Annotated in this window: 57 protein-coding genes (2 of these 57 only partly in view); 38 read left to right on the forward strand and 19 right to left on the reverse strand. The window is 62.5% G+C overall.

All coding sequences use genetic code 11. The features are described from left to right. The 8 genes from CXY75_RS13125 to CXY75_RS13160 form a co-directional block, all read left to right on the forward strand. Window positions 1-1671: the 3' portion of a DNA polymerase III subunit gamma and tau gene (locus tag CXY75_RS13125; RefSeq protein ID WP_104083242.1), read on the forward strand. The gene continues 1110 nt to the left of window position 1, outside the view; 1671 of the gene's 2781 nt are visible here — the last part of the coding sequence; its start codon lies beyond the left edge, outside the window; its stop codon occupies window positions 1669-1671. Window positions 1672-1674: 3 nt separating this feature from the next. Continuing rightward, entirely contained in the window at window positions 1675-2274 is a 600-nt protein-coding gene (gene recR, locus CXY75_RS13130; RefSeq protein ID WP_104083243.1) for a recombination mediator RecR, read from the forward strand. A gap of 220 nt (window positions 2275-2494) precedes the next feature. Then, window positions 2495-3772 carry an aspartate kinase gene (locus CXY75_RS13135; protein WP_104083244.1) on the forward strand — a complete coding sequence of 426 codons (1278 nt, stop codon included), beginning with the start codon at window positions 2495-2497 and terminating at the stop codon, window positions 3770-3772. A 55-nt stretch (window positions 3773-3827) separates the two neighbouring features. Next, a complete protein-coding gene (locus CXY75_RS13140) occupies window positions 3828-4904 on the forward strand; it encodes an aspartate-semialdehyde dehydrogenase (RefSeq protein WP_104083245.1) in 1077 nt (358 codons plus the stop codon). A gap of 45 nt (window positions 4905-4949) precedes the next feature. Next, window positions 4950-5387, forward strand: a complete 438-nt coding sequence (locus CXY75_RS13145) for a diguanylate cyclase domain-containing protein (RefSeq protein ID WP_199182453.1) — start codon at window positions 4950-4952, stop codon at window positions 5385-5387. A 41-nt stretch (window positions 5388-5428) separates the two neighbouring features. Then, window positions 5429-7009, forward strand: a complete 1581-nt coding sequence (locus CXY75_RS13150; RefSeq protein WP_104083247.1) for a cell wall metabolism sensor histidine kinase WalK — start codon at window positions 5429-5431, stop codon at window positions 7007-7009. Window positions 7010-7031: 22 nt separating this feature from the next. Beyond that, window positions 7032-8189: a diguanylate cyclase gene (locus CXY75_RS13155; RefSeq protein ID WP_104083248.1), complete on the forward strand. Its 1158-nt coding sequence runs from the start codon at window positions 7032-7034 to the stop codon at window positions 8187-8189. A gap of 114 nt (window positions 8190-8303) precedes the next feature. Further along, window positions 8304-8657 (forward strand): hypothetical protein, encoded by a 354-nt coding sequence (locus CXY75_RS13160; protein ID WP_104083249.1) that lies wholly within the window; start codon window positions 8304-8306, stop codon window positions 8655-8657. A gap of 45 nt (window positions 8658-8702) precedes the next feature. Here the strand turns inward: CXY75_RS13160 and CXY75_RS13165 are convergent, their stop codons facing one another. Further along, window positions 8703-9581 (reverse strand): response regulator transcription factor, encoded by an 879-nt coding sequence (locus CXY75_RS13165; protein WP_104083250.1) that lies wholly within the window; start codon window positions 9579-9581, stop codon window positions 8703-8705. Between the two features lie 76 nt (window positions 9582-9657). Here CXY75_RS13165 and CXY75_RS13170 point away from each other — a divergent pair, with 76 nt between their 5' ends. Together CXY75_RS13170 and CXY75_RS13175 are read left to right on the forward strand one after the other, a co-directional pair. Beyond that, complete coding sequence (locus tag CXY75_RS13170) at window positions 9658-11136, forward strand: malate:quinone oxidoreductase (protein WP_104083251.1); 1479 nt, start codon at window positions 9658-9660, stop codon at window positions 11134-11136. Window positions 11137-11508: 372 nt separating this feature from the next. Continuing rightward, window positions 11509-13707 (forward strand): PQQ-binding-like beta-propeller repeat protein, encoded by a 2199-nt coding sequence (locus tag CXY75_RS13175; protein ID WP_158251201.1) that lies wholly within the window; start codon window positions 11509-11511, stop codon window positions 13705-13707. A 330-nt stretch (window positions 13708-14037) separates the two neighbouring features. Here the strand turns inward: CXY75_RS13175 and CXY75_RS13180 are convergent, their stop codons facing one another. Genes CXY75_RS13180 through CXY75_RS13195 form a run of 4 tightly spaced genes read right to left on the reverse strand, consistent with a single transcriptional unit; the run spans window position 14038 to window position 18002 of the window. Continuing rightward, window positions 14038-15408 (reverse strand): ABC transporter substrate-binding protein, encoded by a 1371-nt coding sequence (locus CXY75_RS13180; protein WP_104083253.1) that lies wholly within the window; start codon window positions 15406-15408, stop codon window positions 14038-14040. A gap of 1 nt (window position 15409) precedes the next feature. After that, window positions 15410-16231, reverse strand: coding sequence for a carbohydrate ABC transporter permease (locus CXY75_RS13185; RefSeq protein ID WP_104083254.1), 822 nt, complete (start codon window positions 16229-16231; stop codon window positions 15410-15412). Beyond that, window positions 16228-17124: a carbohydrate ABC transporter permease gene (locus CXY75_RS13190; RefSeq protein ID WP_104083255.1), complete on the reverse strand. Its 897-nt coding sequence runs from the start codon at window positions 17122-17124 to the stop codon at window positions 16228-16230. The genes CXY75_RS13185 and CXY75_RS13190 overlap by 4 nt, the downstream gene beginning before the upstream one ends. Next, entirely contained in the window at window positions 17124-18002 is an 879-nt protein-coding gene (locus CXY75_RS13195; RefSeq protein WP_158251203.1) for a MurR/RpiR family transcriptional regulator, read from the reverse strand. Before CXY75_RS13195 ends, CXY75_RS13190 begins: the two co-directional genes overlap by 1 nt. A 291-nt stretch (window positions 18003-18293) precedes the next feature. Between CXY75_RS13195 and CXY75_RS13200 the strand changes: the two genes are divergently transcribed. Then, window positions 18294-18590 (forward strand): hypothetical protein, encoded by a 297-nt coding sequence (locus CXY75_RS13200; protein ID WP_104083257.1) that lies wholly within the window; start codon window positions 18294-18296, stop codon window positions 18588-18590. A gap of 95 nt (window positions 18591-18685) precedes the next feature. Here CXY75_RS13200 and CXY75_RS13205 read toward each other — a convergent pair whose 3' ends face one another. From CXY75_RS13205 to CXY75_RS13215, 3 genes are all read right to left on the reverse strand, one after another. Next, window positions 18686-18967, reverse strand: coding sequence for a hypothetical protein (locus CXY75_RS13205; protein WP_104083258.1), 282 nt, complete (start codon window positions 18965-18967; stop codon window positions 18686-18688). Between the two features lie 28 nt (window positions 18968-18995). Further along, entirely contained in the window at window positions 18996-19406 is a 411-nt protein-coding gene (locus CXY75_RS13210; RefSeq protein ID WP_104083259.1) for a hypothetical protein, read from the reverse strand. Window positions 19407-19506: 100 nt separating this feature from the next. Then, window positions 19507-20667 carry a DNA topoisomerase IB gene (locus tag CXY75_RS13215; protein ID WP_104083260.1) on the reverse strand — a complete coding sequence of 387 codons (1161 nt, stop codon included), beginning with the start codon at window positions 20665-20667 and terminating at the stop codon, window positions 19507-19509. A gap of 792 nt (window positions 20668-21459) precedes the next feature. On the opposite strand from CXY75_RS13215, the gene CXY75_RS13220 reads away from it, so the two are divergent. From CXY75_RS13220 to CXY75_RS13240, 5 genes are all read left to right on the forward strand, one after another. Next, complete coding sequence (locus tag CXY75_RS13220; RefSeq protein WP_104083261.1) at window positions 21460-22644, forward strand: Rv2578c family radical SAM protein; 1185 nt, start codon at window positions 21460-21462, stop codon at window positions 22642-22644. A 53-nt stretch (window positions 22645-22697) separates the two neighbouring features. Continuing rightward, complete coding sequence (locus CXY75_RS13225) at window positions 22698-23903, forward strand: sensor histidine kinase (RefSeq protein ID WP_104083262.1); 1206 nt, start codon at window positions 22698-22700, stop codon at window positions 23901-23903. Next, the gene (locus CXY75_RS13230; RefSeq protein WP_104083263.1) at window positions 23900-25318 is read left to right on the forward strand and encodes a hypothetical protein; all 1419 of its coding nucleotides are present in this window, start codon (window positions 23900-23902) and stop codon (window positions 25316-25318) included. The genes CXY75_RS13225 and CXY75_RS13230 overlap by 4 nt, the downstream gene beginning before the upstream one ends. Then, window positions 25318-25947 (forward strand): thymidine kinase, encoded by a 630-nt coding sequence (locus CXY75_RS13235; RefSeq protein WP_104083264.1) that lies wholly within the window; start codon window positions 25318-25320, stop codon window positions 25945-25947. The genes CXY75_RS13230 and CXY75_RS13235 overlap by 1 nt, the downstream gene beginning before the upstream one ends. Window positions 25948-26154: 207 nt before the next feature. Then, window positions 26155-26709 (forward strand): sortase, encoded by a 555-nt coding sequence (locus CXY75_RS13240; protein ID WP_104083265.1) that lies wholly within the window; start codon window positions 26155-26157, stop codon window positions 26707-26709. Between the two features lie 174 nt (window positions 26710-26883). Here the strand turns inward: CXY75_RS13240 and CXY75_RS13245 are convergent, their stop codons facing one another. Then, window positions 26884-27192, reverse strand: coding sequence for an ATP-dependent DNA ligase (locus tag CXY75_RS13245; RefSeq protein ID WP_104083335.1), 309 nt, complete (start codon window positions 27190-27192; stop codon window positions 26884-26886). A gap of 200 nt (window positions 27193-27392) precedes the next feature. Then, window positions 27393-28124 carry a CPBP family intramembrane glutamic endopeptidase gene (locus CXY75_RS13250; RefSeq protein ID WP_158251204.1) on the reverse strand — a complete coding sequence of 244 codons (732 nt, stop codon included), beginning with the start codon at window positions 28122-28124 and terminating at the stop codon, window positions 27393-27395. 175 nt (window positions 28125-28299) lie between these two features. Between CXY75_RS13250 and CXY75_RS13255 the strand changes: the two genes are divergently transcribed. The 11 genes from CXY75_RS13255 to CXY75_RS13310 all read left to right on the forward strand — a co-directional run bounded on the left by CXY75_RS13255 (window position 28300) and on the right by CXY75_RS13310 (window position 39061). Next, the gene (locus CXY75_RS13255) at window positions 28300-29733 is read left to right on the forward strand and encodes a polysaccharide biosynthesis tyrosine autokinase (protein ID WP_104083267.1); all 1434 of its coding nucleotides are present in this window, start codon (window positions 28300-28302) and stop codon (window positions 29731-29733) included. 87 nt (window positions 29734-29820) lie between these two features. Then, window positions 29821-31599, forward strand: a complete 1779-nt coding sequence (locus CXY75_RS13260) for a DUF4012 domain-containing protein (protein ID WP_104083268.1) — start codon at window positions 29821-29823, stop codon at window positions 31597-31599. 133 nt (window positions 31600-31732) lie between these two features. After that, window positions 31733-33169, forward strand: a complete 1437-nt coding sequence (locus CXY75_RS13265) for a polysaccharide biosynthesis tyrosine autokinase (RefSeq protein ID WP_104083269.1) — start codon at window positions 31733-31735, stop codon at window positions 33167-33169. Further along, window positions 33166-33918 (forward strand): hypothetical protein, encoded by a 753-nt coding sequence (locus CXY75_RS13270; protein WP_104083270.1) that lies wholly within the window; start codon window positions 33166-33168, stop codon window positions 33916-33918. Before CXY75_RS13265 ends, CXY75_RS13270 begins: the two co-directional genes overlap by 4 nt. Then, window positions 33918-34874 carry a hypothetical protein gene (locus tag CXY75_RS13275; protein ID WP_104083271.1) on the forward strand — a complete coding sequence of 319 codons (957 nt, stop codon included), beginning with the start codon at window positions 33918-33920 and terminating at the stop codon, window positions 34872-34874. Before CXY75_RS13270 ends, CXY75_RS13275 begins: the two co-directional genes overlap by 1 nt. 119 nt (window positions 34875-34993) lie before the next feature. After that, window positions 34994-35326 (forward strand): hypothetical protein, encoded by a 333-nt coding sequence (locus tag CXY75_RS13280; protein WP_104083272.1) that lies wholly within the window; start codon window positions 34994-34996, stop codon window positions 35324-35326. Window positions 35327-35351: 25 nt separating this feature from the next. Then, window positions 35352-36020 (forward strand): nucleoside/nucleotide kinase family protein, encoded by a 669-nt coding sequence (locus CXY75_RS13285; protein WP_104083273.1) that lies wholly within the window; start codon window positions 35352-35354, stop codon window positions 36018-36020. A 142-nt stretch (window positions 36021-36162) separates the two neighbouring features. Further along, window positions 36163-37218 carry a hypothetical protein gene (locus tag CXY75_RS13290; protein ID WP_146069470.1) on the forward strand — a complete coding sequence of 352 codons (1056 nt, stop codon included), beginning with the start codon at window positions 36163-36165 and terminating at the stop codon, window positions 37216-37218. After that, window positions 37218-38231: a hypothetical protein gene (locus CXY75_RS13295; protein ID WP_104083275.1), complete on the forward strand. Its 1014-nt coding sequence runs from the start codon at window positions 37218-37220 to the stop codon at window positions 38229-38231. Before CXY75_RS13290 ends, CXY75_RS13295 begins: the two co-directional genes overlap by 1 nt. Window positions 38232-38555: 324 nt before the next feature. Next, window positions 38556-38804, forward strand: coding sequence for a type II toxin-antitoxin system Phd/YefM family antitoxin (locus CXY75_RS13305; RefSeq protein WP_104083277.1), 249 nt, complete (start codon window positions 38556-38558; stop codon window positions 38802-38804). Continuing rightward, entirely contained in the window at window positions 38801-39061 is a 261-nt protein-coding gene (locus tag CXY75_RS13310; protein WP_233201899.1) for a type II toxin-antitoxin system RelE/ParE family toxin, read from the forward strand. Before CXY75_RS13305 ends, CXY75_RS13310 begins: the two co-directional genes overlap by 4 nt. A 714-nt stretch (window positions 39062-39775) precedes the next feature. On the opposite strand, the gene CXY75_RS13320 is transcribed toward CXY75_RS13310, so the two are convergent. Beyond that, window positions 39776-40945: an ATP-binding protein gene (locus CXY75_RS13320; protein ID WP_104083279.1), complete on the reverse strand. Its 1170-nt coding sequence runs from the start codon at window positions 40943-40945 to the stop codon at window positions 39776-39778. Window positions 40946-41028: 83 nt separating this feature from the next. Then, entirely contained in the window at window positions 41029-41253 is a 225-nt protein-coding gene (locus tag CXY75_RS21070; protein WP_369826726.1) for a tyrosine-type recombinase/integrase, read from the reverse strand. 328 nt (window positions 41254-41581) lie between these two features. Between CXY75_RS21070 and CXY75_RS13330 the strand changes: the two genes are divergently transcribed. Further along, complete coding sequence (locus CXY75_RS13330; RefSeq protein ID WP_092340251.1) at window positions 41582-41839, forward strand: helix-turn-helix domain-containing protein; 258 nt, start codon at window positions 41582-41584, stop codon at window positions 41837-41839. A 2-nt stretch (window positions 41840-41841) separates the two neighbouring features. After that, window positions 41842-43236, forward strand: a complete 1395-nt coding sequence (locus tag CXY75_RS13335) for a type II toxin-antitoxin system HipA family toxin (protein ID WP_158251206.1) — start codon at window positions 41842-41844, stop codon at window positions 43234-43236. Between the two features lie 487 nt (window positions 43237-43723). On the opposite strand, the gene CXY75_RS13340 is transcribed toward CXY75_RS13335, so the two are convergent. Further along, window positions 43724-44650: a tyrosine-type recombinase/integrase gene (locus CXY75_RS13340; RefSeq protein WP_104083282.1), complete on the reverse strand. Its 927-nt coding sequence runs from the start codon at window positions 44648-44650 to the stop codon at window positions 43724-43726. Between the two features lie 150 nt (window positions 44651-44800). Here CXY75_RS13340 and CXY75_RS13345 point away from each other — a divergent pair, with 150 nt between their 5' ends. From CXY75_RS13345 to CXY75_RS19515, 3 genes are all read left to right on the forward strand, one after another. Then, window positions 44801-46732 (forward strand): ATP-binding protein, encoded by a 1932-nt coding sequence (locus CXY75_RS13345; protein ID WP_199182455.1) that lies wholly within the window; start codon window positions 44801-44803, stop codon window positions 46730-46732. 210 nt (window positions 46733-46942) lie between these two features. Then, window positions 46943-48022, forward strand: coding sequence for an acyltransferase (locus tag CXY75_RS13350; protein ID WP_104083283.1), 1080 nt, complete (start codon window positions 46943-46945; stop codon window positions 48020-48022). A 65-nt stretch (window positions 48023-48087) separates the two neighbouring features. Further along, window positions 48088-48327: a hypothetical protein gene (locus CXY75_RS19515; protein ID WP_146069471.1), complete on the forward strand. Its 240-nt coding sequence runs from the start codon at window positions 48088-48090 to the stop codon at window positions 48325-48327. A 186-nt stretch (window positions 48328-48513) separates the two neighbouring features. Here the strand turns inward: CXY75_RS19515 and CXY75_RS13355 are convergent, their stop codons facing one another. Then, window positions 48514-48954 (reverse strand): hypothetical protein, encoded by a 441-nt coding sequence (locus tag CXY75_RS13355; protein WP_104083284.1) that lies wholly within the window; start codon window positions 48952-48954, stop codon window positions 48514-48516. A 57-nt stretch (window positions 48955-49011) separates the two neighbouring features. Then, on the reverse strand, window positions 49012-49461 hold the full coding sequence (locus CXY75_RS13360) for a polysaccharide deacetylase family protein (protein ID WP_158251207.1): 450 nt from the start codon (window positions 49459-49461) through the stop codon (window positions 49012-49014). 446 nt (window positions 49462-49907) lie between these two features. Here CXY75_RS13360 and CXY75_RS13365 point away from each other — a divergent pair, with 446 nt between their 5' ends. Further along, window positions 49908-50723, forward strand: a complete 816-nt coding sequence (locus tag CXY75_RS13365) for a glycosyltransferase (protein WP_146069472.1) — start codon at window positions 49908-49910, stop codon at window positions 50721-50723. Continuing rightward, entirely contained in the window at window positions 50723-51412 is a 690-nt protein-coding gene (locus CXY75_RS21075) for a GDSL-type esterase/lipase family protein (protein ID WP_104083287.1), read from the forward strand. Before CXY75_RS13365 ends, CXY75_RS21075 begins: the two co-directional genes overlap by 1 nt. A gap of 5 nt (window positions 51413-51417) precedes the next feature. Here CXY75_RS21075 and CXY75_RS13375 read toward each other — a convergent pair whose 3' ends face one another. Further along, entirely contained in the window at window positions 51418-52851 is a 1434-nt protein-coding gene (locus CXY75_RS13375) for an SGNH/GDSL hydrolase family protein (protein WP_104083288.1), read from the reverse strand. 244 nt (window positions 52852-53095) lie between these two features. Further along, complete coding sequence (locus CXY75_RS13380; RefSeq protein ID WP_104083289.1) at window positions 53096-53365, reverse strand: hypothetical protein; 270 nt, start codon at window positions 53363-53365, stop codon at window positions 53096-53098. A gap of 185 nt (window positions 53366-53550) precedes the next feature. On the opposite strand from CXY75_RS13380, the gene CXY75_RS13385 reads away from it, so the two are divergent. After that, window positions 53551-54798: an EpsG family protein gene (locus tag CXY75_RS13385; RefSeq protein ID WP_146069473.1), complete on the forward strand. Its 1248-nt coding sequence runs from the start codon at window positions 53551-53553 to the stop codon at window positions 54796-54798. Between the two features lie 297 nt (window positions 54799-55095). Here CXY75_RS13385 and CXY75_RS13390 read toward each other — a convergent pair whose 3' ends face one another. Beyond that, window positions 55096-55299 carry a hypothetical protein gene (locus CXY75_RS13390; protein ID WP_104083291.1) on the reverse strand — a complete coding sequence of 68 codons (204 nt, stop codon included), beginning with the start codon at window positions 55297-55299 and terminating at the stop codon, window positions 55096-55098. Between the two features lie 748 nt (window positions 55300-56047). On the opposite strand from CXY75_RS13390, the gene CXY75_RS13395 reads away from it, so the two are divergent. After that, on the forward strand, window positions 56048-56764 hold the full coding sequence (locus tag CXY75_RS13395) for a WecB/TagA/CpsF family glycosyltransferase (RefSeq protein ID WP_158251208.1): 717 nt from the start codon (window positions 56048-56050) through the stop codon (window positions 56762-56764). Here the strand turns inward: CXY75_RS13395 and CXY75_RS20550 are convergent. Beyond that, complete coding sequence (locus CXY75_RS20550) at window positions 56761-57033, reverse strand: hypothetical protein (protein ID WP_233201907.1); 273 nt, start codon at window positions 57031-57033, stop codon at window positions 56761-56763. The two genes, CXY75_RS13395 and CXY75_RS20550, sit on opposite strands and share 4 nt — an antisense overlap. Between CXY75_RS20550 and CXY75_RS20555 the strand changes: the two genes are divergently transcribed. Both CXY75_RS20555 and CXY75_RS13405 read left to right on the forward strand, forming a co-directional pair. Continuing rightward, window positions 56983-57327: a DapH/DapD/GlmU-related protein gene (locus CXY75_RS20555; RefSeq protein WP_233201906.1), complete on the forward strand. Its 345-nt coding sequence runs from the start codon at window positions 56983-56985 to the stop codon at window positions 57325-57327. The genes CXY75_RS20550 and CXY75_RS20555 overlap by 51 nt on opposite strands. After that, window positions 57324-57382, forward strand: partial view of a glycosyltransferase family 4 protein gene (locus CXY75_RS13405; RefSeq protein ID WP_104083294.1) — the beginning only. The gene runs 1060 nt beyond the window's last position; the window shows 59 of its 1119 coding nt (coding positions 1-59); its start codon is at window positions 57324-57326; its stop codon lies beyond the right edge, outside the window. The genes CXY75_RS20555 and CXY75_RS13405 overlap by 4 nt, the downstream gene beginning before the upstream one ends.

Here is a 57382-nt window from a genome sequence, read left to right on the forward strand (position 1 = left end):
ACGACGCGCGGTGCGCTCGCCAGAGTCGAGCGCCTCGAGCGTCGCATCGGAGTCGACGGATTCACTGCGCCCGCTGGTGCCGCTGGTGTGCCCGCCGGTGGTGCCGCTGCCGTGCCGGTTGGTGCATCCGCCGCTGCGCTCGCTGGGGCCGCGGCTCGGCCGGCTGCCACCGGCGCGAGTTCCCCAAATGGCGATCTCGGCACGCTCGATCACCGGGTGGGAACGTCAGTCCCACCCGCCACGGCCCCGCGGGCTGGCGGCTTCGCCGCTCCCGCCTCTCAGCTGCCGTCCGCCGTGAGCTCGGCCGAGCCAGGGTCCGCTTCGCCGTCCGCAACCGGAGCGACCTCCGCCCGTCCGCTTGCCGAGCCCGCCATCCCAGCAACGCAAGCTGTCCGCTCTGCCGTGGTCCCCGGAGCCCCGGTCTCGCTGCAGCAGCTCAAGGACGCCTGGCCGGAGATTCTCGAAGCAGTAAAAACAGAGAAAACGACCGCGTGGCTCGTCGTCTATACCGCGCACGTACTCAGTCTGAACGGCGACGTGCTCGCCCTCTCGTTCCCGAGCCATGCCGATGTCGAGAGTTTCAAGCAGCAAAAGGTCCCCGGAATGGGAACCAGCGACTTCTTGCGCACCGCAATCGTCGCGGTGCTCGGACTCCGGGTCAAGTTCATCGCGCGCGTCGACACCGGTCGCGAGATTTCTTCACCGAGCGCGTCATCGTCGGGCGACTCGACAACGGTCGCCGCGGAGCCTGCGCCAGCTGCCCCGACGCGCGAGTTGACTGACAGTGCGGCGGCGTCTGCGTCAACCGAACCGACTTCGGCCGAGCCCGACCTGGTTGGGACTGCATCCCCCGCAACGACGGTGCACGCGCCCAACGGAACGGAATCGGTCGTGCCGCTCGCGCCCAACGCGCCCCCGCCAACCGAAATCGCTCCCGACCTCGCCGCGTCACCCGCGCCCCCGTCAACGGAAGTCGCGGCCGCCGCTGGGCGAGAAGCGACGCCGCCCAATGCAGCACCGGCTGGTGTGTCACCCGTGGCGAAGTCGACCAGTGGGTGGGCCACGGTGGCCATTCCCGGCTCGCCCAACGGTCCGGCGCTACCCATTGTTGCCGACGACACAACGGATGCCCCGGGCACTGCCGCCCCCGCCGGTCAGCTACCGAACGCTGCCCCGTTCCCGCCGTCGACGGCCGTGCCGTCGCCAGCTCCGCGGCGCCAGGATGAGCCGCCGTTCGACGATGTGCCCCCGCCGTTTGACGACGATGATGCGCCGCCCGAGATGGACGCACCCGCCGAGGAACGCGTGCCAAACTACGAGGCGCATGTTGAGGCATCCGCTTCGCATCCGCGCGCGGAGCAGGGTCGACAGCCTCAGAACTCGGGCCAGCCCGCCGTGGGTCAGCAGGGTTCCGGCCAGCCGGCCGCCGGCCAGGCCGCTGCCGGTCAGCCCGCTGTGGGCCAGCAGGCATCCGGTCAGCAGGGCGGGTCGGCCCAACGCCAGCATCCGAATGCTTCCGGCCAGCGCGACAGTGCGAAGGACCGGTCGCGCGCGCCATCGTTCGCCGAGAAGCAGCGCTATGGCGAAGCCGTCGTGCGCGAGATTCTTGGTGCGACTTTCATCGAGGAACAGCCCTATTCCGCAGCACCCCGAACCAGAAACGACCACTAGACCATGTATGAAGGCATCGTTCAGGAACTGATCGACGAGCTGGGCCAACTTCCCGGAATCGGACCGAAGTCGGCGCAGCGCATTGCGTTCCACATCCTGCAGACCGAGAAATTCGACGTGACCCGGCTCGCCAACGTGCTGCTCGAAGTGCGCGACAAGGTGCGTTTCTGCGACATCTGTGGCAACGTGTCCGAGCAGCCGACCTGCCTGATCTGTCGCGATCCGCGTCGTGACCCCACCTCGATCTGCGTGGTCGAAGAGGCGAAAGACGTCGTCGCGATCGAACGAACCCGCGAGTTCAAGGGCTTGTATCACGTGCTCGGCGGAGCCATCAGCCCGATTGACGGCGTCGGCCCCGACGACCTGCGTATTCGCCAGCTCATGCAGCGCCTCGCCGACAACACCGTTCAAGAAGTCATCATCGCAACAGACCCCAACCTTGAGGGGGAGGCCACCGCGACGTACCTCTCGAGGCTGCTCACAACGCTTGAGATCAAGGTCACGCGCCTCGCATCCGGGCTGCCGGTCGGCGGCGACCTCGAATACGCCGACGAGGTCACCCTGGGCCGAGCCTTCGAGGGCCGCCGCGAGGTCAACCACTAGCCAGAACCGTCCTCCACCGGTCGCCGCCCCTCGCGCCATCGTCCTATTTCCCGGGCCCGGCGACCCAAGGTAGGCCCAAGGCCCCAACCCGGGCGCTGGCTAGCGCGTGTCCCCATGCCGCGCACCGTCACATGGCACCCACCCGCTGGCACCAGCATTTAGGATGGGAACTTGGACGCGGCCCAGCAACCGGTCGGCGACACCCCATCTCAGGAGTCACATGAGCTTGATCGTGCAGAAGTTCGGCGGGTCATCCGTCGCCGATGCCGAAAGCATCAAACGTGTCGCCAAACGCATCGTCGATACCCGCAAGGCCGGTAATGAGGTCGTCGTCGCCGTCTCTGCCATGGGCGACTCCACCGACGAACTGCTCGACCTCGCCCACCAGGTCACGCCCCTGCCAGCTCCGCGCGAGCTCGACATGTTGCTCACCGCTGGCGAACGCATCTCGATGGCGCTTTTGGCAATGTCCATCAAAAGCCTCGGCTACGACGCCCGCTCCTTCACCGGCAGCCAGGCCGGCATGATCACGGATGCCCGCCACGGCTCGGCGCGCATCGTCGACGTCACGCCCGGACGCATCCGCTCGGCCCTCGACGAGGGCGCCGTCGCCATCGTCGCCGGGTTTCAGGGCTTTAGCCGCGACACCATGGACATCACGACCCTCGGACGCGGCGGCTCCGACACCACGGCCGTTGCCCTCGCCGCCGCCCTCGACGCCGATATATGCGAGATTTACACGGATGTCGATGGCATCTTCACCGCCGACCCGCGCGTCGTTCCCCACGCCCGCAAACTAGAGCGCGTCACGAGCGAAGAGATGCTCGAACTCTCGGCCGCTGGAGCCAAGGTTCTGCATATTCGCGCAGTGGAATATGCCCGGCGCCACGGCGTCACGCTGCACGTTCGTTCCTCGTTTAACAACAACACTGGCACCATCGTGTACAACGCCGTGACCGCGCGAGAAAATGGAGAAATTGTGGAAGAGCCCGTCATCGCTGGAATCGCCGCCGACCTGAGCGAGGCGAAGGTCACCGTCGTCGGAGTTCCCGACATTCCAGGCAAGGCCGCCCTGATCTTCAAAATTGTGGCGAAGACGAATGCCAACGTCGACATGATCGTGCAGAACGTGTCGGCCGCGGCGACCGGGCTCACCGATATCTCGTTCACGCTGCCCAAGTCGGAAGGCCAGCAGGTGTTGACCGCGCTGACTAACGAACAGAGCCGCATCGGGTTCGCCGGCCTGCAATACGACGACCAGATCGCCAAGCTTGCCCTCGTCGGTGGCGGTATGCGCACCAACACCGGCGTCTCGGCGAAGCTGTTCGAGGCACTGTACGAGGCTGGAATCAACATCGAGATGATCTCGACCAGTGAGATTCGCATCTCGGTCGTCACCCGGGCCGACACCATCAACGAAGCCCTCCGCGTGGTGCACACCGCGTTCGGGCTCGACGGAGAGGCCGAAGCCGTCGTGCACGGCGGCTCCGGCCGCTAGCTGGCAAATCTGCCGACTGAATCAGCCACTCCCCGAACGACGTTAGGAATCACACGTGACCACCACAGTTAGCACAGCCGGAATCAACATCGGCGTCGTCGGTGCCACCGGACAGGTCGGCGCAGTGGTGCGTCGCCTGCTCGAGGAGCGCGATTTTCCGGTGAAGAGTATCCGCTTCTTCGCGTCGGCCCGCTCGGCCGGCACCACCCTCACCTTCCGCGGCGAACCGATCACGGTCGAAGACGCCTCCCTCGCCGATCCGACCGGCCTCGACGTCGCGATCTTCTCGGCCGGTGCGACCCTCTCCAAGGCGCAGGCTCCCCGCTTCGCCGCGGCGGGCGTGACCGTCGTCGACAACTCGTCGGGCTGGCGCATGGACCCGAACGTTCCCCTCGTCGTCAGCGAGGTCAACCCCGAAGCCATCAAGCTCGCCGTCAAGGGCATCATCGCCAACCCGAACTGCACCACCATGGCGGCCATGCCCGTGCTCAAGGTTCTGCACGATGAGGCCGGACTCAAACGCTTGATCGTGAGCACCTACCAGGCGGTCTCCGGAAGTGGCCTCGCTGGAGCTTTCGAGCTTGCCAGCCAGGTGCGTGTCGCCGTGCAAGATGAAAACCTGTTCCAGCTCGTGCACGACGGCAGCGCCGTAGCCCTGCCCGAGCCCACCATTTACGCCCGGCCGATCGCGTTCGACGTGATTCCGCTGGCTGGCAGCATCGTCGATGACGGCCAGTTCGAGACCGATGAAGAGAAGAAGCTGCGCAACGAGAGCCGCAAGATTCTCGGCTTGCCCGAACTGCTGGTCTCTGGAACGTGCGTGCGTGTACCGGTCTTCACCGGCCACTCGCTCTCGATCAATGTCGAATTCGACCGGCCGATCAGCGTCGCGCGAGCCGAAGAGCTGCTCACAACAGCTCCCGGCGTCGAACTGACTGACATCCCTACCCCGCTCGAGGCTGCCGGTAAGGACGCCAGTTTCGTCGGTCGAATCCGCCAAGATGAAGGCGTAGCGGATGGCCGTGGCCTAGCCCTGTTCATCAGCAACGACAACCTGCGCAAGGGCGCAGCCCTGAACGCCGTGCAGATTGCCGAGCTGATCGCCGCCGACCTGCCCATTGCCCTGGCCTGACGCCCACCCCCTCATTTGGGGGCACGTCGCGTAGACTTTGACTGCGTGAGCCGAAGTCGATTATCGGGCGTGTTGCAGCGCGTCTCCTTTGGCGTACTCGGGGTGCTGGGCCTCGTTTTTATTCCCATCACGATCGCCATTGTGCTCGCTGAACCCGGCACCAGAATTGCGCTCGCCGTCGCTGGTGGGCTCTGCGTTGCGGCCCTCGAAATCGCCTGGATTCGGGTCGGCAGCGTCGCGCATCGATCACCGACCATCACGGTACCCGTGCTGGCCGTGCCGGCACTGATCCCGGTCCGGCCCTGGCCGGCCATCAACGGCAATCGCGGTGACGCAGAGGCCACCGCGGCGCTGTTCATCGACCTCGACGCATTCAAACGCCTGAACGACACGCACGGGCACCAGGCCGACGACCTGGAATTCGGGGCGCAGGCCGTTCTGCCTGACCCAGTGCTCACGCCCGAAACGGGGGCCCAACCGTGATATCACGCCGCATACAGCCAGACCGGGCGCACCAGGAACGGGTGGAACGGTCCATCTTTATTACTCAACTTCTGGTCGGATCGGCGACGCTCGTGCTGACCGCCGTCGCGGGACTGGTCGATGATCAGCTCTTTTCCCAGGAGCTGTTTCTTGCGGGAATACTGATCATCTTCGCCACCACGGCGCTGTCCGCCGCTCTACCGTGGCGACGGCTGCCGAAGGGCGCGATCGCGGTTCTACCCGTGCTCGACCTGCTCGGGCTGGTCATCGCTCGCGAGGGCGAACCGCTGCTCGGCACGACCTTTCTGCTCGTGTTTCCGGTGATCTGGCTAGCAACGCACTTCGGCGCCCGCGGAGCGGCTGGCAGCGTTGCGCTTGCCACGATTCTGCTCTGGGGCGCTGGTTGGCTGCGCGGCGTACCGATGACCGCAGATGAAATTCCGCGGCTCGCGATTGTGCCGGTCATGCTCGCGTTCGTCGCGGCCACGACCTACACGACGACGAGGCGCGCGGCAGCGCAGTGGGTGCTGCTCACCCAGCAGTCGGAGCTCTTTGAGGGGGCGCTGCGTCGCTCGAGACGCCAGGAGAACACGCTCGACGCGATCTTCAACACCATCGACTTCGGCGTTGTCGGCTTCGACCGCCAAGCCAAGCCCAACTTCATCAATCGCGCCCAACGCGAGATGTTCTCCCGATTCGGGGTGAAAGATGGCCAACTCTCCTCGGTCGTGGTCTATCGCGATGACCATTTCACGCCGTACGCGGAGCAGGATCGCCCGTTTCAGCGGGCCATCCGCGGCGAGAGCGTCGACCGCGCCACCGTCTGGGTGGGTGAACCTGGCCACCAGTCCGCCGTGCTCATCTCCGCCACTCCCATCCTCGACGAGAACGAGAACTACGACGGCGGCGTTATGGTGGCCCGCGACGTGACCGCCGAGTTGCGCGCGATCAAGGCTCGCGACGACCTCGTGGCATCCGTGTCGCACGAACTGCGCACCCCGCTGACCTCGATCATCGGCTATCTCGAACTCGCGCTCGACGACGAGTCCCTCGACCCGTCCACCCGGCGCATGCTCGAGGTCGCGTCCAAGAATTCCGACCGGCTGCTGGCCCTGGTAGCCGACTTGCTGACCACCGCGTCCCAGCACGAGCTCGAGATCGTTCGGGGTTCCTGCGATCTGTCGGTGATCGTGACCGACGCAATCGAATCGCTGCGTGTGGTCGCGGCTGAACGGGACATCCGTTTCATCGTGTCTGCACGTGCACCGGTGCACCTTGAAGCGGATGCCCTCCGCTTGCGTCAGGTGATCGACAACTTGTTTTCGAATGCGATCAAGTACAACAACCATTCGGGAAGTATTACCGTGAGCCTGATCGAGGGCGCTACCGAGGTTGAACTGCGAGTCACAGACACCGGCCGCGGAATGACGCCGGGGGAGCAGATCAAACTGTTCGACCGGTTCTACCGGGCGGATTCGGTGCGCGGTTCGAGCGTTCACGGCACCGGGCTCGGGCTCAGAATCAGTCGCGACATTTGCCGCCAACACGGCGGCGACCTGCGGCTCGAATCGGCTTCGGGCCGGGGCGTTACGGCCATCGCGACATTACCGCGCGCATCATGAACGGCAACACGGGGGTAAGCCCATGAATTTGGACACGCACACACTGCTGGTACTCAACGGCATCGTTGTGGCACTATGTGGGGTCTCGTTCATCGTGAACACCGCGTTCAATCACGACGATTCCGTCGGCCGAATCTGGAGCATTGCCTTCATCGCGGCGATGGCGGTGACCATTGCGCACGGAGCTTCGGCCGGCGGGCAGACCCTGTGGTGGGCCGTCGTGTTCGCCAATGTGGCGTTGACTATCAGCGTCGGTTCGGTGTGGGCAGGGCTGCGTCACTACAACGGTCGCAGGCGCGCATTCTGGATGATCGTGGCCGTAGCAGCCATCGTGCTCGCGGCCACTCTGCTGCACGGAGCGCCGGCCGACCGCTGGGCTGGCACGGTCGAGTTGTGTTTGGGCATTGCGCTGCTGGCCACGCTCGGTGCCTGGGAAGCGATGCGCGGCCGGCTGCGCCGCAACCCGTGCGGCCGCATTTTGGCCTTCGTGCTCTGGATTGCGGCGCTTGCTGCGATGGGCAGGGCCGTGGCCTTCGCCCTCGATGGCACGACTTTTTTAAACTACTTCGGCACCGCCAACCTCACAGCGCTGAGCATCTGTCTGGTGGTTCCGCTAACCATCGCCGGGTCGGTATTGCGCGCGCAACAAGCGCAGGGGAGTGCCGTCGGCGACCAGACCGACGGCATCCACTCGGCAGCCGGAGTGCTCTCGGCCAGCGCGTTTCTGCAGGCGGCCGCCGACCACCTCGCTCGTGGCCACGACGCGGGAGCCGGGCTCGCGCTGATCGGCGCCGACATTGACAACCTGCCCGAGATCAATATCGCGTTCGGGCGGGTGGCCGGCGACGAGGCTATCGCCCGGTTCGCGAAGGATCTGCGCGCGGGCGCACCGGTGCTGTCGATCATCGGCCACCGGGCGAGCGGGCGGTTTCTCGTGCTGGCCGGCGTGGAATCGGCCGCCGAAGCACGCACACTGGCCGAACGCATTCGAACCACGCTCGTCGACGCGCCGCTGCAGCAGACCGCGCTGATTCGACTGACAGCGAGTTTCGGCATCGCAGACACCTTCGAGCGAGGCTACGACCTGACGGCGCTCGGCAGTGCGGTCAATGACGCCATTGCCGAGGTTCGTGGCCGTGGTGGCAACGACATTGCCGTGCACGCCTCGACCGGATCTTGATCAAATCTTGACGAGAAACCGGCTCACATCACTCCCATAATGGGGGCCAATCTGTCAGAGTTGACGCGTGAGATTCCGCTATCCTGACGCCGCCCCGACCAGCGGATGCCCAGCATGAGCCCGCTCGTCGACCCAGCTCCGCTGCACATTCTGTTCAGCCAGCTCGGGGGTGATCGGGCTGTTTGTAATCGCTTTGTCAACGACTTCATTGCCCTCTGGCAGGCCCGCACGCAGCGGCTTCGGGCGGCGCTGGCCACGGCCGATGTCGACGAGGCCGACGTCGTGCTGCTGAGCATCTGTGCAAGCAGTAACATGCTCGGCGCGGTTCGCCTGGAGCGCACCGCGTTTGCGGTGCACAGCGCTTTGAAGAATAACGATCTGTCCGGGTGTGCATTGCAGCTGCCGGGGCTGAGTGAGGTCGGTAACGACACCTGCCTTGCATTGTCGCAGCACATCGCTCGGGGGTAGGGGCTAGCCGCTTCGGTCTAAACCCTGAGCTCGAGGCAGGTACGGCTACGCCAGATCGCCCGGCTGGCCAGCGGCGAGTCGGTAGCCAACGCCGCGCACGGTTTCCAGCCAGCGCGGACTTGTGCTGCTGTCGCCGAGCTTGCGCCGCAGGTTACCCATGTGCACCTCGACCGCTCGCCGATCGGCCCCGTCGACCGGGTACGCGCTGGCATAGGCCTCGCCGCGCAGCAGCAGGGCGAGATCGTTCTTGCTGCGCACCGTGCGCTTGGAATCCAGCAGCGCAGCGAGCAGATCGAACTCCGTGCGGGTCACATCGAGCTGGGCGCCGGCGAGCTCCACGATGCGTTCCGCGGGATTGAGCTTGAGGCCGTTGTGGCTGAACCAGGCATCGGCCGGCTGGGCGGCGGTCTCTTCGCCCGGCGGCGGCGCGGAAACGGATGCTTCCACCACTGCCTCGGGGTTCGACACCGCAGTGGTCGACTGGGGTGTGCGAGCGTCAGCCGTCTCGACGACGGGGGATGCAACATCCGTTCTGACGGACTGTCGCGGGCGTCGCAGCATCGCCTCGATGCGGGCGCGCAGCTCGCGGGGGCGAAACGGCTTGGTGAGGTAGTCGTCTGCACCGGCGTCGAGGCCTTGAAGTGTGTCAATTTCGTCGTTGCGGGCGGTGAGCATGACGAGGTAGGTGGGGCTGAAGGCGCGAATGCGTCTGGCGGTTTCGAAGCCGTCGATGCCGGGCATACTCACGTCGAGGGTCGTCACGATCGGGTCGTTGGCGCGCACCGCAGCGATACCGTCGAGTCCGTTGCACGTGGGGATCGTCTCAAAGCCGGCCTGCGTCAGTACGGCCTCGAGCAGAGCGCGAATATCGGCGTCATCTTCAATGATGACGGCGACGCGACGGTCGGTGTTTTCAAACCCCATAACTTAAGTATCCCCTATTCGGGGGACTAGTTGGCGGCGGTCAGGGTCATCCACCGGCAGCGATACACTCGAAAGTGTGAATTCTCAGGGAACCGTCGACGTTGTACTCATTGGTGGTGGCATCATGAGCGCCACCCTCGGAACGCTCCTCAAGGAGCTGCAGCCCGACTGGCGCATTGAGGTCTACGAGCGCCTCGGTGAAGTGGCGCAGGAAAGCTCGAACCCGTGGAATAACGCCGGAACCGGCCACGCCGGATTGTGCGAACTCAACTACATGCCGCAGGCGCCCGACGGTTCGGTCACCGCCGACAAAGCCGTCGTGATCAACGAGCAGTTTCAGATCAGCCGTCAACTGTGGGCACATCTCGTTTCGAGTGGCGCCCTGCCGGAGCCAAATAAGTTCATCAATTCCACGCCGCATATGACCTTCGTGCACGGCAAGGCCAACGTGGAGTACTTGCGCAAACGTCACGCCGTGCTCGTCGGTCAGCCGCTGTTCGCTGGTATGGAATTCAGCGATGACGCCTCCAAGATCGGCACCTGGACCCCGCTCTTGACCCGCAAACGTGCGGCCGGCCAGAAGATCGCCGCCACCCGCATTACGAGCGGAACCGACGTGGACTTCGGCGCTCTCACCCGGTTCATGTTCGACAACCTCAAGCAGCAAGGTGTTGGCATTCACCTGAATGAGCAGGTTGTCGGCCTGGGGCACGAAGCGGATGGCACGTGGAACCTTAAATTGCTGCGTCAGGTCGGGCAGACCCGCAGCACGATCAACGCCCGCTTCGTCTTCGTCGGTGCCGGTGGCGGGGCTCTCGCGCTGCTGCAGCAGAGTGGAATTCCCGAGATCAAAGGCTTCGGCGGGTTTCCGATCAGCGGCCAGTTTTTGCGCACAACCAACCCCGAGCTGGTCGCTCAGCACCAGGCGAAGGTGTACGGCAAGGCGGCCAAGGGCGCGCCGCCCATGTCGGTGCCGCACCTCGATACCCGCGTGGTTGATGGCGAGATGTCGCTATTGTTCGGCCCATACGCCGGATTCAGCCCGAAGTTTTTGAAGTCGAGCACGTGGTTTGATCTGCCGTTCTCCATTCGCACGCACAACCTTGGGCCGATGCTCGCCGTAGCCAAGCACAACTTCGACCTCATGAAATACCTGGTTGGTGAGGTGTTTGCCTCACGAGCTGCCAAGCTGAAGGCACTCCGCGAGTTCATTCCCGCCGCGGTCCCTGACGACTGGGAACTCATCACGGCAGGCCAGCGCGTTCAGGTGATGAAGACGGATGCCAAGCTCGGCGGAGTGCTGCAGTTCGGCACCGAGGTCATCACCTCGAGCGACGGCTCGATTGCCGGGCTGCTGGGCGCATCGCCCGGTGCCTCAACGGCCGCGCCGATCATGGTTGACCTGTTGGCCCGCTGCTTCCCCGACCGCATTGACGGCTGGAAGCCGCGCATCCGCGCCATGATCCCCAGCTACGGCACCCGTTTGTCAGACGACCCCGCAGCCGCTGCTGCATCGCTCGCCGCGACCGCCGAGGTGCTGCACCTCAGTAACTAGCCTCCCGCGCTTATCGGTGACTCGCGCTTCACAATCCCGGGTCGAAAGGTCTCCGAGCCGGTTCTGACGACGGTCGCCGGCGGCGTAACTCCGGCCAGTGCCGACACCTAAAAGCGCGCCGCTGGTGCCCACTGTGCGCGCACATGGCGTGTGCTAGTTTTTAACAATGGACAATGTCGAAGACCGCTTGGGTATGTTCGATTTGTACTGTGTGCACTGAACAGCGATGGGGCGTTGCCGCGGATGCCCTCGTCGAGCTAGCCGGCTAATGCGAATTCAGAGAAGCACTCCGCCTCGGGCGCCTCTGCTCCGCGCACGGAACGGCGATGTCGATCACCGATTACTGACCCCATGACAGAGAGCCGAAATTCTATGCACGGAATCGTCATCCATTCGGATGGTCAGCCGGCCGCCGGCATCGCCGTCTCTACCGGAGCGATCGTCACCACGACAGGCGTGGACGGACGGTTCACCCTTCCGCGCCAGGATGAATGGGGCAACTTCATCACCATCAGCCGGCCGCGCGGATACACCGCAGCGCCCTGGTGGCTGCCCGTCACCGCCGACGACACAACCGAATACCGATTCGTACTGCTGACGGAGGAACAACCCCTCCCGTATGAGTTTCTCCACGTTACTGACACCCACACGACGACGCAGGCCGTCGTCGACGCCGGGTGGTACGACACCGCACTCTATTCCGAAGGTAGCCTCCCCGCGCAGATCACCGGCTTTTTCGACCGGCTGCACGAGCTCGCCCCCGACGCGCGCCGCATCATGATCACGGGCGACCTCGTCGACCACGGCTTCGCCGAAGAATTCGAAGCCTACATCGCGACCCTGGCTACCAGCCCGATCCCGGTCGATGTCATTCCCGGCAACCATGACCACATGAACGGCACCCACCAGAGCATCATCAGCCGCAACAACTACTTCACCCACGACGGCGACCCGACGCTGTACGAGGCCTACCTTGGACCACGGTGGTACAGCTTCGACGTCGCTGGTCTCCATGTGGTCGCCATGGACTGGCACTCCCACGAAATCGGCATCGACCACGCGACGCAGAACGCGTGGGTCCGCGCCGACCTCGCGCAGCTCGACCCGGGAGCTCCGTACATTCTGCTCTTCCACGACCAGCCGAGCGGCTCCATCGTTGACGAACTGCCCTGGCAGCCCGTTGCAGCGTTTTCCGGGCACTGGCATACCAGCCGGGTCGTCGATGTCAACGGCACCCTCCACGTCAACAGCCCGCCCACGTTCTTCGGTGGTCTCGACTACAGCCCTCCCGCTTTCCGCCACGTCACATGGGACGGTAGCAGCATCACCCTGCGCACCGAGACGTATTCGGACAGGCAGTCGCCAGCGCAGCTCGGAGACGTTGGAACCTCGACCTATGCGCCCACCCCGGTCAGCTCGACCAGCGACGCAGTGCTGTGGCAGGCCAGCATGGCGAGTGCCGGACATCGCCAATCCGCGGCGGTCGAAAACGGCGTCGTGTTCGTCGGCGGCCAGGTCGAAGACCGCCCCGCCGGCACCGTCGAAGCATTCGACGTGGCTACAGGGCGCCTCCTTTGGCGCAGCGTCACCCGTTCAGCGGTCAAGACGACCCCGGCCCCCGCGGGTGATGTCGTCATCGCCGTCGAAGTCTCCGGCGACCTCATTGCCCTCGACTCGGCCACCGGCGAGACCAGCTGGCGGCAGGCATCCAGGGACCCGCTTCGCCGCTTTGCGTGGGGTGCACCCACCGTCTCCGATGGAATTATCTACGTCGGTGACCAGTCTGACCTCCGCGCCATCGACGTTCAAACCGGGCAGACGCTGTGGCATCGTACGGATCTCTCCCCGCACCACAACCTGGTCAACCATGCCGCGCCGCTCATCGTCGGTGACCTTCTCATTATGGGATTCTGGCCAACCCCCACCGATCCGATCGGCCTCGATATCAGAACCGGCAAATCCGTGTGGGAACGATCCGACCTCGACACCACGGACACCTTCGAAGCGCTCAAAAAGCTGTTGATCATAGGAACCGCGGCCTACGACAGTGATCGCGACACCATCCTCATGCCAGCGCACGGGCAGACCTCCGCTCTCGACCGCGCCACCGGGCGCAACAGGTGGACCGCAGACCACGACGGTGGATTCAGCCCGGCCACACCGCTCGTCACGCCTGCCGGGTACCTTGTAACCGTCACCGGCCACGGAATCCGCATGCTCGACCCCGACACCGGGGCAACCATCTGGGACACCCCTGTCACCGGCGACGCACCGTTCCCCATGGGCTCCTATAAGAAGGCGGCACACCCGGTCATAGCCCCGCCAATCCTCGTCGAGGATCATCTTCTTCTGCCCGGTCTCGACGGCACAATCCGCAGCTATACCCTCGATGGTATCGAGCGCGAACGAACCCAACTCGCGTCACCGATCGCCGCAGCCCTTACGCGCGCCGGGGATAAGATCATTGCCGTTGGCACCGACGGGGTCGTGCTTGCCCTCGATATCGCCCGTCTCGCGCCGGCTGCGAAGGGCGCGCAGTCCGATCTGCAGTCCGACGTCGGCAACCGCTGAGCCATCAATCTGCACGACGGACGTACCGGCTCGCCGGGCCAGCGCGATCTGGGGCAGAGTGCCCCAGATCGCGCCAACGGCCACCACGTCGTCAGCGAGGCCTCTGGTGACGAGGTAGACGTCGTTAGAGCGCACCAGGGCGGCGGCGATATCGTGCGCTCACTGCTTGTCGGTAGTCGTCGCATCCTCTTCCGGGGCCGACGATTGCACTGCATTTCATCTGGCTCATTTTTCTCTCCGTTTCTGTCTCTCCTGACCGCGCAAAACCGCCCCGGGTACCGTGATGGCATCCGGGGCGGTTTTGCGCGGTAGTTCCTGGTTTGACGCCTACTACTTCACGCCAATCAGGGCGTTTGCCGCCTCTGCGGCGTCGTCGAGAGCCTGTTGGGGAGTCTTGATCCCCTTGAGCGCTGCCTCGATCTCTTTCGCGATGCGTTCGGTGATTTCTACGCTGCGATTGCCCGAGTATGTCGTCCACGGCTCGAGCCGCGGCAACTCTTCAATTGCCGGTTCACGAAGCGGCTGCGATGCAAGAAAATCTTTCAAGTAGCTACTGGACTCCCGTGCAGTTTTGTTGATGGGGAGGTACCCCGTTGATGTCGTGAGGCTTGTGGACGTCTCGGGAGATCCGAACTCGGCAAACACGGCGGCCGCGCGCTTCTGCGACGACTCATCTTTGGTGAGCATCATGATTGCTGCTCCTCCGGCTGCTAGCGGGGTAGGTGAGCCGTCAGCGCTTGGGAAGGTTGTGGTCCGCACGTCGAACGAGACCTGCGAAGTCACACTAGCTGCAACATTCGACGAGCCCACCCACATGCCGATTTTTCCCTCAGTGAAGGCCGTGAGAGCGTCTGGAGTGGGGGTGCTTGCTAAAACGGGGAACAGGCCGTTATCGGCGAGGTCAACCCATTCCGTAAGAGCTCTCACACCGTTTTCATCATTAAAAGCGACTTGAGTACCGTCGTCGGTGAGCATCGAGCCACCGCCACTGCGAACTTGCGACTGGAAGATCCATTGGTCGTTATCCCACGCATAGACGACGCCGCCGTGGCCATGGGCCACAAGGGCCTCCGCGGATTCTCGCACTTCGTCCCAGGTAGCGGGGGGCGTCGCCGGGTCCAGACCTGAGTCGATGAAGAGGTCGGCATTGAAATAGAGCATCGGGGCGCTTAGGGCGAGCGGCATCCCGTAAAGCTTGCCGTCGACCTTGCTCAGCGACAGCGCGGTCGGATCGATCGTGCTCAGGTCGACGCCCTCGCTCTCAATCAGCGCGTCGATCGGTTGCGCAATGCCTTGCTCAACGAAATTTGAGATCTGATTCAATGAAACCAGAGCGAGATCCGGCACGGTTCCGGCCGCTGCATCAGTGGCGATGCGTTGCGTGAGGTCGTTATACGTGTTGCCAATAGACTCCGCAGAAAGCGTGACATCGCCGTCCATACGTGCAGTGACATCCTCCATGGTCGTGGTGAACACGTCTGGCATTGTGTAGGACAAGGAGACCTCACCGCCCCCATCTACATTCTGGCCGGCGCCTGTGCTGGACGAGCAGCCGCCTAACGCCAGGGTCCCAATAACGACAATGGCCCCCGCCGCCGTCATCGTTAATTTTGTATTTTTATTCATATTTGCGGTCTCTTTTTCTTTATTGGGTGGGACTGTGGAAGGAAATGAGAAGTGTTTCACCCGCGCATCGACCATTTCAGCGTTGGGACCCGGAGAGAATCGACGACTGAAAATACCGCTGCAGCACGAGGAACGCGATCACCATGGGGAGAATTGCCATCGTCGCCGAAGCCATTTGCAGAGGAAAGTCTGTCCCCATCTCGTTTGAGGCAAACCGTGCAATCGCAAAGGGGATGGTCGCTGCACTGTCGCCTCGCAGCGTGAAGAATGGCCAGAAGAAATCATTCCAGTGGGCCGTAACACTGAAAACAGAAAAGGCAATCATCGTTGGTCGTGCCAACGGCAAAACGATGCGCACCAGAATGCGCACCTCGCCTGCGCCATCGAGTCGGGCTGCCTCTATCAGTTCTTCAGGAAACTGCAAGAAAAATTGACGAAACATATACACGCCAAACGCGCTGGCAAGAAATGGAACAATCAACCCGGCTAGGGTGCCGACGAGCCCGACTTTTGAAAGCGCGAGGAACAGGGGAACGGCGATAACTTGCAAAGGCACCATCGTCGCACCCAGAACAATCCATACAATCGCCTGACTCAGCCGCTTATTCTGCATGCGAGCGAGTGCAAAACCCGCGGGAATTGCAGTGAAGAATTGGCTGATCAGAATAGTTGCTGTCACTATGACGCTGTTGGACAGGTATCGCAGCACCGGCACGGTTTGCCATACCTGAACAAAGTTCTCTACCGTGAACTCAGCGGGGAAGACCGAGCCGCTGTTGAGGTCGATTTGGGTGCGGAAGGCAGTGAGCAGCATCCAACCAAAAGGTCCCAGGGCGAAAATTGCACAGCAGATCAAGAAGACGTAGACCAGCAGATCCCGTCGAAGGTTTCGAATCATCGTGACGTACCGCTTTCCTCGAGATGACGCAGTCGGCGTACCTGCCAGACGGTGACCAACATGACAATGGCAAGCATCGCCGTGGCCAGCACAGCACCGCCTCCGATATCTAGATAGGACATCCCTCGCGAATAGATCATGAGAGGCAGCGTCCTGGTTGAATCGCCGGGTCCACCACCGGTCATCACCTGAATCTGATCGAACGCTTTCAGTGCGGTCATGGTGCTTGTCACGATGGCAAAAACCACGGACGGGCCCATCATCGGAAGCATGATGCGCCAGAAACGCTGCCAAGCATTGACGCCATCGAGGATCGAAGCTTCCATTGGTTCCCGCGGTAGCGTAGACAGCCCCGCTGCGAACAGCACAGTATTGTAGCCAAACTGTTGCCACACTCCAACGATTGCGATCGCGGGCAGGGCGAGCCTGTAGTCCGAGAGCCAGTCAGAGACTCCCGATATGTCACCGACCAGGGCGTCGAACGGTCCTCCTGGTGCCATCATCGCTTTCCAGGCGACGGCCATCGCCGCGAGGGTAGCCGCAGCCGGCAGAAAGAATGCGGTGCGCCAGAATGACCGCGCGAACCGAACTCGGTCGATCGCCAATGCGCAACACATCCCCAGCGCGAGTGACGTAGGAACAGTAAGGAGGGCGTAGCCCAGGGTGTTCGCGGTGCCAGTGATAAGTTCACCGTTAGCGACTTCTGCTGCCCAGTTCTGAGTGCCAACAAATGAGATGACACCACCGAAAAGGTCGACATGGAAGAAAGAAAATATGGGGGTCAGCAGCACTGGCAGCACAATCAACAGTGCGAGCAATGCGAGAGCCGGAGTGAGCATCGTCGTGAGGACAAGCCGTTCCCGACGAGCGGCACGGCCAAGTCTGGGCGCCATTAGATTTGGTTCGTGGCGGTCACGCTGTGGAGGTATTCCAGCGCAGCTGCGGATCGGTCCCTGTGACGCAGAGCAACCGCGGTCACGAGAGCGTCTAACACCAGAAGATGGGCGACACGGTTCATCGCTGCCTCAGGGCGGAAGGTTGGGGTCAGTCCTCCAGTGACGAGCAGGAGCTCGACTTTGCCCTGCAATGGCGTCGTACGGTACGAGCTGACGGCGACGCGGGTGGCCCCCGCAGCACCGGCTGCGTCCGCGCACCGGAGTATGTCGGTGGTCGTTCCCGTATGGCTGATGATGAGACAGACGTCACCACGTTCCAGTCGTCCCGCTTCAAATAATTGGGTGAATGGATCTATGGGTGAGTCAACACGCAAACCAATCGTGCGTAGCTGCTGCGCGGCGTCTTGTGCGATCGCCGACGACGCCCCGATCCCCAGAACGAGAAGCCGATGGGTAGCACCCACGGCATCAACTGCACGGGAGAAGTTGGCATCCATTTCGGCGGTTATGCGACCGGCAATCGTCTCGAGGAGCCGTGCAGCATGACCGAGCGTTTTCACCAGTATTTCGTGATCGGACTCATCCAATTCGATCGGCCCGCGAGCCAGGTCGACCGGGTCAACGCTCCGCCGTGACAGCAACAGCCTGAGCTGGCCGTAGCCTCGGAGACCAAGGCGCTGACAGAGGCGCACGACGGTCGCCTCTGAACATTCGACAGCGCGGCTCACCTCAGTGATGCTCAGCAGCGGCACCCGATCCGGGTCGGCGAGGATCCACTCGAGCAGACGCCGCTCGGTGGCCGTCAGGCCTGGCAAAAGCTCACGAGAGTGTGCTAGCAAGTCGTCGGGCCGTGCGTCTGCGAAGTTTTTGATCATGAAGAAAATTTTCTTCAGAACAGGTTTCTTGAAGATGACTTCCGTAGAAACGGAAAGTAAACGGCCAGAATACAGTTCATGCATTGTCGCGCTCAGCGTGGACTAGTCGCCACCGAGGCTGGCCCCCTGACTGTGCGGTCACGTTCTACTGACAAATCGCCTGCGGTTCTCGACGCAACACGCCGGCGCCTTGAGGCCACGTGCTCGTTGAGTAGGAGCGTCCTGTCAACCCCTTGAAAGAGGCGGTGAGCTGTTGTCTACTGGAGAATCAAACGGGCCCGGAGGCGGCAAGTGAACCCGAACAATGGCGTTTCGGATGCGGATGACCTGCGCGTATCGCAGCTCGGCATTCTCCAGCTCACACCCACAGAATGGTTGGTGCGAGATTCACAAATTCTTGACGGCGACCCAGCCGCGCTGCTCGGAGTTATCCAGCAGAGCAAAGACGTCTACGAGGTAACAAAGCTCGGCGTGCTCACCACGAGGTGGTTCTACTCGTCGTTCGATCGGGCGCAGGCGAGCTTTCTGGTGCGGGGCACTCCGGCGCGGCAGTCCAGCCCGCAGCGAGCCACGCTCGTAGCAGACTAGCCACTCCGCGTCGGCTGCTCCCGCGCGGTGGTCCAGCCCGCAGTGAGGCGTGCTCGTGACGGACTAAACACCCCGCGCGGGATGCCGGCGCCGGTTTACGTGTCGTGGGTGTCGGCATCCGTTGTGTGATTGGCCTTGCGCTCTTCTTTTTTAATGGATGCCTCGGCATGGTCCAGCAGACCGCTCACCTTCGTCTGGGCGACGGTGGCGGCGTCGCGCGCTATCCCTTCGGCCTGCGAGACAACCTTCTGTGTGCCGGGGTCGCCCCACATGATGCGGGCTTTCGCGGCGATGCGGTCGTAGGCCTGCCGGCCGGCCTTGGATCCGAGTACAAAGCCGGTGGCGGCGCCGGCGAAAAACAGTAGCTTGCCCTTCATGGGGAACTCCTTGGAGTTAGGTGGTGGATTAGGCGGTCGGTTCGGCCTGGCCGTGGCCGACCAGATCGGTGTTCGACGGATTGTCGGCGGGATCGACATCGTCGAGGTCGCTGTCGTCGGTGCGTGCCTCGTTGTCGACGTTGTCCTGGTCGTCTTCGGCGTCACTGTCGGCATCGGCGTGAGTGGCGACGGCGGCTTCACCGGGGGTCGACCCGTCCGCGCTTGGGGCCGGGCCGTCAGGACCGGTTCCTGCGCTGGCGACCGGAACAGCTTCGGCCGCGTCGGGTTTCGAGGCCGAACCGGCGTGTTCCTCGGTCGGGCCGTCTGGTCCGTCTGGTCCGACAAGCTGGTCGGGGTTGGTCGGCGAGCTGGGAGCCTCGGGCCCGGGGTTGGGGGCGTCGAGCGGCGGCTGTTCAACGGGGTCAGAGTCGTGGGTCATGGGCCTACCTTTCTCATAGTCCACAGCCGGATCGGCTGGTGGCATTCAAGTTATACCCCGAACGGGTGACATTCTTAAGCATTAGGTTTAAGCGTCAGGTTTAAGCGTCATCGCCGAGCACGAGCGCCCGCAGCGCCGTCTCGGCTGAGACCCGTGCGGCGGGGTCGATCGTCTCGCCGGCCAGAAACAGGTCCACAACTCGTGGGTCGACGTAGCTCGTGCGGGCGATCGCCGGGGTATTGCCGAGAACATCCGCGGCCTGCCGCATCGCTTCGGCAATGGCACGGGTGTCGGCACGCCGGCTGCGTGTCGCCGCCCGCGGTGGTCGTGAAGCGGATGCCGTCGGCTCGTCCGCGACGCTGGTCGCCGTCGCGCCGGTCGCTGCGGTGCTCGGTTTCGACCCCGTCGCGATGGTCGACCCCGCCGCGCCCGCCTTCGACCCCGCCGCCGCGCCCACCTTCGCTGCTACCGCCGCCGTCACCGCGAGACTCTGCCCGAGGCTCTCGGCCAGGCTCTGCGCGGCAGCAGCCGTGCCCCGCAGGGTGCGAAAGTCCTTCGCGGTGAATTCGCCACCGGTGTGATCCTTGATGAAATCGTTGATCTCGGAGGCCGAGACGGCGCTCTCGACACCGTCGACCACCCAGGAGAGCAGCGGTGAAGCCGGGCGCTCGCGCAGGCGGGCGCGCAGGTAGGTCGCGAGGTCGGCATCCGTTATCAGGCCCTGAAATTGCTGGCCACTCTTAGCTGGAAAATCCAGGCGCACCGTGTCGCCCCGCACCGAGACGTGCGAGCAGAGCAGGGTCGAGAGGCCGTGGCTGCCGTAGGCGTCGGCATAGCGCTCGCTGCCGATGCGCAGCGAGGCGAGGTCGAGCATGCGAAACGCCGCGGCGATGGCCCTGCTGCGCGGAGGGCCATCGCCGCGCAGCTCCCTCGTGACCTGGCCGCGCACCCGTGGCAGCGATTCCGCGAGTTGCAGCGCGCGTTCGAACTTGAGGCGGTCCTTCTGTTCGCGCCAGGCCGGATGGTAAATGTACTGGCGGCGTCCGGCGGCATCGAGCCCGATGGCCTGAATATGACCATTTGGCTGCGGCGCGATCCACACCTCGGTCCACGCCGGCGGAATCGCGAGGGCCGCGAACCGTTGCCGCAGTTCGCTGTCGGTCACCGTGTCGCCGGCAAGATCGCGGTAGCTGAAGCCTGTGCCGGCGCGCCGTCGGGTGTACCCGGGCCGAGCCGGGTCGCTCCGCCGTAGCCGGGTCACGCGGGTACCCTGTGAGTGCGCATGCCGGCAGAGTAGTGCGAATCGCCCGATAGTGGATGCCGCACCGCGGGTCGCGCAGGCCTGGCGGGTGTCGCGGCACTCGTTTGGGCTCGGAGTCCGTGTGCGGTACCGCCGTCCCCCGCCCCGTGGCACGTGTTTGGGAAGTGCGCACGTGTTCAAACCAGTGCCAACTTCTCAAACACGTGCGGCGAGAGGCCAGGCCGACCCCGCGGTCCCTGCCCGCACCAAGCTCTGTTGCGGCACTCGTTCGAACTCGCGGCACTCCTAAGAATGAGTGCCCCCATCCCCAGCGCGTGCCGCGAGTGCTGGGACACGACCATTCCCGGGAGTGCCCCCGTTGTGGCATCCGCTTAAATGACGGTGCCGCCGCTTGCCGTGCGGCGGCCTGCCGCGTCGTGGCACGTGTTTGGGAAGCGCGCACGTGTTCAAACCAGTGCCAACTTCTCAAACACGTGCGGCGAGAGGCCAGGCCGGCCCCGCGGCCTCTGCCCGCCCCCAACCTCCGTCGCGGCACTCGGTAAGGATCGCGGCACTCGTTCGAACTCGGGGCACCCCTAAGAACGAGTGCCCCCATCCCTAACGCGTGCCGCGAGCGGTGCGGCCAACCTCGCGGCACTCGGTAGAGCTCGGGGCGCACCTACGAAGGAGTGCCGTGCCGCGACGCGACAACGCGAGCAAACCGGCACGGCGACGCGGCCAGCGGCATCCGTTTCACACCGAGTTTTTCGCGGCACGCTTGCAATTGGCTCGAACTTGTGTTCGACTATAACCATGCGGTGGAGCGGACAAGAACTACAGACCGAGCAGGTTGGTGCGCTACCCGGCCTTGCTCGTCTCAACAACCTCGTGCGCACAGTGCAAACGCCCGAGTTCGCCGGAATCACGTTTCACGAGATCCTCGCCAAGTCGGCACTCAACCACGTGCCGGGGCAGAGCGCGATGCCATTTGGGTACACCATCAATCCCTACCGCGGATGCTCGCACGCCTGCACGTATTGCTTCGCGCGGCCCACGCACCAGTACCTCGATCTCGATGCCGGTAAAGACTTCGATAGCGAGATCATCGTCAAGGTCAACGTGGCCGAGGTCTTGAGAAAAGAGCTTGCGAAGCCGACGTGGGGGAGGCATCCGGTCGCCCTCGGTACGAACACCGACCCGTACCAGCGCGCCGAGGGGCGCTACCGGCTCATGCCGGGCATCATCGCGGCCCTCGCCGACAGCAAGACGCCCATCTCCATTCTCACCAAGGGCACCCTGCTGCGCCGAGACCTCGACTTGCTCGTCGAGGCGAGCGAGCGCGTTCCGGTCGACCTGGCCATGTCCATTGCAATCTATGACGACGACCTGCAGCAGTCGGTCGAACCGGGCACCCCCACCACGAAGGCGCGCCTCGCCACGGTTACCGCGGTGCGCGAACGCGGACTCGACTGCGGCGTGTTTCTCATGCCCATTTTGCCGTTTCTCACCGACACCCGCGCTCACCTCGACGAAGCCCTGCGGCAGGCCAAGGCGGCCGGTGCCACGAGCGTGCTCTACTCCGGTCTCAACCTCAAGCCCGCCGTTAAAGACTGGTACCTGCAGTGGCTCGCCCGCGATCACCCCGAGCTCGTCGGCCGCTACCTCGAGCTGTACGCCGGCGGCCAGTACGCGCCCAAGGAGTACCGCACCTGGCTCGCCGCGCGCATCAAACCGCTCATCCGCGCGCACGGCCTCGAGCGCGGAATCGTCGACCCCGCCACCGGTGGCCTGCGCTCGAGCGCCCTTCCTGCCTCCCCGGAACGGATGCCGGTGCCCGCCACCCGTCCGACCTTCGCCCCCGCTCCTTCGCCGGGCCCGGTCGCCGGGCCCACGATAGATCAGGGGCCCCACTCCCTGAGCTGGGCCCGGACCACGGAGACACCTCAGTCCCTGATCGCCGCGGAACTCCCGCCCGACCTGACCCCCACCCTGTTCTGAGCCCTAGCGCCCACCCCTCCAACCCCCAGTGGCATACTTATCTTGGGGGAACTATGTCCTTAGGATTACCTGGTCACCTGGTCCAGCTGACGCTGGCGCGCGCCATCGCGCGGGCCGCACACTGGTTCGCACTGACCTGCCTGATGTCCGCGGTCGTGTCGGTTGCCATCCTGAGCCTGCATCGCAGTCCAGGGCTCTGGTTCACCATTTTCATCGTGCTTGTCATGGGCGGCCTGCTCATCCTCTTTACCCGGCACCGCATCATCGCCTTCGCCGTGGCGTACCTGCTGGTTGGCACCGTGGGCGTCTACGCCTTCACGGCAGCTGTGCTCGGTGAGCCGGATGTATTCCCAGCGTCGAATATGTTCCTCGTCGCCCTGCCGAAGATGGCCCTGGTCATGGTCGGCGGAGCCGGGTCGAGCGCCCTCGCTGGAGTGCTCTGGAGTACGGCAGCCTTCATCCTCGCCGAGGCGGCCGCCTTTCTGGCCATCGTCGGCACCACGGTGCCGTACCGGCCAGACCTGTTCACGCTTTCGACCTACCTGGTGCTCGTCGGGGTCATGGTGCTCGCCGGCATCGATCGGCGTGCGAGCAACGCCGCTCAGCCGGCGATCCACCGTGCCGTGCAAGACGGATCGAACCGTCAGCTGCGGGATGCCCTCGATACCAGGGCCATCGCCTTGCTCAATGACACGACCGTCACCCAGCTCGTTGCCCTGTCTCTGGCCGAACCTGGGGCTCTTTCTCCTGGCCTGAAAGCGAGCCTGCAATACACCCTCACCACGCTGCACGACACAAACTGGCTCACCGACACGGATTCCCGAGATGCCCCAGCGCCCGCGGACGCTTGGCAATCCAGCGCCGTCTACGCCGCCATTGAGCGCGGTCGCGACCGCGGGCTCGTTGTCGACTTCATCGGCGACCGCGCTGCCCTGCGGCGCCTCGACGCTGGTAGTGATCGCGACGTCGGTCTCGCCGTACAACAGTGCCTGGTCAACGTCATTTTGCACGCCGGCATCGCCGCCGCCGAGGTCACTATTGAATCCGACAGCACGACGCTGTCCGTGCTCATCACGGATGCCGGCCGCGGGTTCACCGAATCCGAATCGGCGTCCGATCGGCTCGGTTTACGACAGTCCGTGAGAAGGCGCATCGAGCAACTGGGCGGATCCGTGCTGATCTGGAGCCGTCCAGGCGCCGGAACCAGCGTGCGCCTCACCGTGCCGGTCGGCGCCCTGCACCAGGTCGCCCAAGAATGACGCGGGCGACGCCGACTCCGCGCCGGCCGCGAGCGCCGGCATCCGCTTCGCAACAACGTCTGGACCCCATTGGCGGCCTCGCCGCCTGGCCGATCGCCCCGGTCGTGGCGCTCATCGTGGTGGCATATGCGGTGGTGGGGACGCTGACGCGTCCGCACGAGATCCAAGTTCCGGCCCTCGCTCTAGCGGCCGTCGCCGCGCTGACGATTGCCGCTGCAGCGCTGGTCTGGGCGGCCAGGCCCGATCTCGCACCGTTCACCCGTTACCGCGCGATCGCCGTCGTGGCTCTCGGCGCCACCGCGCACCTGCTCGCCGCTGCGAGCACCTGGCAGTACAACGGAATGATCCAGGACGACTTCACCTCGATCGGCTTGGGCCTGCTGCTGCTGGCCCTTGCTCCCTTTCGGCCGTGGAAAGAGATTCTGATTTTCGGCGCATCCGCTGCCGTCGTCGTTGGCGTCACGGCACTGGCTCAGTCGCCCTATCTCGGCGTGCACACCCCGCCGCTGCTGTTCGTGATTATCGCCATGACGCAGGTGCTCGCCCCGGCCCTGGCCGCGGCAGCGTTTTCGCGCCAGATCGTCAACTCCATTCATCGCTGGCAAACGGATGCCCGCCGCGCCATCCGAGGACGCACCGAAGAGAGTCGCGGCCTCCTCGCGCAGGCCGTGGTTGACCATCGCCTCGCCAACCTCGGAGCCGACGTGCTGCCCTTTCTGGCCGATGTTCTGGAACGGCAGAACCTCACCGCCGTCGACGTGAAGCGCGCTCGCTCCCTGGCCTTTCAGGTGCGCCGCGTGCTCGTAGCCGAGGTTGACCATACCTGGCTGGACGACCTGATCGACCGCGAACGCATCATACTGACCGAGCGCGGCCTCAACCCGCTCTGCGTCATCGCCGACCCGGAACGTCGTGCGACCGGATTCGATTCCGACCAGCGAGCCGCCGTCGGCGCCCTGATCGTTGCCCTGTGCACGCTTAAGGGCTTCGACCCGACCAGCCTCGTGGTGCAGATCGCCGGATCCAGCGCTGCCCCGACCGATACCGCTCACACCACTCAAGCCTTCGGACTGAAGGGAGCCAGGCCCACCCCGGCGCCAGACACGACAACGATCGCCCTGGTCACGTCGGCGCAGGCGCAAGCGGAAGCGCAGGCGAGAGTGCGGGCCAGCGCCCAGGCCCAGCTACTCGCGGCAACGACCGACCACGCCCGACCAGCCGGGTTCGGCGCTGTGATCGACACCATCACCATCCAGGCCGGCATCTCGCTGCCGTCATTCGAGCGCCGACGGGCCTTGCGCCCGTACCTCAGTGTGTTGCGCGCTGTGTTCGCCGGGGTGCGCGTGACCAGCCGGCATCCGCTTCTCACACTAGAATTTGACGCTGAACGCACCACGACCAAAGGCATCAAATAATGGCCAAACTGTACTTTCGCTACGGCGCCATGAATAGTGGCAAGAGTACCTCTATGCTGCAAGCGGCATATAACTATGAAGAGCGCGGTCACCGCGTCTTGCTCGCCAAGCCAACGGTTGACACCAAGGGCGACCGCCGCATTCTGTCGCGCCTCGGAGTCAGCCGCGCCGTAGATTTTCTGCTCACTCCCACAGCGGATGCCTACGCCATCTTCCAGCAGCACCGCGCGCAGGTCTTACGCACGTCAGGTCTCGACGTGAGCGCCCTATTGCTTGACGAAGCCCAGTTTCTAACTGAAACCCAGGTGGACGACTTGCTGCGCATCGCCATTCTCGAGAATATACCGGTGCTCGCCTATGGAATCCGCACCGACTTTCAGACCGTCGCTTTCCCCGGGAGCCGCCGCCTGCTCGAGGTCGCCCACAGCTTAGAAGAGCTCAAGACCATCTGCCGGTGCGGTCGTAAGGCAGTCTTCAATGGGCGAAAGATCGACGGCGTCTACATCTTTGACGGTGACCAGGTCGCGATCGACGGCGAAGAGGTCACCTATGAATCCCTCTGCGGCAGCTGCTACCTCGAAGAGAGCCATGGAGTGCTCAATAACCGCAGCCGCCCGTCGGGGCAATAGGGCTCCACCCACTTTTAGGGCGAATACCCCCATTTCAGGTGTACCGACGGCGATTTGTTTGGAATTAAGCCCAACTATCTCGACATCGGGCTATGTAATGCTCCAAGTGCACGATAGCCTGAGTTCCGCCTAGGTATTTCACGACGATTTGCCGGGACCCGCCGTTTCGGCGAACCACTCATCCATATACCCTGGGGGACCTTCACCTTGTTCAAGAAAAGCCTCGCTACGGCGGCACTAGCCGTCATCGCCATCTTCGCCTTCGCGCCGGCCGCCAACGCAGCCGGGTACGTGTCCGATTCACTCATTACTGTCGCTTCGACTCCTGTCGCTGGTGAGGCGACGCCGGTTGCATTCGCTGCCGGCGCCTTCACGGGCGGCGAGGATGTTCGGTTTTCCGTCACGGGTGATCAGGCAGCTACCCTGAGCGTCGTCAAGACCGCCGTCACTAGCTCGATCACCAAGGCAGCCTCGTCTACCGGCGCCGTCAGTGTCACGGTCACCCTCCCCGAGAACGCCACCGGGGTCTACACGGTTACTGCAACGGGACTGACCTCCAACAACATCGGAACCGCAGCCCTGAGCGTTGTGCCGGCTGACTCCGGCACCGGCAATGCCGTCCCGTCTGCCGGCAATGCCCTCCCGTCCACCGGCTACAACGCTCCGGTCCTGATCATCTGGGGCGCCGCTGGCATCCTGGTGCTCGGTGTTGCACTGGTTCTCGTGCGCATTTCGGTTCGCCGTCAGCACGCCGCAGCGTAACTTACTCCTCACGTAGACCGAAACGCCTCGCCACCCTTGGGTGTCGAGGCGTTTCGTGTATCCGCTACCGGTCGGCGACAAACCATTGGGCGAGACCCGACCCGACAGGTCTCGATCGTTCGTTTCTCGCGCTTCGACCGGCGAAAAAGCTCGTTCCAGCTGATCAGTGGTTCCCTACGGAGTGCTGTCCGGCGGCTCGGCCACGACCTGCAGACCGTTCGCGGAGTTAGCCGAGAGAGTGAGAGCGTTCACCCATTCGCGATTGAGTGCCGGTGACTTGCTGCCGAAGTATTTGTAGGTGATGGAGATGCCCGGATGTACCCAGATGCTGCTGCGACCCCCACCGGCCAAGGGATCATCCCGCCACGAGAAATAGAACGACTCGCCTCGGCGCAGCTTGGCGCCGATCACGAGCTGAATGTGCGCGAGTGCCCGGTCGTCGAAATCGGCGGTGAGACTTGAGTCGTACGTAAACTTGCCCATGGCTGCCTCGCGGTGGATCATCGGCGAGTGCGTGCGGGCAGGTCGAATTGCAGTTAGTCCCCGGATACACTCTCAAAAAATGGCGCACTAATTTTTGTGCGATTTTGATCATAGCGACCAGGTGGCCCGAGCATCGCACTTTGAAAATTGCCGCCCAGCCCCAATGCGAGGGGTAGCCAGATCGGTCTGCAGACGCTAAGTCAAGCTGCGAGCAGCGCCGGCACAATCACGAGCCCATTGAATGTCACGTGCGCGATGATCGCGCCGCCGATTCGCCCGGTCAGAAGCGAAACAAATGCTGCCCCCAGCCCAAACAGCAGCGTCGAGCAGCCGACGACCACGACCACCACCGTACTGGCGGGCTCGATTGTGATGAGGTGCATGAGCGCGAAGGTGAGCCCGCTCACGCCGACCGCGATCGGCGCGGCCCAGCGGCTCGCGCTCGTTTCCATAACCACCCGCGCGTAGACGGCCCGCAATACCAGCCCGCGAAAGAACAGTTCCTCTATCACTGGAGCCAGTAGCACCGGAGCAACGAGCGCTCCGAACAGCCACCAGCCGTCGTACACGGTCTCACCAAACGAAGCACCGGTCGTTCCGATGCTGCCGTAGCCGGCAATCTCGATCAGACTGGCTCCGGTGCGGGCCAGGAGGCCGACGCCCAGCCCCCACACTAGGTCGATCGGTCGAATCGACAATCGCAAGGCGGCAAGCCCGCCACGACCGGCTGTCACGAGGATCGCGGCCAGCAACGGCACCCAGACACAGAGGTACCCGAACAGGGTGGTCAGGTGTACGTCAGTGAACGTGGTTCCGCCCACCAGCACGAGCAACACCATCGCGAGCACGATTGCCAGGCCAGCAGCAGGCAGCGCCGCCCGGTTCGTGTGCCGGTCATCACGCTGCGCCGCCTGGTCGATTACCGTCTCCACTGCTGCACTGTCCCCATGATCCCAAACTACCCGGCGCGCACCGGCCGCACAGCGCAGGTTGGGGTACGCGCGAAACTTCGGTATCCTCAGGTGAGGGACACCGCACATTCATGTGGTGAATACGCGCCGTACCGGACCAACATTCCCATCGACAACACGAGGGGATAGCCGCCGAATGGAACTTCGCGACTACATTCGCATTCTGCGCAAAAGCTGGGTGCTCATCGTGCTGTGCACGCTGGTGGCCATTGGTGCGGCATCCGTCTATTCGATTGTGCAGACACCGCAGTACAGCGCGACGTCCAAGGTGTTCGTTTCCATCCAGTCGAGCGGGTCAACGGCTGACCTGGCCCAGGGCAATAACTTCTCGGTCGCGCGGGTCAAGACCTACTCCGCGCTGGTGACCACGCCGATCGTGCTGCTGCCAGTCATCGCAACGCTCGATCTCGGCGTCACGACCGAGCAGCTAGCGAAGAACATCGCCGCGTCAGCACAGCTCGACACGTCGATCATTGACCTGACCGTCACCGACGTCGACCCGGTACGCGCCGCTGACACGGCCAACGCCATCTCGGCCAGCCTCAGGCTCGTCGTCGAAGAAATTGAAACGCCCGCCACAACGGATGCCGCCTCACCGGTTAAACTCACCCTCGCGCAGGAAGCCATCGTGCCAATCGTGCCGGTCAGCCCCAACGTGCCGCTGAACATCGCCCTGGGTGCTCTGGTCGGCCTGGCCATCGGGGTGGGTATCGCGGTGCTGCGTGAGACCCTCGAAACTCGCATTCGAAACACCCGCGACGTTGAGCAGGTCACCGACCTGCCAATTCTGGGTGGCATCGTGTTCGACCCGAAGGCCAAAGACCGGCCGCTCATCGTGCACGTCGACCCGCGCAGCCCCCGCGCCGAGTCGTTTCGCACGCTGCGCACCAACCTGCAGTTTCTCGACGTTGGGCGGGTTGACCGTTCCTTCGTGATCACCTCGTCAATCGAGAGTGAGGGCAAGAGCACAACGGGCGCTAACCTCGCAATCGCCCTGTCCGATGCCGGCTCGCGTGTGTTGCTCGTCGACGCAGACCTGCGTCGCCCCAAGGTTGCCGAGTACATGAACATTGAGGGCGCGGTCGGCCTCACCGATGTACTAATTGGCCGGGCCGAGCTGGCCGACGTTATTCAGCCGTGGGGAACGGGCCAGCTGTTCGTGCTGCCGGCCGGACACATGCCGCCGAACCCGAGCGAATTGCTCGGCTCCACGCGCATGGTGCAGCTCATTGCCGAATTCAACAGTGCCTTCGACGTAGTCATTTTCGATTCACCGCCGCTGCTTCCGGTAACGGATGCCGCCATCCTCGCCAAAAGTGTTGGCGGCGCGCTCATCGTCGTCGCGGCCGGTCGCACTCACAAGAACCAGCTCACCGGCGCCATCGCGGCCCTCAACAATGTGGGCGCCCCCATTTCCGGCCTAGTGCTGACTATGCTGCCCACCAGCGGGCCGGATGCCTACGGTTATGGCCACTACGGCTACGGGTACGCCTACGGTGACACGGACTCCGTCACTCCTTCGGTTCCCACGTCACCACCCCGCGCCCGCGGCTCGCGCGCTAAGCCCTAACGGGCGCGCGCGTCAAGCCCCGAGGGGTAACTGACCGAGGCGCGCTCCTGCGGCCCCAAGCGAACAGCCCTCTGCTTGAATGGGGCCATGTCATCCTCCCCAGCGGTGCACGTTGTCCCCGTGAAGCGCACGCGCACCATCGTCGGGTTCGTCGTGCTCGGTCTGCTTGTGGTTGTCGTCGCGGCCACCGCCTGGGTGGGCATTCGCGGGTTGCAGGCCAAGGGCGCCCTTGAGGCTGCCGTGCCGCTTGCTGCGAGCATCACCGAGCAGGTCATGGCCGGTAATGCCGAGGCGGTACGATTCACCGCCGCCGAGCTGGCCCAGTATGCCGAGACGGCGAGATCCCGCACGAGCGATCCGGTCTGGCGCAGCTACGAATTGCTTCCGTTTTTGGGGCCGAACCTCGAGGCCGTGCGTGAGTTGGCCGCTGTCGTTGATGATGTTGCCGAGAATGCAATTTCCCCGCTCGCCACTCTCGACCCGAATGATTTCACGACCGTCGACGGTGCGATGGCCGTGCAGCCCGTGGTCGACGCACAACCGCCGGTAGCCGCGGCGAACACTGCACTAGCCCGCGCCGTCAAGAACGTGAACGCCATCGACACCGGCAACGTGCTGGGCGTTGTGCGTAGCGCGGTCACCCGGTTGCAGTCGGTTACGGTCGAGGCCGCTGGCACCCTCGACGGCCTGAACCGGGCGGTCATCCTGCTGCCGGCCATGTTGGGCGGGGACGCGCCGCGCGATTACATTGTGCTGTTTCAGAACCTGGCCGAGGTGCGCGCGACCGGCGGTAATCCCGGCGCGCTCGCCCTGCTGCACGCCGACCAGGGCCGCATCGATCTCACGCAGCAAGCCACTTCCGAGGACTTCAACCCGTTTGCTGCCCCGGTGCTGCCGCTCAGCGCCGGCACCAGCTCCATTTACGGTGAGATCACCGGCGAATACCTTCAAGATGTCACCCTCACTCCGGACTTTGCCGAAACCGGCGCCCTCACCCGCGAAATGTGGCGCCTTGAGTTCGGTCTGCAAGCGAACGGAGTGCTCTCGGTCGACCCGGTGGCGCTGAGCTATCTGCTCGAAGCGACCGGCCCGATCACTCTCGCCACCGGCGACGAGCTCACCGCCGACAACGCGGTGAAGTTGTTGCTGCGCGACGTTTACGCACGCTACGAGGTACTCGATCAGCAAGACGTCTTCTTCGCGGCCGCGGCGGGTGCCGTATTCGATGCCGTCAAAAGTGGCAACGCCAATCCGGTCAAACTCATCGACGCACTCACCCGGGCTGCAGGCGAACATCGACTGCTGATCTGGAACGCCGATGAGGCCGAGCAAGCCGTGCTCGCAGGCACCACGCTGGCCGGTGGTCGGCCGGTCAGCGATGATAAAACGAACCGGTTCGGCCTGTATCTCAACGATCTCACTGGCGCGAAAATGGACTTTTACCTCGACGTCACTTCCGCGCTCGGCCAGCGCACATGCCGCAAAGACCTGCGCCCGCAGTACGCGCTGGAGGTCACCGTCACCAACACTGCTCCAGCGGATGCCGCAACGACCCTCCCCGCCTACGTCACCGGTCGAAACATATCGGGGGTGCCGCTGGGCAACATCAAGACCATGGTATCGGCCTATGGAACTCCCGAGATGTACAACCTCGGAGTCACGCGCGATGGAGTCGACGCGCCATACACTCCGGGCACCGATGCCATGTACCCGGTGAGCTCGATTGTCGTCGAACTGGCTCCCGGCGACAGCACCGTGTTGCGCTTTGACTGGCTCGGTCCCGAGCCGTTCACTGGTGAGCTCGCGCTGCGCAGCACCCCGCTGATTGAGCTGCACGAGACGGGCTCGCTCAATTTGCGTTGTTAGGGTCTGACCGGCGTGCACCGATAGTCAGACGTGGCGCGACCCCTGATTGCGGGGCACCGTGCAATCGGGGCTCTTGGCGCAACTGTGTCAAACTACCGGGGGGCAGCTTTGTGCCGCAACGAAAGGTAGCACAGTGGAACTCCATGATTACATGCGCATCCTGCGCAAGAGTTGGCTACTCATCGTGGCGGCGACTCTCGTGGCGGTGGCGGCAGCATCCGGTTTCTCGATTGTGCAGACGCCATCTTATAGCACCACATCGAAGGTTGTCGTGTTGACCGAATCGGGCGGCAGTACGAGCGATCTCGTGCAGGGCGAGAACTTTACGGTAGCTAGAGTGAAGTCATATTCCGGCCTTGCCCGCACTCCGCTGGTGCTGCTGCCCGTGATCGAGAGCCTCGACCTGCGCATCACGGCGGTCGAACTGGCCAAGCACATCGCCGTCTCCGCGCCGCTCGACACATCGATCCTCGACATCACGGTCACCGACACCGACCCGGTTCGTGCCGCCGCAATTGCCAATGCCGTCTCGCAGAGTCTCACCGACGAAGTGCAAGCCATTGAGAAGCCAGATGACCCCGCTGCTGCACCGCCGGTGAAATTCACTCGGATCCAGGTGGCCAGCGTTCCAATTATGCCGGTCAGCCCCAACGTGCCCCTCAACTTGGCGCTCGGCGCTCTCGTTGGGCTGGCTCTCGGCGTCGGCGGCGCGGTGCTGCGTGAAATCCTGGACACCCGCATTCGCACCCAGCGTGACGTTGAGCAGGTCACCGACGTGCCCGTCATCGGCGGAATCCTCTTTGACCCGAAAGCCATTGAACGCCCACTCATCGTGCACGCTGACCCACACAGCCCGCTGGCAGAATCGTTTCGCACGCTGCGCACCAATTTGCAGTACCTCAACGTGGAGCGCGCCGAGCGCTCATTTGTGGTCACATCGTCGATCGGCGCCGAGGGCAAGAGCACCACGAGCGCGAATCTGGCTATTTCTCTCGCTGATTCCGGCGCCCGCGTTCTACTCGTCGATGCTGACCTGCGACGCCCGCGCATCGCCGACTACATGAACATCGAGGGCGGCGTCGGACTGACCGACCTGCTCATCGGGCGGGCCGAAATTAACGACGTCATTCAGCCGTGGGGCCACGGTCAGCTGTACGTGCTGCCCGCCGGGCACATTCCGCCCAACCCGAGCGAGATGCTCGGGTCGTCGCGCATGACGCAGATCATCGAGCAGTTCAACCGTAGTTTCGACGTCGTCATCTTTGACTGCCCGCCGCTGCTTCCTGTGACGGATGCCGCCATCCTGGCCAAGCGAGTCGGTGGCACCATCCTTATTGTCGCGTCAGGGCGCACGCCGAAGAACCAGCTCACGGGCGCCATCGCGGCGCTGAACAACGTCGGTGCCGGGATTAGCGGAGTGGTCATGACGATGCTGCCGACCAAGGGACCGGATACCTACGGATCCGGCCACTTCGGCCAGTATGGTTACGGACACACCTATGGTGACGTCGGCGCCGCGCCCGAAATCGTGGCACCAGACTATTCCCGTCGATCGAGAGCTCGAGTATGACCACGCCCCCCATCGCTGATGCCCCCCTCGCCCAGCCCGGCCTGCCGGTCGCAGCCCCCCGCATCCTGATTGTCTGCACCGGCAACATTTGCCGGTCGCCGCTGGCCGAGCAGTTGCTCCGCGCGAGCCTGAGTGCTGCTGGCATCGACGCCGTCGTTACGAGCGCCGGAACGCGGGCCATGACGGGCAGCGCCATGACTCCCGAGGCCGCGGTGCTTTCGACGCAATACGGCGCCGCGAGCACCGATCACATCGCTCGGCAGCTCACCGAACAGCTCATCGCCGGGGCCGACCTCGTGCTGACCGCCACCCGCGACCACCGCCGCGAGGTCGTCACCCTGCTGCCCAAGGCCACCCGCTACACCTTCACCCTGAACCAGTTCGCCCGACTGGTGGCCAACGAACCCATCCCGGCGCCTGATGCCGCCCCCCGCGACGCCCAAACCAGCCGCGACTCCGCCCCCCTTCCGCTGGTCGAAATCTCGACAAGCTCGATCCAAGGCCCGGTGAACGAGACCGCAATCCCGGCACCGCAACCCGCCTCCGCAACCCGGCCATCCCGCGATTTCCCGGCCTACATCGCCTCCGTCGCGGCAACCCGCGGACTCCAGCCATCCCCGAACCCACCCACCCGCGACGACGTCGAAGACCCCTACCGCCAGTCAGCCGCCGTGTACGCGCGCGCCGCCGCCGCCATCAACTCCTCCGTCACCACGATCACCGCCGCCCTCGTCGCGGCCCGCGACTGATGGCGGCGCCTCAGGGGCGACGGAGCGTTATCGCCTACGCCGCCGTCGCACTCTTCCTGCTCGTCGACGCGGTGCTGATCACGACGGCGCTCTCGCCGACGCCGGTCGACGCCGCTACCGACGCGTCGTCGACTGCCCGACCGACAGCATCCGCTCTCAGTACACCGCCATCACCCACCCCGTCGGCAACCACAACCGCCGCGCCCGCGGTTGCCCCAGCCCCGGCGACGCGCTTGCTCTCAGCCGTGTCGGACACCGCAGCCTGGCGCGCCACGACCGGCCCCTGCCCGGCGACCGCGGCCTCGCCGGAGCTCAGCACCGATGCCGGCGAGAGCTGGATCGCCAGCGACGCGACCGGACCGTCGGGAGCCACCGCTCTGCAAAACATCACCGCTCTGAGCGAATCGGTCGCCGAATTCGTCGGCCTTGACGAAGATTGCGCCCCGCAGTTCATCAAGACCTTTGTCGGCGGCGACAACTACACCAGCTATCCCGTCGAGCTCGAAGACGCCTGGTACGTCGACCCCGCCGACCGCGCCACCGTGCACGGCCCGGACGGCGACGCCCCGGCGCCCTGCGACTCGGTCGTGCACCTCGCCGCGAGCACGTCCGACTCCGCCGCCGTGCTCTGCGCCGACGGCCGACTCTTCACCACAGCGGATGCCGCAGCCACCTGGTCAGCGCCGGTCGCCCTTCCCGGAATGGTCACCCTCACCGCCACCGACACCGGCTACCTCGCCGTCGTCACCTCCGCCGACCCCACGGACTGTCGCGGCGTGAATATCGTTCCCCTCACCGAGACCCTTGAAGCTGCGGGCGCCACGTGTTTTGAGACCGATCTGGCGCCAACGGCACTGGCCGGCAACGTCGCTGTGTCGACCGCCGACGACACCCTCTGGCTCTGGATCGGCGACGCTACCCTGCGCCTCACCGCCGCGGGCGAGCCCCAGCCGTAAACGCCGGCAATTCATTGGGCACGCGAGCTCGAAGGTGGCAAGTTGCCTGAATTGGCCCCCGCTCTACACGGGTTGCGCAAAACCGCGCGCGCCCCGGCCAGCTGGACTATTCTCTCTTCATGGACGAGATAGGTGAGAACGTCTCGTGGCTCTTTCAAAAAAAAGACGCCATCGAGCCTCACCTGTGCCCGCAGTGCGGCTGGGTAATGGCGGTTGCCTGGCACGGCGACGCTTTCGACTATGCCTGCGCCAATCTCTCCTGCACCCAGCTGTACTTCGGCCCTCCGTACACCGAAGCCGAACTGGCCAGCGATACCGCGGTCTTGGTCGGCCCGCCGAATTGCCCGCGCTGCCTCATCCGCATGGAGGTCGTGCCCGACGGCCAGGCCTTCAAATTCACCTGTCTCCAAGACGGATGCGACGGCATCTGGCCCCCCCGCGACTCCCGTTAATCCCGCCCCGCCCTAGAGTCGACTTATGCCATCCAATAGCCTGACCGATCCACCGGCATCCGCTCAACTGACCGAACTTGCCAGCCGCGTCATCGCGCTGCTGCCCGAGCACGGCCGCATCCTGGTCGGCATCGCCGGCAGCCCGGGCGCCGGCAAAACCACCCTCGCTAGGCGGGTTGTCGCGAAGGTGAACGAGCAACTCGGCAGTGAAAGCTCAGCCGTGCACCTGCCCATGGACGGTTTTCATCTCGCCAACGCCACCCTCGATCGCCTCGGCCGGCACGATCGCAAGGGGGCCATCGACACGTTCGACGGCTGGGGATTCGTCGCCCTGCTCCGCCGCCTTCTCACCGAACACGACCATACCGTCTACGCGCCAAGCTTCGACCGCAATGTCGACGAGGGTATCGCGGCCGAGATTGCCGTGCTGCCGAGCGCTCGCGTGGTCATGGTCGAGGGAAACTATCTGCTCGCCGGCACCGAGCCGTGGGGCCTGATCAACACACTCCTCGTCGAGTCCTGGTTCTGCCAGACCAGCGAGCCGGAGCGCCTTCGCCGTCTGGTCGACCGGCACGAGCGCCACGGTCGTAGCCCCGAGGCTGCCCTCGCCTGGGCCGAGTCCGTCGACGGCGCGAACGCCGTCCTCATCGAAGCCACGCGCGCCCGAGCCACCCGCACCATCTTCGGCCTGTAGCCCCGCTCCTACTCCCGCTGGTCGAGCGTGGTCATCCCGCTAACCCCGAACTGGGGGTACACCCCAGCGCGCAGACCCCATTTCATCGAATCTAGTATGAAACATCACGATCACTTGGCGTCGTGCAGATGTGGGGATCTTCATGCCGTTCTTTTTGCCGTCTTTCGCGCGGTTTTCCCCGACTCCAAGACGCGGACGCGTCGTCGCCCCCGTGCTGGCCGCCAGCATTCTTGGCCTCACTCTGTTTGCCGGCGCACCCACGGCCGCACACGCCGAGTCCGCGTTTGACGTTCCAGAATCACCGCTCATCGAAATGCAGACGGATGCCGACGGCAACTGGTTCTGGCAGGTCACCGTTACCAGTGACTCCGCCTACATCGCCACCTGGGAGCGCGAAGAAGGCATCTGGCCGAACGCCGATGTGGCAATGCAAGCTGGGACGGCACTGGCTCAATGCCGCAGTGATGGCAAGCGCGCCTACCTGGATCGCTTCACGACCTACGCTGAGTTCGCGGCGGCGCCGAACACACAAATTGAAGGCGGTGTAGAGGGCGCGTCCGCTACGTGGACCTCGGACGATCCTGCTTTCCTTGCCGCCCATGCCGTCTGCAATGAGCAGTCAGAATGGGACTGGACACAAAACGTTTCCACAGCGACCGGCGCTCCGAATCAAAAAGTGATCGCCATCTCCAGCGACCAGATGGGCCCGGGCAGCCACACGCTCTTCATCGCCAGCATGGAGTACCCCGATAGCCAGGAATGTTCGATAACGTGGCCCGACGGCGGTTTGGGCAGCTACGGCTGCCTGCCCACCTTCATTGTCGAAGAGATGACCGTGGCGGTGGCCTATCCCGATTCGACCGCATCCGTTTTGCCCGGCCCCCTCGTCGGCAACAACACCGCCTTCGACGCATCCATCTTCAGCGACTTGGCGCTGACCGGCCAGTCACCCGAAGCGGATGCCGGCCCACTTCAAGCGTCGGATCTCACGATCACGCCACCGATCGGTCCGCTCCTCATTACCGTTGCGCTCACGCTGATCTTTGCGATTCTGATCGCTCTGCCAAGTGCTTTGCTGGAAGCCACAATCGAGAACAATGAATCGCGCATCGGCGCCTTCTTGAAGAAAATTCTCCCGCCCCGCCGCCGCACTGCGCCCCGCGCCAAGGCCGTTACCGCTTCAGGAATCGACAGTTGATGACCAACATTGAACTCACCGAGGTAGAGGCGACCACGGTCGCGACGACCCTTGCTTCGCAGACGGCTCCATCGCCTTCGGCACCGGAGACCCGGTCCGAAGGGGAATCCGAGACGCCGGAAGTCGCGACACCAGCCGCCACTGCCAAGTCCGGCGCAGCGAAACCCCGCCGCCGATGGTACGACTCACTCGGCCACGTGCATGGCCCCTGGGCGCTACTGATCATCGTGCTCAGCGCTGTGATTGCGGGGTTTGCTGACCCGAGCTATGGCGTGAACTGGATGTCGCTGCGACTGCTCACCACCTTCGTCACCGTGTTCGCGGTTTTCAATTACGGTGGCGCGATGGTGAAACGCATTGTTGGGTTTCGGGTCAGGCAGGGGTATCGCCCACGCATCACGGCCCGACCGATGTATCTCGCGATCATTCTGGTCACCGTGATGTTCGGACGCGGAACTGGGGTGAGCCCGGCGCTAATTTTCGGCTCTGTTCTGGCTCTCGACTACGGGCTCCAAACGGTGGGCACTGCCCGTACCGCTCTGGTTACCATCGGGGGAGCCGTCTGGGCGGCGCTTCTCGGCCTCGCCGCATACGCCGGGTACACCTTTCTCGTGGTGCGGCCGATTCCGAGCTTCATCGAGTGGCAGCGAATCGACCCGAACATAGCGTTCGTCGCGCACCAAGCCACCGAATTCGGCAATGTTGCGCTGGGGGAGTTCTTCTCCACGCTCTGCATTGCCGCCCTCTCCTCGCTCCCAATAGCACTGCTGCCATTTGCCTTTCTCGAAGGCGCGAACCTTTGGCGGTATAACCGTGTCCTGTGGGTCATTGTTTATGCATTTGGCGCAACCATATACAGTTACGTGCTCGTGCCGCTGCCCGCGTCGTGGGATGAAATCACCGTTACCGTCGGCGCCTGGGCCGGGGTCTACCTGGCCTACGCGGCTATCGCGGTGGCCGTCTGGGCCTACTTTAGGTACGCGAAGCCCCGCAGCCCCGCCATCGCGCCGTAGCTGCTCCGGCCACATGCCGGTGGGAACGACATCTGCGCCAAATGTTTTCATCCCGCGTTCGCAAAGCTCAGGAACCAACCTGACTATGCCTGCAAAACGTGGCACTTCTGTCCGAGTGAGGTCGCGAACGGCGTAGCCGTCAATCGTGGCACGCCGCACCCATCCCGTCGGTCGAGCTCGCCGAGACTGCCATCGACCAACCCGCCCGCGTCTGCGAAACCCGACCATTCCGCAACCGCATGGTGCAAGGGCGCCGAACGCGGCGTCGCCGTCGGCACCGATCCATTTCTGTACATTACCGCCATGAGAATGTACACTTTGGGCATGTCCACTGTCAGTGTTACCGATGCGCGCAGCCGTCTTCCTGAGCTGATTGAGCAAGCCCGCAGCGAAGCTGTCTTTCTCGAGCGTCGGGGCAAGCTGCAGGCTGTTGTTGTCAGCCCCGAGCAGTATGCCCGCATGATGGACGCGCTTGAGGACGCGGCCGACGTCGAGGCGTTCGACGCGGCCATGGCCGAAGAAGGCGACAACATTCCCTGGGCGCAGGTCAAGATAGACCTTGGCTGGCAGTGAGCAAGTACCGAATTGAAATGCGCCCGGCGGCGGTGAAGTCGCTGCGCAAGATCGATGACCAGGACCGCGGTCGCATTCAGGGCGCGATTGCCCTGCTGGGTGAAGATCCGCGTCCACCCGGTGCAAAAGCGTTACAAGGGCGAGATGGGTTGCGCGTTCGCGTTGGCACCTACCGAATCATTTACACCGTCCACGACGACGTGCTGGTGATCGTGGTCGTTACCCTGGGCCATCGCAAAGACATCTACAGCCGCTGATCTCGGAATCCCCACCCGGCAGCTGACATTGACCAACCCGACTCTGCCTGTAAATCGCACCCCACGTTGGTCGAGCGGCGCCGCGACCGCCATTGACCAACGCGACTTACCTACGCAACCCTAGGCCAGATGTCTTGGCGGCAGCCATCTCTGTCTGCACACCGGTTCTCGCTTCTGCTTAGTGGCAGGCCTGATGAGCATGCTCATGACCAACGAAATGAGCATGCTAGTGGGAAAGCTAGTGAGCATGCGTAAGGCTATGAGGGCGTCCGGCTGAGAAAGCGGGGGATTCCATTCACGGACACGTGCGTTACTGACCTGGGAGGGCGTTGCGGACCATACGGCAAATACCAGAGCAATATCCTGACGGCGTGCGTCCGTCGTCGCCGATTCGCTGGGGTGTTGGCGCAGACCTTCGCCGACCGGAGAACCGAGTGTTGCCTTGCCGGCCAACGCGACCTGCCTGCGAAACGCCTCCTTCGCTGGTCGAGCGAAGCCGAGACCGCCATCGACCAACGCGACCGGCCTGCGAAACGCCTCCTTCGCTGGTCGAGCGAAGCCGAGACCGCCATCGACCAACGCGACCTGCCTGCGAAACGCCCCCTTCGCTGGTCGAGCGAAGCCGAGACCGCCATCGACCAACGCGACCTGTCTACGGAACCGTCCAGCCCGACCTCTCTCGTCGGTTGCGCGAAGCCGATAATTACTGAATGCTCAGAGGTCCGCGGTGGTGCTGCGGGCAACGACATAGCTGGCGAAACCGGGGACCGAAAACTCAAGCATTCCGAAGGCGGGGGAGTGCACGATGCCTTTCTTGATGACTCGGTCACGTACCGGTGCGACCACGCTCAACGTTTTTCCAAGCTTGTGGGCGACGTCGCTGGAACCTACCCGGTCGACATTGGAGGGCATTAGGGCGGCCAGGGCGTCGACGTACTCGCGTTCTCTGCCACTGAGCCGGTCGTACCTGGCGGTGTACAGGCCGACGTTGAGCTGACGTTGTGCGGCATTGGTGGACGCCTCCAGATGTTCGGGGGTGATGGTGGGCGCACCATCGGCGGCAATCCAGGCTTCGCTGGCGTACAACTGAAGGAAATATGGATAACCCTGCGCCGAAGTAATGAGGCTGGACACGGCGTGCGCATCCCACAGAATGCCTTGCCCGAAAGCCGGACCCACGACAGCTTCCTTCGCGTCCGGGTCGTGCAGCGGCCCAATACCCTCGAATCGGAATCGTTCGGCGTACGTGTTGGCCTTAGCCATGTCCGCGGGAAGGCCTGGCAAACCGGCACCGATCAGGACGATGGGTTCGTCCTCCAGTGCAGACAATGCCTGAATAAGCACCGCGAGGTCACGTTTCCGAAACAGCTGCAGCTCGTCGATGAGCAGTGCCACGCCGACACCGTTGGCACGAGCGTCAGCGCCCAGCGCGCGCAGAAAAGCCACCAGGGCGGGGAAGGGATCAGCAACAGGATTTGCCGTTCGCTTGTCCGTATCAATCTCGAAGCTGAACCCGGCGGGGCTGAGCGTGAGTTTCATGCCTCCAATACGGTGGCCGCCAGCGGCGAGGGCGGCACGGAGCTTCCCGGTGGAGAGCTGGGCGCTGTCGGCGATGATGGTTTGCACCGCCACTCCCGGTTCCACATTGCGACGTACCTCGAAGTAGCCGGCCAGCCATCCACGTTCGCGCAATAGGTCCCGCGCCGCATACATCAGACTCGTCTTCCCCATTCCCCGCAGCCCGATGTAGACGATCGGGTTGCCTGTGCGTCCCGCCTCAACCTGGTCAGCCAGATTCCGCAGCAAAGCAGTCTGGGTGCCGCGTCCGGCCAACAAAGTGGGGCGGGTGCCCGCGCCAGGTGTGTACGGGTTGAGAAGATTCATGGGGACAGGCTAACACGAGTCAATGTTCGAAAACCGTATAGTATACGAATTTTGTATACTTACGGTTTCCTGCAAACGAGTGCCTACGCGGGCTCGGTTCCTCCGGCGATGTACGCGCTGACCAGGTGTGCGGCGTGGCGGTCTAGGTTGTGGCGGCCTCGGTCGTAGCGCGTCGTGATTCGTGGGTCGCTATGTCGGGCGAATATTTGCGCATCGCGCAGAGGTGCGCCGGCGTCGAGCGCGGCCGTGATGGCTGCGTGCCGCAGTGTGTGTGGGTGGGTTCCGGCTGGGAGGCCGACTTGTGGCACCAAATGTGGCAGTCTGACGCATTCCCGCAGTCAACGCGACCCTGCCCGCGAAACGCCCCCTCCGTTGGTCGAGCGAAGCCGAGACCGCCATCGACCAACGCGACCTGCCCACGGAACCCGCCAGCCCTGCCGACACCGTCGGCAACAAACTGGGTCATTGCATGCAGTGCCATAACGGCCTTGGCGTCCGAGATGTTCACAACGGCACGGTGTCGCGAAGAATGATTTGATAGCTCAAGTACGCTTTTTCCAATACGATGAAAGCTGTAGCTATCAAAAGGAGGCGAGCTAGGTGGTCCAACGCAGTTCCGTTCGGCAAGAAAGGCTCATGCGAAACTTCGGGTCGAACATCCGGCGCTGGCGCAGAGTAAACGGCATGTCCGCGACCACCCTCGCGGCAAGGGCTTTCATTACCCGTGAGACACTCCGAAACATTGAAACCGGAATCGGAACTCCTCGAATCGACTCTCTTTTCGCGGTTCTGACCGCACTTGGTATCGCCGATACAGTCGTCGCGGCGGTTGACCCCTATAACAACGACGCCGCCCGCGCCAGAATCGACGACCTTCTTGGAACCGGAGGGTGATTGTGCCTGCCATCAATGAGGCACACGTTTTCCTTGCACTTGGCGATGACACTCCGACCTTCGTGGGTGTGCTCAAGCCGTCGTTCGGCGGAGACAGGAACGTGGCATCCGCGTCATTCCAGTATGACTCCGCCTACCTGTCGCACCCGCGCGCCTATGCGATCTCGCCAGAGCTTCCCCTCGGCTCCAAGCGCACGTTCACGCCAGAGAACATGACAATCTTCGGTGCTTTCGCTGACGCATCGCCGGACATGTGGGGAAAGAAGATCATCCAGGCCAACCATGCATTGAGGTTGGAAGAGGAGCGCGGACTGGGGGACTTCGACTTCCTCGTGAAGGTCTCCGACTTCACCCGCATGGGAGCGTTGCGCCTCAGAGCGCCAACCGGAGGCAAATGGCTGGCGAGTGATGCCGAGGCTGCGAACATTCACGAGCTTGAGAAAGTCATAGCGGCCGCACGGCGCTATGAGGACCAGGTCGCCAGCGACGAAGACCTGGCGTATCTCGCGGACGTTGCTACTAGCCCTGGCGGAGCGCGTCCCAAAGCGAACGTCGTCATGGAGTCCGGCAACTTAGCAATTGCCAAGTTGCCGCATTCGAAAGACGGCAACATCGACGTCGAAAGTTGGGAGGCTCTCGCACTGACACTGGCCGCCAAAATCGGAATCCGCACACCGGGGTTCATCCATAGGCGGGCTGGAACCGAAAAGTCGGTTCTTGTTGTTCACCGGTTCGACCGTATCGGTGACCGTCGCCTCGGATACATGTCCGCGTCGACGGCGATGGAGGTCGGCTCCTTTAGCGAGGGCAGCGCCAGCTATCAAGACTTCGCAGACACCGTCAGTGAACTCAGCTCCCAACCCACAACCGACTTGCATGAGTTGTTCACACGGGTTGCACTCACCGTGCTCATCAACAACGTGGACGACCATTGGCGCAACCACGGGTTCTTGCATGACGGGTCGGGCTGGCGGCTTTCACCTGTTTTCGACGTGAACCCGAGCACCTCCCATTCGGTGAACTCTCGGGCGATCAACGAGACGGACGACCCGAGAAACCGTGACATTCGAAACCTCGCCTCCGTGGCCGAGAGCTTCAACCTCACCAAGCGCCATGCCCGCGAAATCATCCACAACGTGGCTGTTCAGGTCGAAGAATGGCCAACGATCGCGGCCTCGATGGGAATTCCCGCGCAGCAGCAGAAAACGATGTCTCGAGCCTTCGACACTCACCAGATTTCTATGGCGCGCGACTTCTCACCAGTAGCAACGCCAGCAGTCGTCGACCTGGTGCGGCCCGCGGAAACGGCTCCTGCTGGCGCCGTGTGGGTCTCGCCGCACCTGAGGGACGGCGCCGAGGTGGCCGGCCATTGGCGCTCCCCAAGAGGCTCGCATTAATTACAGGGCTCTCGTCGTTAGAACCGGGGCGACACTGGCCCCATTGTCGTTCAACGTCAACACGTGTTCAGCGCTATCTGTTCGAAGCAGCGAAAGTTCTCTATGGTCAGCGCGTCGATATGCCAATCGCCGTGTTCAGTTTTGTGATCAGTTTATGGCACGCCTTTGACGAGGGCGCTATGACGGATGCGACGTGCCTCTCGACCACATCTACGCGCCGCTCCCTTTTCGTCGGTCGAGCTCGCCGACCGCCATCGACCAACCGGCCCGTGTCTTTGAAACCCGCTCATTCCGCCTTCACTTGCAGGGTGACGCCGTCGCCGCGGCTGTTGCGCGGTGACTTTAACGAACCAGCGCGTCTAGTTCACGAGCAGAGTGCCGATCGCCTGACGCGAATGCCTTGGCGGCCGCCATCACTTCCTGGCCCACTTCCGCAAGAAGACTGCCGTCAACCATCTTCACGCGGGCCTTCATCTCCAGCGGATGCTCACGACGCGGGCTCGGTTCCTCCGGCGATGTACGCGCTGACCAGGTGTGCGGCGTGGCGGTCCAGGTTGTGGCGGCCCCGGTCATAGCGCGTCGTGATTCGTGGGTCGCTATGTCGGGCGAATATTTGTACGTCGCGCAGTGGTGCGCCGGCGTCGAGCGCAGCCGTGATGGCTGCGTGCCGCAGTGTATGTGGGTGGGTTCCGGCTGGGAGGCCGGCTTGTTTGACGAGGATCTGGCAGCGGCCGTAGGCGCCGCGGCGGTTTTGTGCCTTGCCGCTTTTGGTGAGCACGACGGGGCCGGTGGTTCGGTCGCCGGCGGCTGCGAGGAGGGCGCGTAGCACCGGCTCCGGTAGAGGCATCGTGGCGTCCTTGTTGCCTTTCCCCGTGAGTCGAAGCACGCGGTGCCCGCGAACCGTATCCTGAAAGTCTTCGATCTGCACATTGCAGGCCTCGCTCACGCGCAGGCCCAGCAGTCCCATGAGTGTAAATAGTGCGCCGTCGCTGGGGGAGGACGCCGACGCGACCTGGAGAAGCTTGCTGAGTTGAAACCGGTCGAGGCCGAGCGCGCGCGTCTCGTCATAGGTCACCTTCGGCATCCGCAAGAACATGGTTGGGTCTTTCACGACGTAGCCGTCGGCCGCGGCGATGCGGTAGAAGCCGCAGAGGGTGCTGAGCTTGCCGTGCACCGTTGCGGCGCAGTTGCCCCGCACGTCTTCGAGGTGCCGGGCGTAGAGTTCCAGATGCACCCGCTGCGCGTCCAGCGGCGGCAGCCCGTTCGCCGAGCACCACTCGAAGAAGAACCGTAAGTCGCTGGTGTACCGGTATCGGGTGTCACCCTTGTACCGCACCAGAAAACCCAGGGCGGCCAGTTCTTCGATCGTCATTGTGGGCGAAAACATGGGCGCGAGGGCTGCAGGTTTTTCCATGGTGAGTCCAATGTCGAGTTGGAGCTGGATTCGGACGCCTGGCCCGCGGCCGATCCATCGGGCGGGGCGCTATCGTACCGTGCGTGCGACACTACGCGGCACCACCGACACCCAAAAATGCCCTCATCCATCAGGACAAGGACCAGGGACGTGAGCGATCCATCATTCAGGTCGGAGCGCTCGAACCGGTCCGGCCGTCCGCAGCCTGATAAGCGGATGCTGACCGCCAGAAACAGTGCGGCGCTCTCTGGGTTTGATCGAAGTCTGATAGAACTGCAACTGTTGCACTTGTATCAGACTATTATCAAACTAATGCAGTACCCACGAGCCCATGAGGATGCTGAAATGAACGAAATCGACTTGGCGCTTGAAGCAATTTTTAGTGGCAAGGCCACCGCTGACGAGGTCGAAAGCGCCACGTTGGATTTTAAGCGGCCTCAAGACTCGCCCAAGGACACTGCTAACGACATGGTAGACGCCGCGGCATGTTTCGCAAACGCCGATGGTGGAATTGTGATTGTGGGCGTCGCTGACCGGGTGCACGGCCCCGACGCGTTTGTTGGCACAGTCCTGGGGGCTTTGGAGCTGCGAAATCGGATTCATCAGGTCACTGAGCCAAAACTCGATGTGCGGGTTGAAGAGCGAATTTACAGGGGAGCGCGTCTCCTCGAAATTCACGTTCAAGAAGGGCTGGATGTGTTTGCGTCGCGAGGCAAGGTGCCCTCCCGACGGTTCGGCGACACGTGCTTGCCGATGACGACTGCCGATATCAGCAGGCTTCACCAGGAGCGGCAGGGCGGTGACTGGAGTGCGACCGATACTGGTCGTGTGTCTACGGACGCTGATCCAGACGCCATCCGGCGAGTTCGCACGCTGCTCCGCGGACTCGGAGACGAGGGCCTCCGTGGAATTGCCGATGCGCCCGTCGAGGACATCCTTTCCGGGCTCGCCCTCGTCTCCTCCTCAGGAACACTTACGCACGGCGGTGAGCTTCTCCTCTGCGTAGACCAAGGTGGCAGGGAGCGGGAATTGATTTCTTATCAGCACAGGCAATCCATGGGGGGAGAGGTGAACGCAGGAAAGCGATGGACGGGGCCTCTACTGTCTGCATTCCTTGATTGCCTGGCGGCCATGGAAGCGCGGGTAGTTACCACCCCTATCAACTTGGCTTCCGGCCAGCAAATACAGGTTCAAGATTATCCCTCTGCCGCACTTCGGGAGGCGCTCGCCAACGCGGTCATGCATGGTGACCACCGGATGAAAATGCCGATTACCGTTGAACACTCGCCGGAGTCCCTCGAGGTTCGTTCGCCTGGACCTTTGGTTGCTGGGGTATCTCCAGCAAACATTCTTACCCATCCCCCGAAACCTCGTTTCCCCGCTCTTGCTGATGTCATGCGTTCCCTGGGCCTCGCCGAGAAATGGGGTCAGGGAGTCGACCGCATGTATCGCGAGATGATTCGCAGCGGTAAGAGCGTGCCCGCGATCGAGGTGCATGAAGGAATCGAACCCGAGACCTCAATAACATTCCTGGGCGGCCCGCCCAACGATCGAATTACAAAGTACATCGCCGAACTCCCGTCTCAAGTTCAAGACAACACGGATGTGTTGCTCATCATGTCGCTGCTGGCCAGAAAGCGAACTATAAACGCGGCGAAACTGTCGCCTATCATTCAGCGGGATCTCCTTCGAACTCAGCAGGTGCTCCACCGATTGGCAACGGGCGAGATTGAGCTCATCGAGCCAACGACACGCACGGTGCGCCGGATAAACCCCGACTACAAATTGCGCAGTAGCGCGCTGGCGGCGTTGGGGCCGGCACTCGCCTATCAGAGCAGTCCACGAGCTGATCGCGATCGAAAAATTCTGGAACATATTCGGGAGTACAGCACGATAAATAATGGTGCGATTCAGCGGATGTTTGACATGGATGTCTTCAATGCGCGCAACGTCATCCAAGATCTCGTCGGCCGCGAAATTCTAGTTCGCATCTCAGACCAGACTCGCGGCCCCGGCGTGAAATATGGACCGGGCCCAAAATTCCCCGAGCACAAGAAGTCGAGGCCACGAACGTCCCAATAATCCCCACGCGACTTCGCTTGCGAACGCGCCGCTTCTCAAGCCAATCACCAACGCCACGCCCGTCAATCTGGGTCAGAGTGACGGAGATTGGGGCTATACGTTGACTCTGAAACCGGAGTGATGCGAGGGCGCGCGAGGGACAAACTGGTGACCGTGCGCTCGCCCAAACGGTACGGTTAAATTTTCTGAGTCTAACCGGGGGATAAAGCTATGCGCGCACGTCTTGATGGGCTCACGGGTTTGCGGTTTTTTGCTGCAGCGTGGGTCGTTCTTTTCCATTTCCGAGAAGTCTCGCCAACGACCGTATTCGCCTATCCAGTCATTGACCCGCTTATTAGACACGGTGCGCATGGAGTCGATCTATTCTTCGTGCTCTCTGGGTTTATCCTTAGCCACGTCTACCTCAAAACGTTCTCCGGGAAAATCAGCTGGGCGGAAACTTGGTCGTTTATGGCGTTTCGGTTTGCACGCCTATACCCAGTGCACTTGGTGACTTTCCTCATGATGGCATCTCTCTATGTAGCTGAGCAGGTGGTTACGGGGCAGTCCAGTGCGCAGTCGGAAAGATTCAGCTGGCAGTCAGTCTTGAGCACGCTCACACTCACGCATGCATGGTTCCCAGGTGTTCAAACGCCGAACCTCCCAGCGTGGTCCATTTCTGCGGAGTGGTTTGCCTACCTACTCTTCCCGCTGCTCTGCGTCCTGATCAGACGCATGTGGGGACCCGTCCTAGCGTTTGCGGTTGCCGGCATGGGGCTAGCGCTCCTGCAATCCTTCTCCACGAGCGACCTCGGACGCGTCATGGCCGGGTTCCTCATTGGAATGGCTGCGTACCAGGTGGCGCACCGGCACAGCGCCAGTCTTGCTAGGTTGCGCTATCTAGGGTGCGCTACGGCATTACTAATAATCATCTGGGCGGTCACCTCTGAGGCCCCCCGAATGGAACTTGGATTAGTCCTGTTCGCGGTGCTTATCATTGCTCTCGCGAACGAGGGCGATTGGTTAGCGCGCTTGCTTTCCTTGCGCACTTTGGTGTACTTCGGTGAGGTGTCCTATGCCCTCTACATGTTCCACTGGGTGGCCCGAGTGATCGTGCGTGTGGGGCTCGAACGGGCGAACCTCTTCGACATTATTCCGAGTGGACTCAGCGTGACACTTTACCTAATCTTGACACTTGGTGGAGCGGTTCTCCTTTACCACTTTGTAGAAAAGCCCGGTCGCAATCGTCTTCGTGGCCTCGCAACTTTCTCGCCCAAGCGGAAGGTTCGCGAGGGCGCACTGACCCCGTAATTTCCGGGAGCACATTGTGACGAACAATCCGGGCGAGTGTCACGGGTAGGGATTAGGTTGAGGGCATGACCGCATTGATTCGATTTATGCGATTAATTGGCTCGGAGTACCGAGATGAATGGCTTGAATTGCGGATGCATTTTGCAACCGCAGCCATACCCATCGATGGATTCGCCTCCTATGTGGCGTACCGCGCCGCCCGCTGCTCCGTCTGCATAGAACCAAGCAGGGACATTGGAGGGGAGGCGCGGTACTGCTCGGGAGATTGTGCGGCACTCGACGCCCAAGCTCAGGCGCACGGCTAGGCAATGCCCGTTTTCGTGAGGTTGTAGAGGCCAACGTGTGCGAACTCGAACGTGCCCAACACTGTTTCGGTGCGTGATTCCGCTACAGCGATAAAGCCGGTTTCGCTGGTGGTCGCATCCGCCGTAATGATGCCCGGGACAGGGTGATGGAGTTAAGCCTTATTCGCGTGTTTCGATGCTCATTTTTTATGCGGAAACGCGGGTTTCCCGCATCACATCGCGCATAGTCACCACGTCCATTCCTGCGGCCTGCGCGGCTGCCAGAATGGTGTTGAGGGTTGCCGCACTCATGTTTTGACCAGCGGGCGGCTCTTGCGCCTTCACGTCGTGGAAGCAAAACACCAACCATTCGGCATCAGCCGCGGCCTGGTTGATCGCGTCTACATCGAATTGAACAGGGTCGCCATTATAGGAGCGCGAAGGGATCTGCCACGGCTGGTTCGGTCCAGCAGGAACCATCCGTGCTCGCGCCGACTCAGTGAGTCGCGCCGTGCCGAAATACTGCTTCACGACCGACTCTGCCAAGGCTGATGTTGAGCCCTGCGGGAAGGCAAAATTATCTGCGCCGCTGAACCCTCCCTTGAGTGAACCCTCGCGGAGTCGGGAGAAATAGTCGTGCAGTTGCAATTCCGTCAGGGTGCCGGAAGTGTGGGACGCCGCATCGGCGGCGCGTCCCGCAATCTCTCACCCGTATACATCCTCCAGCGCGTGCGCCTGCTCGGTGGTGAGATACCCCGACTTGTCCAGGTCGCCAAGAACCACAAAGCATGTGGCCGCGTAGCCATAGCTATTGAAGATAGGTAGCGCCTGCGTCCACCAACCTGCCGAAGCGTCGTCAAAGGCAAGCGTGAGGACGCCGTTGGGGTGTCCATTTTTTTTGCCGGTCAGCACGGCCAGGACGCCGCCGACCGCTACAACGGCGGTTCTCCTGGCGTATCCGATGACGGTTACTCGAATGGTTGATACGGTCGCCAAGTTCGGCGTGCCGGTTATGGACTTGCTAACTGCCGTTCCGACGAGAAAATGCCAGCCGCCATGCGGGCGTACGAGCAACTCCCACCTTGCGTAATTGGCAAACGCCGTGTCGTTGGACAGAATAACTTCAACCTTGTAGGTCTCCGCGGGCGTATCCAAGCGAATGAGTATTTGCAGCCCTGAGCGCCACCTAATCGTGCCGTTCAGCGCCGGGGATCGTGCGAGAGAGCGCCAGCAGCCGCGTGGCTTGGCGCCATCGACTCGCCCTGTCACAGAATTGGCGATGATCGCGTCTTGGTGGACTTCAGGGCCGCGGTGCTCGTGCCAGTCCTTTGCGCGTGCCCATCATGTGATGGCAGGAGTTCTGCAGGTGGCGCTCACCCGCACCGACGCTGGCGCTCACCCGCGCCAATCGGGATTCCGAGACATGGCGCTGACCCGCACCACCCCTGGAGCCCACGAAAGCCAATATTCAAGCGAACCCATACGCCGGGAACATCGCCGGTAAAGTCCAGAGATAGTCCATCCTTCTGAATGGGGTCGATTGTTGCGCTACTGAATCGGCACCACCGAGGGCTTTTTGATTGCTTGCTAGCATTGCTCACATGATAGGAAAAGCCTTCTTGCACGTGCTTGTTACGAGGTTCAACAGCCCGATAGGAGATGGTCACCCGCCGGCATCAGAGGACTGGCTCAAAGCACGTGTCGAGCTGTTCCGAAAGTACGCATTGCCGTCCGTCCGATCCCAGACCATCCGGCCAGACCGCTGGCTGATCCTTTGCCATGCGGATTCGCCATCATGGTTTGTGGACGAAATCGAGCAACTCGTCCGAGGAATCGGTGAGCCCATATGGCTACATAGAGGCCCCTCCGGCCCCCTCCTGTCTGAGTTGTGCAGCCCCGTCGGGACCCCCTACTTGATCACAACGCGCATGGATAATGACGACTGCGTGGCAGTAGACTTCATCGAATCCATACAAGCCCAGTTTCGAGAGCAGCAGATGGAAGCCATAAATTTCATGTCTGGTCTTCAGATCCGCGATGGGGAGGTCTATGCCAAACTAGACCCGAGCAACGCGTTCATCTCGTTGATTGAAAACGTCGGGGGTCGGAACCCATCGACCGTATTCATGGACACACATGACCAATTGGGTTCCCATGCGCCCCTTCATCAGGTGAAGACGCATCCGATGTGGATTCAAGTGGTGCACGCTTCGAATATCGCCAACACGATCCGTGGGATCAGAACCGACGGACGTTCCGTGGGGCAATACTTTGACGCCAATATTCCGGTGAATCATATCGGCGGCCTGCGGCTAGCCATGGCGCGTGGCATTACCGTGGCGACACTCGGGCTCGGCATTCTGACCAAGCCCCGCCGTCTCAAGAAACTCTTCCGATCTCTCGGCGGGACCCGTTGATGGCTTCCAAGGGAATCGTCGCTGTAGGCGACAGCATCACGAACGCATGCAGTGTTGACCTGATCGTGGATAGGATTTCGCCACGATCGTGGGCGCAGTGCGTTTCCGCAGCAACCGGTGAGCCCCTGACGGTTCATGCCAAGTCGGGCGCTCCAGCGAGTGAGATACGCGCGATGTTGCCGGAAATGATTGAGTCGTATTCGCTTGCCCTCATCTACGTCGGAACCAACAATGTCCTATCGTGGCGTCACTGGCGACGTGAAGATCTTGCAAGTGAGATGCACGCAATCTTGAACATTATGCGCGCGTGCTCTGACCGGGTGGCTGTCATGCAACTGCCAGACACACTCGGACAATCGGGAGCAATTTTTCCGTATGGCCCGCTGCTGAAACGTCGAGTACGCAAGGCGCAGAAGATAGTACGTGAAGCTGCGGCCTCCATGGGGGCAACCCTTGTCACCCCGCCCTCGCTGACCTGTGACCGAATTTGGATAGATGGCGTGCACCCGACGAGCGCCGGACATCGCGCCCTCGCTGATGAGACCGTCCATGCTCTCGGTCTTCCGGAAGTGCCAGCGGCGCGCGCTGAGCCACGGCCCGACTACGCCTCCTGGAGGCGTCGCGCTCGGACCCGATTTATATTGACACAACCCATTCGCGGAGTGGGTGGGTGGGTTTTGGGCCGCTAACTGCCTTAGCGGTGGTCCCCGCCCAGCAGGACCGACACGGCCTCATCTCGCCATATGCCCGAGGCGAGATCGGTCGGATGGATACCGTCACTCAAAATCAGGGTGGCGGCGGTTTCCCCTGATGCGCTCATAGCCGCCGCCGCGTCAGTCACACCGATACTGTTGCGGTTCGCATAGCCGAGTAGCTGAGCAGTACGCACCGCATGGTCAACGATGTTCCCTGCCGGTGATTTGCGAGCGTTCTGAGTGGAAAGAGTCATTCCCGCGTTACCGAATTTGCTACGCAATTCGGAGAACAATGTTGACCATTTTGCAAGATATTTTTCGCCCTTCTGGATTCCGTCGTTGTGAGAGCAGACGACAGTCACAAGCGCCTGCCCGTAGCGAGGTGTCATCCGGGGGACGCGTGTGGAATCGTAGACGCCAGAAACGGTGGCACCCAACAGCTCAATATCTGCGCCGGGATGGGAGCCGTTCAAAATGGTTAGGACGGGCGAACCAACTGCAATCTGCCCTCCCCCTTGGTTAGACCACAGTTCGGGGAGCCCGGGTGCTACGAGCGGGCCGCTGATCCCCTTGCGTACTTGGGTTCGGTCGATGCGCCCGAACAGGTTCGATCCGGGAGCGGACGCACCGCCTCGCCCTCCAAGCTGAAGTTCGGCTGTTGAATCGTAGATGGTGGTCGTCCCAGCTGTGGTTAAGGTCGGGCCGATCTGGCTCCAAGTCGCACCATCGTCGGTCGAATCGTAAAACTTTACGTCATTGCCAGACGCGCCATTGTCCACGCTGAGAGTGACCCTGATCAGTTTGCGAGCGCCGTTTGCCGGTAGTGTCCAGCCAGATGACGGCTGCTTGCCGATCAAAGTCGTGCCGTTTGCGGTCCAAAAGAATTGAGGCGTCCCGGCGCTGGAAATCCGGAACCAGAATGAACGGTTTCCGTCAGCTGCGCCTTTCGCTACCATTACCTGATCAGAGCCATTGTCCCAGTTGTCGGATGACACGTCCATGCGAATGTCGATGTCGCCCGTGATCGAATTTTCTACGGAGTCCGACTCATAGGAAATTGAAGCGCTGCTATACGGGACGTAGCGCTCCCCGTTAGGGCCGGTCTGTCGTCGGACAGGCGCCTCGTAGTCAATCGTCGTTGTGTTCCACAGACCATAGTCGACCGTGTAAGCCGGGAATGAGGCGGTAAGCCATTCGGTGGTGAGGTTGACCCATTCGGTATTACCATTGCCGGTCGAGTCCCCGAGTATCTGCCATGCGACAGACCCTTGCGCGAGAGCTAATGCGGCCATGAGGTGGGAAGTGTCGGTCACGACCCCGCGACGACGGACAAGTTTTCTCTCGTCGATGGTCGTTGCAAACGTGATGATCGCCGTGTTTGAGAAGGCCGTTACGTCGAGCGCCGCGCCAGTGGCGGTGCTACCCCGCTGCACGAGGACTCCACGTTGCCACTCCGGTAGCCGCGGCCGTGAACAACGCGTAGACGTTGTACGTGGCCCAGTTGTCCGATAGTACGAAACTGTACGGATCTGAGTGTCGGCACGGACCGGTAGTGCCCAAATCGGGTACCGACCAGGAGCCGGCTGATGGTCGGGCCGTTGTTCAGGAACATGGACGCTGGCAGGAAAACCTCGGGAAGTTCGACCTTTTGGAACCGCTGCTCAAGGGCACCCGCAGTTACCGTGCGCACCCCGGTCTTCCGCGCCGGTCGATGCCGAGCAACCAGGGGGAGAGCGGGTTCCACCCGGTCAGCATAACGGCCACCCACGGGATGACGACCACGAGGATGAGCGCCCATAGCTCGCCGGGGCGTTCGGGCCCGAGAATCCAGATAATGAGATCAAAGGAGAGCAGTACGCATATCCCGGGCGTGGACAAGTCGGAGATGAATCGGGAAACGTTGCTTAGGAGGGTCTCCGCGACGAGGACGAGTCCGCTGCAGATCACGACGGCGATGACGACGCCGAAGCACGGCTTCCCGAAGTCGTCGTCCTTGATATCAAACTCGTGTCCTTCTCCTAGGCAAGCTGGCCTTCGAGCAGGATCGGGTTGACTGCGGTTTGCTGGGTGGCGGTGCCGCGTTGCGGGAGTACGCGTTCATACCGTGGACCGCCCAAGTATATGCTTTTCGAATGGGGACCAACGAGTGGGCGACGAGCATTACCCAGCACGTTCGGAGCAACCCGCGCCACCCATGGGCTACATTCACGAGCCCGGAACTACCGACCGTGGCTGTCATCGTCTTCGTCCTTCTAGCGGGACTGATCGCACCCGTGCTCGCAGCAATCATCTCGATCCTCGGCTTCGCCGCGATATCCAAACGACCCACCATCATCGGCGGCACGGCGGTTGGCGTTGTCGCTGTTCTCCTCGCTTGGATCAACACAGGCAAGGGCATCCAAGGCGACTGGTCGTGGTATGTCCTGCACTACCAGATTCTCGAGAACACCCCGCTGAGCGAGTATCTGGGGGCACGCTTACCGATCGTCACTCCCGAACCAACAGAGCCGATCTATTACGCGTTCGCTAGGGTCCTCTCCGTTGCTAGTGGCGCGAACGTTGAACTTCTTGCGGTCGCGGTCACGCTTGTCATTTACGGAACGCTGGGCGCCGCGATCATCTCGTTGGTGGTCACCGTCGACGGGCGACCTTGGACCGTGATCGGTGCGACCGTGGCCGGGATGTTTGTGGGCCTGACCTTTACTTTGTCCACCCACTTGGTACGCCAAGAGATAGCCGCTGCTCTGATCGGCCTGGCGATCGTCGCGAGCGCGAAACGCAGATGGCTACCCGCAGTGATGATTTTGATCGTCGCGAGCCTGACGCACAACTCGGCACTAATACCTGCCGCGGGCCTCGTCCTGGCGACCTTGTTTCTTGGGCACGGAAAGAGCCTGGTACTTCGATTTATCATCGGCGGCGTTATCTTCTACGCACTCGGACGCCTCTATCTAGCAACTTTAGGTGATGTCAACGGCCGGGATGACGGCTCAATCAGCACGGCGGTCATCCTGCTCGACGTAGCCGTCCTCGCCGCCTTCCTGTTCCTTATTCGTAAGCGAGGGCTCAACGACAACCCCATTGCTTCTACCATCCTGATGTGTATCCCGGCGTTCTACGGCTTCGTCCTCGGGGTCGCGTCTCAGCCGCTCCCCCTGCTCAGGATGTACTTCTTCGTCGAGATTCTGCGAGCCCTGATGGTCGTATTCGTCTGCGCCCACTTGATGCAAGGACGGTGGCGCCTGATCGTCGGCGTGGTGATCATCCTGGTACCGATCGCATACCTCACACTGCGAATCCAGCAGTCACCCTTCGACTATGACAACTCCCTGACGGACATCCTGCTATGGATGCCACTCGCCGATTTTTTTCCCGATTAGTCACGTCCGGAGATCGCGTAGAGCACCGCTTCGTCGTCCAGTGCAACGTGAGGGACGAGCAAGAAAAAACTGGCATGCCCAGACTCGCCTGCATGCAGATGCAGACTGTGGTTCGATCCGTTTCGGATTAGGGATTAGACTCCGGGAAGATTACCGACTGGGTCTCAATGATTGTTCCGGTGAAGACCTGCATCAAAGTCTGCCTTGTCGAGCGAGGATACTGTCGTGTGTGCGTCGGAGAGAGCGATTGACCGCATCGGCTTCCTCAGGGCGTACTGGTAGGTGTGTCGGACACGCTTATTGAGCTTCGCGCTGCTGGTCTGATCCATCCGAGTACAAGATGCCCACCGCGGAAAAATCGACCGGTTCTTCAACACCATGACGAGCCAGTTCCACACTGAAGTGCGCATTGTCGACCCCAAGACGGGTGTTGTCGACCATGCGGGTGATGCAGGCGTTGACAGCATGGTGGGCACGTTGAACGAACTGAACGCGGTGCACTCCACCAGGGGTCAAACACCGCTCACCCGGTGGGACAGGGGCTGGACGAATCGGAAACCGGTCGGGACGGACCGTCGTTGCCGAAGCGTTCCGCTGGTCCGCGATCCGCACGGTGACAAAGTCAGCGACGGTGTCATTGGAGGGCAACAGGTATCAAGTTGATCAGCGCCTCATCGGAAAGAAAGCGGAACTGGTCTCTGACCCCTGCCGCCGATCACACTTAGCCCGGCGCGAAGACTGCAGCGTCCGGGATGGACTACCTGTGCCTGGTCGAGGACCGGCATAAGGACACTGTGGGTGGGTCAGCTTCGACAAAGCCGCTCAACGACCGCGGCGTAGAAAAAAAATCAATCAGATTGTCTCAAGAACTTGATGGGTGCAATGTAGCGATGCGGTCGCAGAGCGACATGGTGGGCGTGCCCCCATTTCGGTCAGCCTTTAAGAATCAAGTCCATTACACCCATAGTAGGGCGGTATACTGACAGTCACCGAACTTGTTTCTTACGCATGTTCTTAGGCCCAATGTTTTGAAATTTTCCTGCCTAAGAGGCGACTGCCAATACGGACAGCCTGCCTGCCGCTGGTTGTGGGAATACGTTCAAAGATTTGATTTGGGCACCGGAATTTCAAGGGCAAACGCCGCAGGTGACAAACGGGGGAGCGACTGCACATGCCGTCAACAGTGGATATGAGATCGAATCCAGCCGAGCAGTTGGCCGTTCAGCACGAGTCGCAGTGGGTGGGTCCTGTGAAGTTTGTCTCGAGCGATCCGGCGCGTGCCAGCGCTCACATCCTTGCAGTCGCCAGCCAGCGCGCTGGTGTGCATGTGCATCTTGCGAACGCGTACACCGTCGCTCTGGCTGATCAATCAGCTGAATACCGCGATGTGCTGGCCGGATCGGCACTCAACTTTCCAGACGGCAAGCCGATCGGCTGGGTCTCAAGACTTCGCCAGCATTCACCACTGCTCCAGCAGGTCCGTGGACCCCAGCTGTTCCTCGATGTTTTCGATCAGGGTCGTCAGACCGGAACCAGACATTTTCTCCTCGGTTCCACGCCGGAGGTGCTCCTTCAGCTGACCACAAACCTCGAACGCGACTATCCGGGTGTAGACATCGTCGGCGTTGCGAGCCCGCCCTTTCGCAAGTTGACCCCAGTCGAGCTTGCAACTCAAGACGAGCAGATCAAGGCGAGCGGGGCCGAGATCGTGTGGATCGGACTCGGCACTCCGAAACAGGACATTGAAGCGCAGCGCCTCGCCGTAGCCTTGCCAATAACGGCCATTGCTATCGGTGCCGCCTTCGACTTTGCCGCCGGCACGCTAAATCAGGCGCCCGTTTGGATGCGAACCGTCGGCTTCGAATGGCTGTACCGTTTCGCCAGTGAACCGCGGCGACTTTGGCGGCGCTACCTTTTCGGCAATGCTCGGTTCCTGAAGGCGGCGCTCCTCACGCCGACAAGCTAATTCGCATGTTCCAGCGAGTCAAGAATGCTGTCCTCCAACGCTTGGCGGTTCGTGCGAATGTCACAGTCGGTGAGCGTTTTCACGTCGGCCCCGGGTCGGTGCTCTGGGCCCCACGTTCGTTGAAGGTGGGCTCTGATGTTTACGTCGGCAAGAACGTCACTGTCGAAGTCGATGGCGAAATCGGAGATGGTGTCCTCATCGCTAATCTCGTGGGCATCGTGGGTCATTCCGATCATGACCATCATGACCTGGGGACGTCGATCAGGCAAAGCCGGTGGGTCGGCGATTTCCCTAGGGAACTCAGCCGACCAACAATAATCGGATCTGACGTCTGGTTGGGCTACGGCGTCATTATCTTGTCCGGGGTTCGGGTGGGTGATAGCTCCGTGATCGCTGCCGGCGCGGTGGTTACGAGGGATGTGCCTGCAAATTCGATTGTTGTCGGCAACCCCGGTCGGGTCATCTCGCAGCGATTCACGGAGGGAGAGCTGGCGCTTCATTGGGAAGGACTTCGTAAGGCCGGGCACAGAATCCTTGTGGGCATGTCGACGTCGACCGCATGAGAGTCGCCATCATTCATCCTTGGTTCCCGCAGTACAGGGTCGGGTTCTTCGAGGG

The organism is Cryobacterium sp. Y11 (assembly GCF_002929535.1).
GTDB lineage: Bacteria > Actinomycetota > Actinomycetes > Actinomycetales > Microbacteriaceae > Cryobacterium.

Bases quoted from the DNA above. Each gene is read 5' to 3' on its own strand.
- recR (WP_104083243.1), top strand. From the start codon at position 1,675: ATGTATGAAGGCATCGTTCAGGAACTGATCGACGAGCTGGGCCAACTT.
- CXY75_RS13135 (WP_104083244.1), top strand. From the start codon at position 2,495: ATGAGCTTGATCGTGCAGAAGTTCGGCGGGTCATCCGTCGCCGATGCC.
- CXY75_RS13155 (WP_104083248.1), top strand. From the start codon at position 7,032: ATGAATTTGGACACGCACACACTGCTGGTACTCAACGGCATCGTTGTG.
- CXY75_RS13160 (WP_104083249.1), top strand. From the start codon at position 8,304: ATGAGCCCGCTCGTCGACCCAGCTCCGCTGCACATTCTGTTCAGCCAG.
- CXY75_RS13165 (WP_104083250.1), bottom strand. From the start codon at position 9,581: ATGGGGTTTGAAAACACCGACCGTCGCGTCGCCGTCATCATTGAAGAT.
- CXY75_RS13175 (WP_158251201.1), top strand. From the start codon at position 11,509: ATGCACGGAATCGTCATCCATTCGGATGGTCAGCCGGCCGCCGGCATC.
- CXY75_RS13180 (WP_104083253.1), bottom strand. From the start codon at position 15,408: ATGGTCGATGCGCGGGTGAAACACTTCTCATTTCCTTCCACAGTCCCA.
- CXY75_RS13185 (WP_104083254.1), bottom strand. From the start codon at position 16,231: ATGATTCGAAACCTTCGACGGGATCTGCTGGTCTACGTCTTCTTGATC.
- CXY75_RS13190 (WP_104083255.1), bottom strand. From the start codon at position 17,124: ATGGCGCCCAGACTTGGCCGTGCCGCTCGTCGGGAACGGCTTGTCCTC.
- CXY75_RS13195 (WP_158251203.1), bottom strand. From the start codon at position 18,002: ATGATCAAAAACTTCGCAGACGCACGGCCCGACGACTTGCTAGCACAC.
- CXY75_RS13205 (WP_104083258.1), bottom strand. From the start codon at position 18,967: ATGAAGGGCAAGCTACTGTTTTTCGCCGGCGCCGCCACCGGCTTTGTA.
- CXY75_RS13210 (WP_104083259.1), bottom strand. From the start codon at position 19,406: ATGACCCACGACTCTGACCCCGTTGAACAGCCGCCGCTCGACGCCCCC.
- CXY75_RS13220 (WP_104083261.1), top strand. From the start codon at position 21,460: ATGCGGTGGAGCGGACAAGAACTACAGACCGAGCAGGTTGGTGCGCTA.
- CXY75_RS13225 (WP_104083262.1), top strand. From the start codon at position 22,698: ATGTCCTTAGGATTACCTGGTCACCTGGTCCAGCTGACGCTGGCGCGC.
- CXY75_RS13230 (WP_104083263.1), top strand. From the start codon at position 23,900: ATGACGCGGGCGACGCCGACTCCGCGCCGGCCGCGAGCGCCGGCATCC.
- CXY75_RS13235 (WP_104083264.1), top strand. From the start codon at position 25,318: ATGGCCAAACTGTACTTTCGCTACGGCGCCATGAATAGTGGCAAGAGT.
- CXY75_RS13245 (WP_104083335.1), bottom strand. From the start codon at position 27,192: ATGGGCAAGTTTACGTACGACTCAAGTCTCACCGCCGATTTCGACGAC.
- CXY75_RS13255 (WP_104083267.1), top strand. From the start codon at position 28,300: ATGGAACTTCGCGACTACATTCGCATTCTGCGCAAAAGCTGGGTGCTC.
- CXY75_RS13260 (WP_104083268.1), top strand. From the start codon at position 29,821: ATGTCATCCTCCCCAGCGGTGCACGTTGTCCCCGTGAAGCGCACGCGC.
- CXY75_RS13270 (WP_104083270.1), top strand. From the start codon at position 33,166: ATGACCACGCCCCCCATCGCTGATGCCCCCCTCGCCCAGCCCGGCCTG.
- CXY75_RS13275 (WP_104083271.1), top strand. From the start codon at position 33,918: ATGGCGGCGCCTCAGGGGCGACGGAGCGTTATCGCCTACGCCGCCGTC.
- CXY75_RS13280 (WP_104083272.1), top strand. From the start codon at position 34,994: ATGGACGAGATAGGTGAGAACGTCTCGTGGCTCTTTCAAAAAAAAGAC.
- CXY75_RS13285 (WP_104083273.1), top strand. From the start codon at position 35,352: ATGCCATCCAATAGCCTGACCGATCCACCGGCATCCGCTCAACTGACC.
- CXY75_RS13290 (WP_146069470.1), top strand. From the start codon at position 36,163: ATGCCGTTCTTTTTGCCGTCTTTCGCGCGGTTTTCCCCGACTCCAAGA.
- CXY75_RS13295 (WP_104083275.1), top strand. From the start codon at position 37,218: ATGACCAACATTGAACTCACCGAGGTAGAGGCGACCACGGTCGCGACG.
- CXY75_RS13305 (WP_104083277.1), top strand. From the start codon at position 38,556: ATGTCCACTGTCAGTGTTACCGATGCGCGCAGCCGTCTTCCTGAGCTG.
- CXY75_RS13320 (WP_104083279.1), bottom strand. From the start codon at position 40,945: ATGAATCTTCTCAACCCGTACACACCTGGCGCGGGCACCCGCCCCACT.
- CXY75_RS13330 (WP_092340251.1), top strand. From the start codon at position 41,582: ATGCGAAACTTCGGGTCGAACATCCGGCGCTGGCGCAGAGTAAACGGC.
- CXY75_RS13340 (WP_104083282.1), bottom strand. From the start codon at position 44,650: ATGGAAAAACCTGCAGCCCTCGCGCCCATGTTTTCGCCCACAATGACG.
- CXY75_RS13350 (WP_104083283.1), top strand. From the start codon at position 46,943: ATGCGCGCACGTCTTGATGGGCTCACGGGTTTGCGGTTTTTTGCTGCA.
- CXY75_RS19515 (WP_146069471.1), top strand. From the start codon at position 48,088: ATGACCGCATTGATTCGATTTATGCGATTAATTGGCTCGGAGTACCGA.
- CXY75_RS13365 (WP_146069472.1), top strand. From the start codon at position 49,908: ATGATAGGAAAAGCCTTCTTGCACGTGCTTGTTACGAGGTTCAACAGC.
- CXY75_RS21075 (WP_104083287.1), top strand. From the start codon at position 50,723: ATGGCTTCCAAGGGAATCGTCGCTGTAGGCGACAGCATCACGAACGCA.
- CXY75_RS13385 (WP_146069473.1), top strand. From the start codon at position 53,551: ATGGGGACCAACGAGTGGGCGACGAGCATTACCCAGCACGTTCGGAGC.